This window comes from Streptomyces sp. M41, from assembly GCF_043673425.1.
Lineage (GTDB): Bacteria > Actinomycetota > Actinomycetes > Streptomycetales > Streptomycetaceae > Streptomyces.
The window spans coordinates 1-40,797 of record NZ_JBIMKE010000046.1 but is presented as its reverse complement, the minus strand read 5'-3'; the positions used below and the strand labels follow the sequence as shown (position 1 = coordinate 40,797).

General features: G+C 71.5%; 41 protein-coding genes and 1 tRNA gene. 22 read left to right on the top strand and 20 right to left on the bottom strand.

Annotated elements, in window-relative coordinates; all coding sequences use genetic code 11:
* Nucleotides 1-1,442 (top strand): CHAT domain-containing protein (locus ACHBTE_RS34335; RefSeq protein WP_394729415.1); only part of this gene is annotated, 1,442 nt, incomplete at its 5' end.
* A 7-nt stretch (nucleotides 1,443-1,449) separates the two neighbouring features.
* Here ACHBTE_RS34335 and ACHBTE_RS34330 read toward each other — a convergent pair.
* The gene (locus ACHBTE_RS34330; RefSeq protein ID WP_394729413.1) at nucleotides 1,450-3,279 is read right to left on the bottom strand and encodes a LuxR C-terminal-related transcriptional regulator; all 1,830 of its coding nucleotides are present in this window, start codon (nucleotides 3,277-3,279) and stop codon (nucleotides 1,450-1,452) included.
* A gap of 94 nt (nucleotides 3,280-3,373) precedes the next feature.
* On the opposite strand from ACHBTE_RS34330, the gene ACHBTE_RS34325 reads away from it, so the two are divergent.
* Together ACHBTE_RS34325 and ACHBTE_RS34320 are read left to right on the top strand one after the other, a co-directional pair.
* Nucleotides 3,374-4,459 (top strand): M12 family metallopeptidase, encoded by a 1,086-nt coding sequence (locus tag ACHBTE_RS34325; RefSeq protein ID WP_394729411.1) that lies wholly within the window; start codon nucleotides 3,374-3,376, stop codon nucleotides 4,457-4,459.
* Between the two features lie 185 nt (nucleotides 4,460-4,644).
* Nucleotides 4,645-5,385 carry a class I SAM-dependent DNA methyltransferase gene (locus ACHBTE_RS34320; RefSeq protein ID WP_394729409.1) on the top strand — a complete coding sequence of 247 codons (741 nt, stop codon included), beginning with the start codon at nucleotides 4,645-4,647 and terminating at the stop codon, nucleotides 5,383-5,385.
* Nucleotides 5,386-5,431: 46 nt separating this feature from the next.
* Here the strand turns inward: ACHBTE_RS34320 and ACHBTE_RS34315 are convergent, their stop codons facing one another.
* Both ACHBTE_RS34315 and ACHBTE_RS34310 read right to left on the bottom strand, forming a co-directional pair.
* Nucleotides 5,432-5,890, bottom strand: a complete 459-nt coding sequence (locus ACHBTE_RS34315; RefSeq protein ID WP_394729407.1) for an RrF2 family transcriptional regulator — start codon at nucleotides 5,888-5,890, stop codon at nucleotides 5,432-5,434.
* A 63-nt stretch (nucleotides 5,891-5,953) separates the two neighbouring features.
* Complete coding sequence (locus ACHBTE_RS34310; protein WP_394729405.1) at nucleotides 5,954-7,240, bottom strand: acyl-CoA dehydrogenase family protein; 1,287 nt, start codon at nucleotides 7,238-7,240, stop codon at nucleotides 5,954-5,956.
* A gap of 305 nt (nucleotides 7,241-7,545) precedes the next feature.
* On the opposite strand from ACHBTE_RS34310, the gene ACHBTE_RS34305 reads away from it, so the two are divergent.
* The 4 genes from ACHBTE_RS34305 (at nucleotide 7,546) to ACHBTE_RS34290 (ending at nucleotide 10,681) form a co-directional block, all read left to right on the top strand.
* Nucleotides 7,546-7,647, top strand: coding sequence for a putative leader peptide (locus ACHBTE_RS34305; protein WP_394729403.1), 102 nt, complete (start codon nucleotides 7,546-7,548; stop codon nucleotides 7,645-7,647).
* A 178-nt stretch (nucleotides 7,648-7,825) separates the two neighbouring features.
* On the top strand, nucleotides 7,826-8,932 hold the full coding sequence (locus tag ACHBTE_RS34300) for an ABC transporter substrate-binding protein (RefSeq protein WP_394729401.1): 1,107 nt from the start codon (nucleotides 7,826-7,828) through the stop codon (nucleotides 8,930-8,932).
* A gap of 38 nt (nucleotides 8,933-8,970) precedes the next feature.
* Entirely contained in the window at nucleotides 8,971-9,777 is an 807-nt protein-coding gene (locus tag ACHBTE_RS34295) for an ABC transporter ATP-binding protein (RefSeq protein ID WP_394729399.1), read from the top strand.
* The gene (locus ACHBTE_RS34290) at nucleotides 9,764-10,681 is read left to right on the top strand and encodes an ABC transporter permease (protein WP_394729397.1); all 918 of its coding nucleotides are present in this window, start codon (nucleotides 9,764-9,766) and stop codon (nucleotides 10,679-10,681) included. Before ACHBTE_RS34295 ends, ACHBTE_RS34290 begins: the two co-directional genes overlap by 14 nt.
* 74 nt (nucleotides 10,682-10,755) lie before the next feature.
* Here the strand turns inward: ACHBTE_RS34290 and glpK are convergent, their stop codons facing one another.
* Together glpK and ACHBTE_RS34280 are read right to left on the bottom strand one after the other, a co-directional pair.
* Nucleotides 10,756-12,270 (bottom strand): glycerol kinase GlpK, encoded by a 1,515-nt coding sequence (gene glpK / locus ACHBTE_RS34285; protein ID WP_394729395.1) that lies wholly within the window; start codon nucleotides 12,268-12,270, stop codon nucleotides 10,756-10,758.
* 41 nt (nucleotides 12,271-12,311) lie between these two features.
* The gene (locus tag ACHBTE_RS34280) at nucleotides 12,312-13,079 is read right to left on the bottom strand and encodes an IclR family transcriptional regulator (protein WP_394729393.1); all 768 of its coding nucleotides are present in this window, start codon (nucleotides 13,077-13,079) and stop codon (nucleotides 12,312-12,314) included.
* 145 nt (nucleotides 13,080-13,224) lie between these two features.
* On the opposite strand from ACHBTE_RS34280, the gene ACHBTE_RS34275 reads away from it, so the two are divergent.
* Nucleotides 13,225-13,659 (top strand): ATP-binding protein, encoded by a 435-nt coding sequence (locus ACHBTE_RS34275; RefSeq protein ID WP_394729391.1) that lies wholly within the window; start codon nucleotides 13,225-13,227, stop codon nucleotides 13,657-13,659.
* A 72-nt stretch (nucleotides 13,660-13,731) separates the two neighbouring features.
* Here ACHBTE_RS34275 and ACHBTE_RS34270 read toward each other — a convergent pair.
* Nucleotides 13,732-13,805 (bottom strand) — tRNA-Pro (locus ACHBTE_RS34270).
* Nucleotides 13,806-14,052: 247 nt separating this feature from the next.
* On the bottom strand, nucleotides 14,053-14,331 hold the full coding sequence (locus ACHBTE_RS34265) for a hypothetical protein (RefSeq protein ID WP_394729389.1): 279 nt from the start codon (nucleotides 14,329-14,331) through the stop codon (nucleotides 14,053-14,055).
* A 330-nt stretch (nucleotides 14,332-14,661) separates the two neighbouring features.
* On the opposite strand from ACHBTE_RS34265, the gene ACHBTE_RS34260 reads away from it, so the two are divergent.
* Nucleotides 14,662-15,006, top strand: coding sequence for a cupin domain-containing protein (locus tag ACHBTE_RS34260; protein ID WP_394729387.1), 345 nt, complete (start codon nucleotides 14,662-14,664; stop codon nucleotides 15,004-15,006).
* Nucleotides 15,007-15,021: 15 nt separating this feature from the next.
* On the opposite strand, the gene ACHBTE_RS34255 is transcribed toward ACHBTE_RS34260, so the two are convergent.
* Nucleotides 15,022-16,053 (bottom strand): LacI family DNA-binding transcriptional regulator, encoded by a 1,032-nt coding sequence (locus ACHBTE_RS34255; protein WP_394729385.1) that lies wholly within the window; start codon nucleotides 16,051-16,053, stop codon nucleotides 15,022-15,024.
* A gap of 111 nt (nucleotides 16,054-16,164) precedes the next feature.
* On the opposite strand from ACHBTE_RS34255, the gene ACHBTE_RS34250 reads away from it, so the two are divergent.
* Nucleotides 16,165-17,322: a Gfo/Idh/MocA family protein gene (locus ACHBTE_RS34250; protein WP_394729383.1), complete on the top strand. Its 1,158-nt coding sequence runs from the start codon at nucleotides 16,165-16,167 to the stop codon at nucleotides 17,320-17,322.
* A 58-nt stretch (nucleotides 17,323-17,380) separates the two neighbouring features.
* Here ACHBTE_RS34250 and ACHBTE_RS34245 read toward each other — a convergent pair whose 3' ends face one another.
* Entirely contained in the window at nucleotides 17,381-17,998 is a 618-nt protein-coding gene (locus ACHBTE_RS34245; RefSeq protein ID WP_394729381.1) for a TMEM175 family protein, read from the bottom strand.
* 66 nt (nucleotides 17,999-18,064) lie between these two features.
* Nucleotides 18,065-19,093: a LacI family DNA-binding transcriptional regulator gene (locus ACHBTE_RS34240; RefSeq protein WP_394729379.1), complete on the bottom strand. Its 1,029-nt coding sequence runs from the start codon at nucleotides 19,091-19,093 to the stop codon at nucleotides 18,065-18,067.
* Nucleotides 19,094-19,209: 116 nt separating this feature from the next.
* Between ACHBTE_RS34240 and ACHBTE_RS34235 the strand changes: the two genes are divergently transcribed.
* From ACHBTE_RS34235 to ACHBTE_RS34225, 3 genes are all read left to right on the top strand, one after another.
* Complete coding sequence (locus ACHBTE_RS34235; RefSeq protein ID WP_394729377.1) at nucleotides 19,210-20,376, top strand: phytanoyl-CoA dioxygenase family protein; 1,167 nt, start codon at nucleotides 19,210-19,212, stop codon at nucleotides 20,374-20,376.
* 16 nt (nucleotides 20,377-20,392) lie between these two features.
* The gene (locus tag ACHBTE_RS34230) at nucleotides 20,393-21,169 is read left to right on the top strand and encodes an SDR family oxidoreductase (RefSeq protein WP_394729375.1); all 777 of its coding nucleotides are present in this window, start codon (nucleotides 20,393-20,395) and stop codon (nucleotides 21,167-21,169) included.
* Between the two features lie 117 nt (nucleotides 21,170-21,286).
* Complete coding sequence (locus ACHBTE_RS34225; RefSeq protein WP_394729373.1) at nucleotides 21,287-22,291, top strand: Gfo/Idh/MocA family oxidoreductase; 1,005 nt, start codon at nucleotides 21,287-21,289, stop codon at nucleotides 22,289-22,291.
* Between the two features lie 221 nt (nucleotides 22,292-22,512).
* Here the strand turns inward: ACHBTE_RS34225 and ACHBTE_RS34220 are convergent, their stop codons facing one another.
* Genes ACHBTE_RS34220 through ACHBTE_RS34200 form a run of 5 tightly spaced genes read right to left on the bottom strand, consistent with a single transcriptional unit; the run spans nucleotide 22,513 to nucleotide 27,502 of the window.
* Nucleotides 22,513-23,535: a Gfo/Idh/MocA family protein gene (locus tag ACHBTE_RS34220; RefSeq protein ID WP_394729417.1), complete on the bottom strand. Its 1,023-nt coding sequence runs from the start codon at nucleotides 23,533-23,535 to the stop codon at nucleotides 22,513-22,515.
* Between the two features lie 47 nt (nucleotides 23,536-23,582).
* Complete coding sequence (locus tag ACHBTE_RS34215; RefSeq protein WP_394729371.1) at nucleotides 23,583-24,485, bottom strand: sugar phosphate isomerase/epimerase family protein; 903 nt, start codon at nucleotides 24,483-24,485, stop codon at nucleotides 23,583-23,585.
* A 1-nt stretch (nucleotide 24,486) separates the two neighbouring features.
* Nucleotides 24,487-25,401, bottom strand: a complete 915-nt coding sequence (locus tag ACHBTE_RS34210; protein WP_394729369.1) for an ATP-binding cassette domain-containing protein — start codon at nucleotides 25,399-25,401, stop codon at nucleotides 24,487-24,489.
* 5 nt (nucleotides 25,402-25,406) lie between these two features.
* Nucleotides 25,407-26,486: an ABC transporter permease gene (locus ACHBTE_RS34205; RefSeq protein ID WP_394729367.1), complete on the bottom strand. Its 1,080-nt coding sequence runs from the start codon at nucleotides 26,484-26,486 to the stop codon at nucleotides 25,407-25,409.
* Nucleotides 26,486-27,502: a sugar ABC transporter substrate-binding protein gene (locus ACHBTE_RS34200; RefSeq protein ID WP_394729365.1), complete on the bottom strand. Its 1,017-nt coding sequence runs from the start codon at nucleotides 27,500-27,502 to the stop codon at nucleotides 26,486-26,488. The genes ACHBTE_RS34205 and ACHBTE_RS34200 overlap by 1 nt, the downstream gene beginning before the upstream one ends.
* A 301-nt stretch (nucleotides 27,503-27,803) precedes the next feature.
* Here ACHBTE_RS34200 and iolC point away from each other — a divergent pair, with 301 nt between their 5' ends.
* Genes iolC through ACHBTE_RS34170 form a run of 6 tightly spaced genes read left to right on the top strand, consistent with a single transcriptional unit; the run spans nucleotide 27,804 to nucleotide 34,876 of the window.
* The gene (gene iolC / locus ACHBTE_RS34195; protein WP_394729363.1) at nucleotides 27,804-28,763 is read left to right on the top strand and encodes a 5-dehydro-2-deoxygluconokinase; all 960 of its coding nucleotides are present in this window, start codon (nucleotides 27,804-27,806) and stop codon (nucleotides 28,761-28,763) included.
* Between the two features lie 35 nt (nucleotides 28,764-28,798).
* Nucleotides 28,799-29,686 carry a deoxyribose-phosphate aldolase gene (locus ACHBTE_RS34190; RefSeq protein WP_394729361.1) on the top strand — a complete coding sequence of 296 codons (888 nt, stop codon included), beginning with the start codon at nucleotides 28,799-28,801 and terminating at the stop codon, nucleotides 29,684-29,686.
* A 35-nt stretch (nucleotides 29,687-29,721) separates the two neighbouring features.
* Nucleotides 29,722-30,633 carry a 5-deoxy-glucuronate isomerase gene (gene iolB / locus ACHBTE_RS34185; RefSeq protein ID WP_394729359.1) on the top strand — a complete coding sequence of 304 codons (912 nt, stop codon included), beginning with the start codon at nucleotides 29,722-29,724 and terminating at the stop codon, nucleotides 30,631-30,633.
* Between the two features lie 8 nt (nucleotides 30,634-30,641).
* Complete coding sequence (gene iolD, locus ACHBTE_RS34180; protein ID WP_394729357.1) at nucleotides 30,642-32,522, top strand: 3D-(3,5/4)-trihydroxycyclohexane-1,2-dione acylhydrolase (decyclizing); 1,881 nt, start codon at nucleotides 30,642-30,644, stop codon at nucleotides 32,520-32,522.
* A gap of 42 nt (nucleotides 32,523-32,564) precedes the next feature.
* Nucleotides 32,565-34,058: a CoA-acylating methylmalonate-semialdehyde dehydrogenase gene (locus tag ACHBTE_RS34175; protein WP_394729354.1), complete on the top strand. Its 1,494-nt coding sequence runs from the start codon at nucleotides 32,565-32,567 to the stop codon at nucleotides 34,056-34,058.
* A 32-nt stretch (nucleotides 34,059-34,090) separates the two neighbouring features.
* Nucleotides 34,091-34,876 (top strand): GntR family transcriptional regulator, encoded by a 786-nt coding sequence (locus tag ACHBTE_RS34170; RefSeq protein ID WP_394729352.1) that lies wholly within the window; start codon nucleotides 34,091-34,093, stop codon nucleotides 34,874-34,876.
* Here ACHBTE_RS34170 and ACHBTE_RS34165 read toward each other — a convergent pair.
* The 5 genes from ACHBTE_RS34165 to ACHBTE_RS34145 all read right to left on the bottom strand — a co-directional run bounded on the left by ACHBTE_RS34165 (nucleotide 34,866) and on the right by ACHBTE_RS34145 (nucleotide 38,373).
* Nucleotides 34,866-35,669 (bottom strand): DUF427 domain-containing protein, encoded by an 804-nt coding sequence (locus ACHBTE_RS34165; protein ID WP_394729350.1) that lies wholly within the window; start codon nucleotides 35,667-35,669, stop codon nucleotides 34,866-34,868. The genes ACHBTE_RS34170 and ACHBTE_RS34165 overlap by 11 nt on opposite strands.
* 149 nt (nucleotides 35,670-35,818) lie before the next feature.
* Entirely contained in the window at nucleotides 35,819-36,481 is a 663-nt protein-coding gene (locus tag ACHBTE_RS34160; protein ID WP_394729348.1) for an NUDIX domain-containing protein, read from the bottom strand.
* 88 nt (nucleotides 36,482-36,569) lie between these two features.
* Nucleotides 36,570-36,905 carry a hypothetical protein gene (locus tag ACHBTE_RS34155; protein ID WP_394729346.1) on the bottom strand — a complete coding sequence of 112 codons (336 nt, stop codon included), beginning with the start codon at nucleotides 36,903-36,905 and terminating at the stop codon, nucleotides 36,570-36,572.
* 97 nt (nucleotides 36,906-37,002) lie between these two features.
* Nucleotides 37,003-37,269, bottom strand: coding sequence for a hypothetical protein (locus tag ACHBTE_RS34150; RefSeq protein WP_394729343.1), 267 nt, complete (start codon nucleotides 37,267-37,269; stop codon nucleotides 37,003-37,005).
* 168 nt (nucleotides 37,270-37,437) lie between these two features.
* Nucleotides 37,438-38,373, bottom strand: a complete 936-nt coding sequence (locus ACHBTE_RS34145; RefSeq protein ID WP_394729341.1) for an MBL fold metallo-hydrolase — start codon at nucleotides 38,371-38,373, stop codon at nucleotides 37,438-37,440.
* Between the two features lie 106 nt (nucleotides 38,374-38,479).
* Between ACHBTE_RS34145 and ACHBTE_RS34140 the strand changes: the two genes are divergently transcribed.
* The 3 genes from ACHBTE_RS34140 to ACHBTE_RS34130 are packed head-to-tail and all read left to right on the top strand — an operon-like array spanning nucleotide 38,480 to nucleotide 40,724.
* A complete protein-coding gene (locus ACHBTE_RS34140; RefSeq protein WP_394729339.1) occupies nucleotides 38,480-38,689 on the top strand; it encodes a hypothetical protein in 210 nt (69 codons plus the stop codon).
* Nucleotides 38,676-40,121, top strand: coding sequence for an amidase (locus ACHBTE_RS34135; protein ID WP_394729337.1), 1,446 nt, complete (start codon nucleotides 38,676-38,678; stop codon nucleotides 40,119-40,121). The genes ACHBTE_RS34140 and ACHBTE_RS34135 overlap by 14 nt, the downstream gene beginning before the upstream one ends.
* Before the next feature lie 30 nt (nucleotides 40,122-40,151).
* The gene (locus tag ACHBTE_RS34130) at nucleotides 40,152-40,724 is read left to right on the top strand and encodes a TetR/AcrR family transcriptional regulator (protein ID WP_394729335.1); all 573 of its coding nucleotides are present in this window, start codon (nucleotides 40,152-40,154) and stop codon (nucleotides 40,722-40,724) included.
* Nucleotides 40,725-40,797: the final 73 nt, after the last annotated feature.

Here is a 40,797-nt window from a genome sequence, read left to right as displayed (position 1 = left end):
CGCCGCTGGCCCGGATGACGGGGTGGGCGGCGCAGGCGCTGCGGGCCCGGGCGGCGGGCTCGGGACGGGGCGTCCTGGAGGCGTGCCGGCGCGGTCTGGACGTGCTGGACGAGCACCGGATGACGCTGGGCGCCTCCGAGTTGCGGGCCCGGGCCACCGCGCAGGGCGCGGAGCTGGCCACGCTGGCCCAGCAGGCGAGCCTGGACTCGGGCAGCCCGCGACGGCTGCTGGTGTGGAGCGAGCGCTGGCGGGCCACCGCGCTGTCGGCGCCCCCCACCCGGCCGCCGGCCGATCCGGGGCTCCAGAGCGACCTGACGGCGTTCCGGGAGATCGCGGCCCGTGCGGAGGCCGCCCGGATGGAGGCCCGGCCGGTGCCGGCGCTGGAGCGGGAACAGCGGCGCCTGGAACGGGAGATACGGTCCCGGACACTGCATCTGCGCGGTGACTCGCCGGGCGAGGACCGACGCTTCGAGCCGGGCCTGCTCCTGGAACGGCTCGGCGACGGCATACGGCTGGTGGAGCTCGCCGTGCTGGACGGGCGGGTCCAGGTGCTGCTGTGCGGGCAGGGGCGGGTGCGCCGGTTCGAGGCGGGGCTCCTGGCCGAGGCAGAGACCGAGGCCGAGCATGTGCAGGCCGGGCTGCGGCGGCTGGCCCATCCGGGCGCCGAGGGGCGGCTGCCGGTCGTGGAGGCCGCGGGGCGGCGTCTGGAGGAGCTGCTGCTCGGCCCGGCCGCGGCCCAGCTGGGCGAGGGCCCCGTGGTGGTCGTGCCGCCGGCCCGGCTGCACCGGGTGCCGTGGGCGTTGCTGCCGTCGCTGCGGGAGCGGGTGCTCAGTGTGTCGCCGTCGGCGAGCAGCTGGCTGCGGGCCCGGGAGACCGAGCCGCCGCCGGGCGGCCGGCATGTGCTGGTGCGCGGGCCGGGGCTGGCTACGGGCGGCGCGGAGGTGCCCCATCTGGCCTGCCGGTACGGCGGATCCGTCGTCCTGGAGCAGGCAGACGCGCGCGTGCCGCGGGTACTGGAGGAACTCGACGGGGCCGCGCTCGCCCATATCGCGGCGCACGGCACCTTCCGCGCGGACAGCCCCCTCTTCTCCGACCTGCGGATGGCCGACGGCCCGCTCATCGTGCACGACTTCGAACGGCTGGACCGCAGCCCGTACCGGATCATCCTGTCCTGCTGCGACACCGCCCGGTTCGCCTCCGTCGGCGCCGACGAGCTCCTCGGCCTGGTCACCGCGCTGCTGCCGCTGGGCACGGCGGGGGTGGTGGCGTCCAGCGCGCCGGTCAACGACGCCGCGGTGGTGCCCCTGATGCTCGCCCTGCACAAGGGGCTGAGCGAGGGCCTCTCCCTGGCGGAGGCCCTGCGCGACGCGCGCGCCGCGCTGCCGGGCGACGCGCTGCACCAGGCGACCGGGTGGGCGTTCTCGGCGTTCGGAGCCGCCTGAGCCCTCCCTACGCGGGCTGGGTGTCCGGCAGTTCGACCAGCCACGGCAGGGCTCCGCGGTCACCGGCGCCGAGGCGGGCGTAGGCACCGTAGAGGTGGTTGCCGACCGTGCGCACGGACAGGGTGAGCTTCTCGGCGATCTGCCGGTTGCTCAGCCCGGTGGCCGCCAGCGTGACGATCTGCCGCTGCCGCGCGGTCAGTTCGCCCAGGACCAGCCCGGACAGGGCCGGGGTGCGGGCACCCTGGCAGCGGCGGGCCAGGGCAACGGCACGGGTGCGTGCGGTGCGGGCGGCGCGCGGGTCGCGGTGGGCCCGGACGGCCTGGGCGTGCGCCTCGGCCGCGTAGAGCAGGAAGCCGCGCTCCGCGAGTTCCTCGGCCACTCGGTCCAGCGCCGGACCGTCGCCGCGGCCCAGCGCGTCGGCGTGCGCGGCGAAGACGCCGGTCAGCCGGCCCGCGGCGCGCTCGGGGACGCCGTGCCGGACGGCGTCGTAGGCGTCGGCGGTGATCGCCCCGGCGGCCCCTTCGGCGGCGCCGCGGACCGCTGTGGGCCGGGTGGCCGCCCCACCCCCGTCGGGGCGGCCACCCAGGATCTGGTGCGCAGCCGTCGGATCGCCCGACTGCGCTGTCGCGAGGGCGAGTTCGAGACGGCAGGACGCGTCGTCCCCGCCGTCCCGCAGCCCTTCCCGCGCCCAAGCCGCCGCCTCGCGCAGCTCCCCGCGCAGCCGCGCGAACCGGGCGCGTACGGCGGCGTATCCGGCCGGCACCGGTGCGCCCTGAGCGACCAGCCACTCCCCCACGGGCGCCGCAAACGCTCGTACGTCGGCCCGCTCGATGCGCCGGGCGAGCGCCGCGCGCTCGGCGTCCAGAGCGGGCCCGCACTGGTCCGGTGTACGGGACAGCCGCCTCGCCCGCAGCCGGCCGGCCGCGGCCCGCAGCACCGGGCCGTGCAGGGGGTGGGCGATTCGGACGGCGCCCCGGTCGTCGACGCGGACCAGGGCGGCGGCCTCCAGGTGTTCCACGCACGTCAGGTCGAGTTCGTTGAGGTCAAGGGGCAGGGGCTCGGCGAAGGCGAGGCGTTCGAGGGTCTCGCGTTCGGCGGGGCGGGCGTCCTCGAGGAGGTGCGCGGTGCGTTCCCGTACCGTCGGGGTGAGCGGCAGCGGGCCACGCCATGCCCGCTCGTCCGGGTCCGCGTCCGGGCCGGGGACGGGGGTGAGCAGTCCGCGCTCGCGTACCGCGCCGACCAGGTCGCGCAGCAGCCGCAGATCGCCCTGGCACAGGCGGTGCAGCCGGTTCACGGTGAGGGGCTCGAGGTCACCGCCGCCGGTGCCGCGCCCCAGCAGCCGCGCGGTCTCCTCGCGGGGCAGCGGTTCCAGGGCGAGGCGGGGCAGGAGTTCGCCGGTCCACAGGCGGGTGACGGCGCCCGGGGCGGAGGCGCCGTCGGCGGTGACGACCAGCAGACGGCTCCGGCCGTGCACCGCCAGCTGGTGCACGAGGGCCGCCGAGGCGTCGTCGAGCAGATGCGCGTCGTCCACCAGCAGCAGTCGTACGCCCGACAGGTGCTGGAGCGCTTCGTGCAGGGAGGCGGTCTCGGGCACGAGGTGCGCGAACGCCGCGAAGCGGATCCGCCGGGTGCCGGGGGTGCCGGCGACCCGGGCGCAGTCGGTGCCGCGGGCGGCCTCGCTCATCAGCCGGGTCTTGCCGCAGCCCGCCGGGCCGGTGATCACGATGCCGTGCCGACCGGCCGCGAAGGACCCCCGGACCAGCTCCAGTTCGGCCTGCCTGCCGGTGAAGGGCCAGGGCATGTCCAGGGTCTTCGCGTCCTTGTCGAAAGTCGTCACGGCAATGAGAGCGCGTCGACTCACCCTTGATACAGGGGCATTTGAGTAGCCCCCGACTCAGGCGCCGAGGGCGGGACGTCGGCAGGCTGTTCGCATGACCGCACGCTACTGCTCCCTCGCGCAGGCGTCGGCACCCGCCTTCGCGCCGGGGCTGGCCGCCGAACGGCTCGGCGCGCTCATCAGCGGGCGGCGGATGTGGGTCAACAACACCGTTCTGCACTACTACTTCTTCGACCGGGACTCCGACGGCTCCGTGATCACCGACCCCGAGGCCGGGCGGGCCCAGCGGGTCTCGTGGGTCGGCGGCAAGAAGCAGCGGGACGTCGTGCGCGAGTGCTTCGAGGAGTGGCGGTCGCTCGGCATCGGGCTGTCGTTCGTGGAGGTCGGCGACCGCTCGGAGGCCGAGCTGCGCATCGGCTTCCAGCTCGGGGACGGCTCCTGGTCGACCGTGGGCAAGGACGCGCTGCGCGTCGGCCTGAACGAACGCACCATGAACTTCGGCTGGGACCTGACCGTGCCCGGGGAACGGGGCACGGCCCTGCACGAGATCGGGCACGCGCTCGGCATGCTGCACGAGCACCAGAGCCCGTTCGCCGGCATCCACTGGGACGACGAGGCCGTGTACACGGATCTCGCGGGGCCGCCGAACTTCTGGAGCCGGGACAAGACGTTCTTCAACATCCTGCGCAAGCTCGATCCGCGCGAGGTCAACGGTTCCGTCTGGGACCCGCAGTCGATCATGGAGTATCCGTTCTCGGCCGGGCTGATCCTGGAGCCCGAGCAGTTCCGCGCGGGTCTCAACCCGCCGGGCGTGCTGTCCGAGGCCGACAAGGAGTTCGTCCGCCGCTGGTACCCGCCCGCCGGGCCGCCGGGGCCGGCCGAGCTGGTGCCGTTCCGCTCGGTGCCGCTGCGGCTCGGGCCGGCCGGACAGGCCGACTTCGTCATCGAGCCGCCGGAGACCCGCGAGTACACCGTGGGCACCTTCGGCGACGGCGACACGGTCGTCGTGGTCTTCGAGGAACGGGACGGCGAGCCCCGTTACCTCACCGCGCAGGACGACGGCGGCACTCCGCGCAACGCCACCGTCAAGGCCCGCCTGGTCAAGGGCCGCCGCTATTTCGTCAGGGTGCGCCTCTACTCCGACTGGGGATCGGGGGAGACAGCGGTCATGTGCTGGTGACGGCACGCAGCCGCCACGCACGGGCACGGCCGACCGCCCACAGTCCGGCGCCGGGGGATGTGGCCGGGAAACGCCGCCTTCGGGGGAGGGCGACGTTTTCCGGCCACGCCGTGCCTGCCCCCGCGGCGTCGCGAGGGCCCGGAATTCGGGTGCTCCGGCGGGCCGGACGGCAGTACGGTCCCGGGGTGATCGATGACGACGGTTACTTCTCGAAGAGCATCGCGGCGGGCTACGACGCTTCGGCCGCGGACATGTTCCGCCCGGATGTGGTGGACCCGGCGGTCGACCTGCTGGCCGCGCTGGCCGACGGCGGACCGGCCCTCGAACTCGGCGTCGGCACCGGCCGGATCGCGCTGCCGCTGGCCGCCCGCGGGGTGCCGGTGCACGGCGTCGACATGTCCCGCGCCATGGTGGACCGGCTGCGTGCCAAGCCCGGCGGCGACGCCGTCGACGTGACCATCGGGGACTTCGCGACGACACGGGTCGAGGGTGAATTCGCCCTCGTCTACCTCGTCTTCAACACGATCGGCAATCTGACGACCCAGGACGCGCAGGTCGACTGCTTCCGCAACGCCGCCTCCCATCTGCGGCCCGGTGGCTGCTTCGTCGTCGAGGTGGGCGTGCCCGAACTGCGCAAGCTGCCCCCCGGGCAGAGCGCCGTCCCGTTCCACATCAGCGACACACGCTGGGCGTTCGACACCTACGACGTCGCCACCCAGGCGATGAGCTCGCACTACGTCACCCTCGTCGACGGCCGCCCCGAGCACTGGTCCGTCCCGTTCCGGTACGTCTGGCCCGCCGAGCTGGACCTGATGGCCCGGCTCGCCGGGATGCGCCTGCGCGACCGGTGGGAGGACTGGACGGGCGCGCCGTTCACCAGCGAGAGCGGCAAGCACGTGTCGGTATGGGAGAAGCAGGCCGGCTGAGGAGACCGGCCCCTCGAGACCGGCCCCTCCCCCATGGCAGGGTGGCTCAGGGATTCGTCCACGCCTCGGGGTCGTCGGCGAGGCTCACGACGTCGTCGGGCAGCTTGGCCGCGGCGACATGGGCCAGGGTGACCTCGCCGAGGATCTTGCGGACGTTCGCCCGTACGGCGATCCACAGCGGCAGCAGGGATTCCGCGGGGCCGATGTAGGAGAGGTCGGGCGGGCGGACGCCCCGCACCGAGACCAGCGGGCCGTCCGCCACGCGGATCACATCGGCGATGGGGATCGAGTCGGCCGGGCGGGCGAGCCGGTAGCCGCCCTTGCCGCCCCGCCGGCTGACCACGAGGCCGCCCCGGCGCAGATCGCCCAGGATGCCCTCGAGGAACTTGTGCGGGATGCCCTGGGCCTCGGCGATCTCTTCGGCCTTCAGCGAGGTGTCGTCACCGGCCGCGGCCAGCTCCAACGCCGCCCGCACCGCATAGTCCGCCCTCGCCGAGATCCGCATGCTGGGATTATCCCTCACCGCCCTGCCGAGGCAGCGCTCGCCCAGCCGCCCCGCCCCTTGCCGTCAGGCGGGAAGGCTGAACGGAGGATGCACGCCGTTGAGGAAGTAGTCGCCGACCTCGCGCAGTCGGTGGGCGACCGGCTCGCGCAGGGTGTGGGTCCGCGTGTCGCGCCAGAAGCGGTCCAGGCCGTGCCCGGCGAGGGCCGCCGACGCGCCGACGGCGTCCAGAGCCCGCGTCGTGATCTCCTGTGCGGCCCGGGCGGCGGCGGCCTCGGCCGCACCGGCGAGGACGGCGATCTCCGCGCATTCCTCGTCGTCGAGGTCCTCGCCCCGCGCGAGGCCGTCGGTCAGCGCGGCCACCGCCTGGTCGGCGAGGGCGGACGCGGCGCGTGCGGTGACGGCGAGTTCGCCGTACGCGGTCAGCACCAGCGGGTCCTGCGGCCGGCCGCCCTGCCAGGGGGCGGGTGAGCCGCCCGACCGGGGGTGGGGTGCCCCGGCGGGCCAGAGGTGGGCGGGGAGCGGCTGCCACGAGGACTGCACCGCCGCCCTGCCGTACTCACGGACCTCGCCGAGCAGTCCCTCGGCGAGCCCGAGACAGAACTGGGCGGAGACCAGTCGAGCGGTCGGCGCGGCGAGGCCGGTGAAGGGGGACAGGGCGCCGTCGTCGGCCGACAGGGAGCCGAGCACGCCGTCGCTCGCGACCGGGACGGAGTCGAAGCCCACGGCGCCGCCGGCCGCCAGCCGCTGCCCGAAGGTGTCGCCGCCGGTGCCGCTCACCAGACCCGGGTGGGCCGGATCGACCAGGACGGCGAGGGGCTCGCCGGTGCCGGGGACGGCGGCCCGGACCACGAGCCGGTCGGCGACGCCCACTGCGCAGCCGTACCTCTGATGGCCGTCCAGGAGATACCCGTCGGGCGTGGGGGTGAGCATGAGCGGGGGCTCGCAGGAGGCGATACCGCCTCCCCAGTACCACTGCCCGGCCGTGAACGTCCGCTCGACGCGGGCGGCGCGCTCGGGGCCGGCGAAGAACCGGGGGCTCTGGGACAGGAAGTAGTGGCTGCCCAGGAGTTGACCGACCGCGCCGTCGGCCGCGGCGAGGATCCGCACGACCGCATATGCGGTACGCCAGTCACCGCCCCCTCCGCCGAGCGCCGTTGGGACCAGCAGGGTCAGCAGGCCCGACTCGCGCAGCCGCGCCACCTCGTCCAGCGGTGGCTTGCCGGCCTGCTCGCGCTCGGCCGCGTCGGTGGCCAGGTCGTCCGCCAACTCGCCGGCGATGTGCCGCCAGTCGGCCGGCTCGGCTCCGGCCTCGGCTTCCGTCACCTCGTCGGCCGGTGCTGCGCTTGACATGGCGGACTTCCTTCTCGGCAGAGGAGAACGCTGACCCGGGCTGTCCGGCCGACCCGGTCGACGTCATCCTCACGCGCTCCGGTGAGGAGGGTCAACACTTCCCTAGTAATTCGATCGGAAATACAGGGAAAGTGAGTCGCCTTGGCCGATTCCCGCCCCGCACCGAGCCCCGGGAACGCCCGTCGTCCCAAATGGAGAGATGAGAGCGTCCAGCATATGAAATGCCTCTTGGGGCGGCGGCAACCTTCTGCCACGATCCCCATCAACCAGGTAGGAAAACTAGGGATCTGTGGGGTGGGGTGGCCATGAGCATGCGCGACCTCACCGACCCGTTCTCGTCCTTCCTGACCTCACGCCGCCACATCGACTTCGGCCGCACGTCCAGCGCCATCTGTCGGCTCGCCTGAGACTCTCCGCGAAACGCACGCGTCCCCCACACCGCTGAACCCCTGCCGCCCCCACCGGGCCGGCGGGCGCGTGGTGTGCCGGTGCGGACCCGACAGGCTCCGCACCCGCTTGTCGCTCTCGCCCGCCCCACGCGCATGCCGCACCTCCCTGATCACTTTTCCCTGAGAGGACACCTCCGTGTCTGCCGCAAGACCGCTCACGACTCTGCGCACCTTCGCCGTCATAGCGGCGCTCCCTCTGCTGCTGACCGCCTGCGGCTACGGCGCCGAATCCGCCGACGACGGCAAGCAGGCCGAGGTCGCGGCGGAGGGCAAGAAGCTCTCCGTCGACGAGGTGAAGATCGGCTACTTCCCCAACCTCACGCACGCCACCGCCCTGGTCGGCCTCCAGGAGGGCCTGTTCCAGAAGGAGCTCGGCGGCACCACGATCAAGCCGTCGACGTTCAACGCGGGCCCGTCGGAGATCGAGGCGCTGAACTCCGGCTCCATCGACATCGGCTGGATCGGCCCGTCCCCGGCGATCAACGGCTACCTCAAGTCCGGCGGCAAGAACCTGCGGATCGTCTCCGGTTCGGCGTCGGGCGGCGTGAAGCTCGTGGTGAACCCGGAGAAGGTCAAGTCCCTCAAGGACGTCAAGGGCAAGAAGATCGCCACCCCGCAGCTCGGCAACACCCAGGACGTGGCGCTGCTCAACTGGATCGCCGAGCAGGGCTGGAAGGTCGACGCGGAGAGCGGCCAGGGTGACGTCTCGGTCGTCCGCACCGACAACAAGATCACGCCAGATGCCTACAAGTCCGGTTCGATCGACGGCGCCTGGGTGCCGGAGCCGACCGCGTCCAAGCTGGTCGCCGAGGGCGGCAAGGTGCTCCTCGACGAGGCCGACCTGTGGCCGGACAAGAAGTTCGTGATCACCAACATCATCGTCCGACAGGAGTTCCTCGAGGAGCACCCGGATGTCGTCGAGGCCGTGCTGCGCGGTTCGGTGAAGACCAACGAGTGGATCGACACCCACCCGGACAAGGCCAAGGCATCCGCCAACCAGGCGCTGGAGAAGCTCTCCGGCAAGGCCCTGCCCCCCGAGGTCATCGACCCGGCCTGGAAGTCGATCACCTTCCTCGACGACCCGCTGGCCGCCACCCTCGACACCGAGGCGGAGCACGCGGTGCAGGCCGGCCTGCTGGAGCAGCCCGATCTCAAGGGCATCTACGACCTCACGCCGCTCAACAAGGTCCTCGGGGCCGAGGGCAAGGGCGAGGTCGACGACGCCGGTCTCGGCGTCGAGTAAGAGCACCGCATCCGACGAGTCCCCAGGAGATGACGAGCATGGCCACGACGACGGTCACCACCGCGAAGGTCGCCGAGGACGCCCGCGCGGTGGCGTACGCCGCCCGGATCGAGCACGTCTCGAAGTCCTTCCCGGCGCCGGGCGCACCCGGCGGGCGGCAGCTCGTGCTGGACGACATCACGCTCGATGTCGCGCCCGGCGAGTTCGTCACCCTCCTGGGGGCATCCGGGTGCGGCAAGTCCACTCTGCTCAACCTGGTCGCGGGCCTCGACCTGCCGTCCGCCGGCTCGATCGGCACGGACGGCAGGCCCGCCCTGATGTTCCAGGAGCACGCGCTGTTCCCGTGGCTGACCGCGGGCAAGAACATCGAACTCGCCCTGAAATTGCGGGGAGTCGCCAAGGCCGAACGACGCCAGGAGGCGGAACGGCTGCTGGACCTGGTCCGGCTGAAAGGCTCGTACGGCAAGCGGGTGCACGAACTGTCGGGCGGCATGCGTCAGCGTGTCGCGCTGGCCCGGGCGCTCGCCCAGGACAGCCGGCTGCTGCTGATGGACGAGCCGTTCGCCGCGCTGGACGCGATCACGCGGGACGTGCTGCACGACGAACTCACCCGTATCTGGCGGGAGACGGGTGTGTCGGTGCTGTTCGTCACGCACAACGTGCGCGAGGCGGTGAAGCTGGCCCAGCGGGTCGTCCTGCTGTCCTCCCGCCCGGGCCGGATCGCCCGGCAGTGGACGATCGGCCTGCCGCATCCGCGTCGTATCGAGGACGGCGCGGTCGCCGAGCTGTCCGTCGAGATCACCGAAGAACTGCGTGGGGAGATCCGCCGTCATGGCGAGCACTGACGACGGCGTCGCCGTCAAGGACACGACCGGCCTCGGCAAGAGGGGCGCCGACGATCTGGCCGGGCTGGAGGCCGGGCTCGACGCACTGGACTCGGTGCAGGTCGCCCGTACGCCGCTGCGCGAGACCCTGACCCGCAAGGTGCTGCCGCCCGTCACCGCGGTCGCGCTGGTGCTGGTGGTCTGGCAGTTGCTGGTGTGGGCCGAGGTCGCGCCCGCCTACAAGCTGGCCTCGCCGTCGGACGTGTGGGGCGAGGTGCGCGAGGCCTGGCTCCAGGGGACGCTCCTCGACTACATCTGGACGTCCGTCTCACGCGGTCTGCTCGGTTTCCTGCTGGCGCTCGCCATCGGCACACCGCTCGGACTGCTGGTGGCCCGGGTGAGGTTCGTCCGGGCGGCCATCGGCCCCATCCTGTCCGGCCTCCAGTCGCTGCCGTCGGTGGCCTGGGTGCCGCCCGCCGTGCTCTGGCTGGGCCTGAACAACTCGATGATGTACGCGGTGATCCTGCTCGGCGCGGTCCCGTCCATCGCCAACGGACTGGTCGCCGGCATCGACCAGATTCCGCCGCTGTTCCTGCGCGCCGGACGCACGCTCGGCGCGCGGGGGGTTCGGGGCGCCTGGCACATCGTGATGCCGGGGGCGCTGCCGGGCTATCTGGCGGGCCTGAAGCAGGGGTGGGCGTTCTCCTGGCGTTCGCTGATGGCCGCCGAGATCATCGCCTCCTCCCCCGATCTCGGCGTCGGTCTCGGCCAGTTGCTGGAGAACGGACGCAACAACAGCAGCATGCCGCAGGTGTTCCTGGCCATCTTCCTGATCCTGCTCGTCGGTATCGCCATCGACCTGCTGATCTTCAGCCCGCTGGAGCGTCGGGTGCTGCGGGGACGGGGGCTCCTGGTCGGCCGCTGAACAGCACGGCGTGAGCGTGGGGCCGGCGTGCGTCCGGTCGGCCCCTCGGTCCCGTCCGGTCGGTCCCGTCCGGTTCAGTCCCGTCCCGGCGACTGGATCCACCCCAGCGACCGCTCGACGGCCCGTTTCCAGGAGGCGTACTCCCACTCCCGTCGTTCGGGGTCCATGTCCGGCAGCCACTGGGCGGCGCGGTGCCAGTTGCGGCGCAGGACCTGGAGGTCCGGCCAGTAGCCGGCGGCGAGCCCGGCCGCGTAGGCCGCGCCCAGCGACACGGTCTCGTGGACCAGCGGCCGTACGACGGGCACGTCGAGCACATCGGCCAGGATCTGCATCAGGAGGTGGTCGGAGGTCATTCCGCCGTCGACCTTCAGCTGCTTCAGGGCGAGCGCGGAGTCGGCGTTCATCGCGTCGACGACCTCCCGGGTCTGCCACCCGGTGGCCTCCAGGACCGCCCGGGCCAGGTGGCCCTTGGTGATGTACGAGGTGAGGCCGACGATGACCCCGCGGGCGTCGCTGCGCCAGTGCGGTGCGAACAGTCCGGAGAAGGCCGGGACGATGTAGCAGCCGCCGTTGTCCTCGACGGTGCGTGCCAGCGTCTCGATCTCGGGGGCGCTGTGGATCAGGCCGAGCCGGTCCCGGAACCACTGGACCAGCGAGCCGGTGACGGCGATCGGGCCTTCCAGTGCGTAGACCGTGGGCTGGTCGGCGATCTTGTACGCGACGGTGGTGAGCAGCCCGTGCTCGGAGCGTACGAGGTCGGTTCCGGTGTTCATCACCAGAAAGCTGCCGGTTCCGTAGGTGCACTTCGCCTCGCCCGGGGAGAAGCAGGTCTGGCCGAACAGGGCCGCCTGCTGGTCGCCGAGGGCCGCCGTGATGGGCACGCCGGGCAGCGGGGCGCGGGCCTCGCCGTAGCGCTCCGCCGAAGAGCGGATCTCCGGCAGCATCGCCCGCGGGACCCCGAAGAAGTCCATCAGCGCGTCGTCCCAGGTCAGGGTGCGGATGTCCATGAGCATGGTGCGGCTGGCGTTGGTGGCGTCGGTGATGTGCAGGCCGCCGTCGGTGCCTCCGGTGAGGTTCCAGATCAGCCAGCTCTCGATGGTGCCGAAGAGCACCTCGCCGTCGCGGGCGCGGCGCTCCAGGCCGTCGACGTTGTCGAACAGCCAGCGGATGCGGGGGGCGGAGAAATAGGTCGAGGGGGGCAGGCAGCAGTGGTCGAGGAAGAAGTCGTCCCCCGGGTCCGTCCTCAGTTCGTCGACGAGCGGGGCGGTACGGGTGTCCTGCCAGACGATCGCGCGGCCGAGGGGGACGCCGGTGCGCGGGTCCCAGAGCACCGATGTCTCGCGCTGATTGGCGATCCCGACGGCGGAGATCTGACCGGCGTCGATGCCCGCGTAGTCGAGCGCCTCGGGTACCACGCGCTGGAGGTTGCGCCAGATCTCGAGGGCGTCGTGCTCGACCCAGCCGGGCCGTGGGAAGTACTGCTGGTGCTCCCGCTGGGCCACCGCCGCCAGCCGCCCGCCGTGGTCGAACAGGATGCATCGGGTGGAGGTGGTGCCCTGGTCGATGGACATCACATACCGGTCAACCATGATCGGCCCTGCCTTCCGATGTGTCGCGGAGGTGCTGGGGGCTACCAGCGGGCCGCGCCCAGGTCTCTGGAGATCGCGCGCGCCGCCTCGCGCAGCACGGTGATCAGGGCCGGCAGCGGCCGGCCTTTGGTGTCGCAGATCCGCTCGACGGCCCCGGACACTCCGATCGCGCCGACGACGAGGCCGCCCTGCCCCCGGATCGGCGCGGCGACGCCGGCTTCGCCCATGCTCATCTCCTGCACCTCCGCGCCCCAGCCGAGATCCCGTATCTCACCGAGCGCCCGGCCCAGCTGCTCCGGATGGACCAGGGTGTGCCGGGTGTACGCTTCCGGCGCCTCCTCCAGCAGGGCGTCGACGGGGGTGGCCCCGAAGGCGAGCAGGACCTTGCCGAGCGAGGAGGCGTGCAGCGGCAGCAGTGCGCCGACGTCGAGGGTCTGGAGGGTGTCGTCCGGCCGGAAGACATGGTGGATGACGAGCACCTTGCCCTCCAGTGGGGTGCCGAGGCGGACGGCCTCCCCGCTGCGTGCGGCCAGGGCGTCGGCCCAGTTGATGGAGCGGGAGCGCAGTTCGTTGACGTCGAGGTAGCTGGTGCCGAGGTGCAGCAGGGCCGCCCCGAGCTGGTACTTTCCGGTCGCCGGGTCCTGCTCGACGAAGTCCACGTGCTGAAGGGTGCGCAGGATGCCATGGGCGGTGCCCTTGGCCAGTCCCAGCGACGAGGCGACCTCCCCCAGCCCCAGCCGACGGGACCCGGAGGCGAGCAGGCGCAGGATCGCCGCCGCCCGCTCTATCGACTGGACTGGGCCGGCCATGAAGCGATGGTAGTCCTGGTTTTTCCGCTTCGGGACTGTCGTTCGGCAATGCCGACCTATGTTCGTTGACGGCCCTCATTTCCGTCTTTAGGTTTCCTTCACGGCCCGGTCGGTGGCCGACAGGGCTTCCCCAGGAGGAGGAGACATGACAACAGCGCAGCTCGCTGCCGCGCCTCGCGGGGAAGCCGAGCACGTCTTTTCGCTGCCGCACACGCCGGGAGCCGTCTCGGGCGTACGGCGGCGCATCCGCGCGGTCCTCGCCGACTGGAATCTCGCCGCGGACCGGGTCGAAGACGTGCTGCTGGTCGTCTCGGAACTGCTCACCAACGCGGTCGTGCACGCCCTGCCCCCGGCGACGCTGACCCTGTCGTGGAGCCGGCCGGACCTGCGCGGGGCGGTCCGGGTGGAGGTGACCGACATGGGGCCCGCGTGCCCGGCCGGCCTGGCGGCTCCCGCCCACGACCCCGACGAACACGGGCGGGGCCTCGACATCGTCACCGCGCTGGCGGCCCGCTGCGGCGTCGACGCGCACGCGGGCGGGACCAGCCGGTGGGCCGAACTGCACATCGGGCGGTGCTGAAACGAAAAGGGCCCCGCCTCACCGAAGTGAGCCAAGGCCCCTGCCCGGACCATCCGTCCGTTCGACCAACCGTCGGGACGACAGGATTTGAACCTGCGACCCCTTGACCCCCAGTCAAGTGCGCTACCAAGCTGCGCCACGTCCCGTTGCCCGTCCCGCGGCGAACCGCGTGATCATGCACGTCAACCCTACCTCATGCGCGGCATGCGCCCACCCGCCGGTCCGCGGCTAGGGCCCTTCTGATGGCTCTCCGCGGGAGAAGGAGCGGCGTTCGGTGCGTGCTCTCGGCGTGCCGGGCGGAAGCCCTCGTAGCGGAGCTACTAGGGCTTTTGTCCGGTGCGGCGAGAGGGCGTGCCGGGCGTCGCGACGCCGCGGAGAGCCATCAGAAGGGCCCTAACGGCCGCTGCGGACCTTCTCCGCGTGCTCCTCCGGGCACGGCACGGGTACGGCCGCCGGGACCGGCCGGACAGGCGAGCCGTTGCCGGCCGAGAACCAGACGGGCTGGGCCACCGGGCCGGGGGCCGAGGCGTTCCTGGCCCCCCGGCCCGGGCTCCAGCACCGCCCCGCGGCGAACCCCGCGATCAGCAGGGCCACGGCCGCGACCACCCACCAGGGCAGGCCCGCCGTGGCCGTGAACGCGACGACGGCCACCACCGAGAGAAATGCCGACACGCCCTGCTCCCCCTTCACCCATGAACTCCCCTGCCCCCGGCATACCGAGAGCCGCCCGCGTCACAGCAGGCATATGACGCAACAATACGCGAGACCGTCGTATAACCCAGTTCGGGTGATCGGTACATATGACGGACGATTAGATATGAATGACGGACGAGAAGACAGGGCGAGGTGGACGCCCTGGTCGGCGCAACTCGTCAGCGCGTGCCGATCAGTTGCCGCGCGGCTTCGTCCCGGGCCGCTGCCGACGGAGTGTCCGCCCGGGAGCACCCGGACCGCACACTGTGTCCAGGCCGCCGCCCGGCTGCGCCCGGCTAAGGTCGCCGCATGACGCACAGCTTCGTACTCCACATCCCCGACGCCGAGCTCGAACCCGAGCCCCTCACGTCCGAGCAGATCGTCTCCGGGACGCCCGAGGTGACCGGGAAGGTGGTCTGGGAGTCGGAGGACGGCCGTCAGGTGCGGGGCATCTGGCAGATCACGCCCGGCGTGGTCACCGACACGGAGGCCGATGAACTCTTCGTCGTGATCAGCGGGTCGGCCACCATCGAGGTCGAGGGCGGAGCGACGCTCAGGGTCGGGCCGGGCGACATGGCCGTACTGCGCGAGGGCGACCGTACGACGTGGACGGTGCACGAGACGCTGCGCAAGGCGTACGCGATCAACCTGTGAGCGACGGGAGTGCGCTCAGTTCGTGAGCGACGCGGACGCGGTCATTCCCCCTGGCGGCGGTGCGGTCGAGCCCCGGATCTCCATTGAAGGGGTGGCGAGTTGGACCCGCCCCTCTCCCCCGGCGCCTTCGAAGCGCTCCAGGAGGCAGCGGGCCGCTCGGCGGCCGACCTCGTGGCTGGTGCTGTCGACCGTGGTGAGCCAGACGTGCCGCAGGCGGGCGATGCTCGTGTTGTCGTAGCCGACGACGGACAGGTCGCGCGGGACCCGCAGCCCCAGCTCCTCGGCCGCCGAGAGCACGCCGACGGCGGCGATGTCGTTCACGGCGAAGACGGCCGTGGGCCGCTCGGGGCGGCTGAGCAGCCGGACGGTCGCCCGGTAGCCGCCCTCCTCGGTCATGTCGCTGGATTCCACCGGGGCCTCCTCCCCGAGGCTGTGCCGACGCACCGTCATCTCGAAAGCCCTGCGGCGCAGTTCACCCACCGCGCCATAGCCCGCGATGTGCGCGATCCGGCGGTGCCCGAGGCCGATCAGGTGCTCGGCGACCAGCCGGGCGCCCTGCTCGTCGTCGCCCGCCACGACGTCCACGCCGGGCGGCGCCGGTTCGCGGGAGCCGGCCAGCACGACCGGGATCCGCCCGGCCACCGCCGCGAGCGCGGCCGGGTCGGGCAGTGTGCCCACCACGACGAGCCCGTCGACCCCGAGGTCGAGGAAGGGACCGGCCGGGTCCTGTCCGGTACGGCGGTTGAGGCGGGCGTCGGCGAGCAGCATGTGCAGGCCGTTGTCGTGCAACAGCGAGTTGAGGCCGTCGAGCATGTCGACGAACCAGGGGTTGCGCAGGTCGTTGAGGAGGACGCCGACCGTGCGGCTGCGCTGTTCGCTCAGGCTGCGGGCGGCGGCGTTGGGCCGGTAGCCGAGTTCACGCACGGCCCGCAGGACTGCGTCGCGCTTCTCCGGGCGCACCTGGTCGGAGCCGCGCAGCACCAGCGAGACCAGCGACTTGGAGACACCGGCCCGGTCGGCCACGTCGCGGATCGTCGGCGGTCTCATGCTCTGGACCGTTCCATGAGCTGGTACGGCTTGTCAAAGGGTTGACAGCGAGCGGAAACGGAACCCAAGGTGGGTTGGACAGAAAATGGACCGGTCCAAAGAGGGGCTGTCATGGTGGATTCGCTCGGTGTCGCCGTCATCGGGTTCGGCTGGATGGGCCGGGTGCACACCCAGGCGTACGCCCGCGTCCCGCACCACTACCCGCGGCTGGGCCTGCGTCCGCAGCTGGTGACGGTCGCCGAGGAGGTCCCGGGCCGGGCCGAGGAGGCTGCCGCGCAGTTCGGGTTCGCCTCCACCACGCGTGACTGGCGGGAGGTGGCCGCCGACCCCCGGGTGCGGGCGGTGAGCATCACCGCGCCGAACTTCCTGCACCGGGAGATCGGCGTGACGATGGCCGAGGCCGGCAAGCACATCTGGATCGAGAAGCCGGTGGGCCTGACGGCGGCGGACGCCCGGGCGGTCGCCGACGCCGTCGCCGGGGCCGGAGTCCAGGCCGCGGTCGGCTTCAACTACCGCAACGCGCCCGCCGTGGAGGCCGCCCGCGACCTCATCGCCGCCGGCGAGATCGGCACGGTCACCCATGTCCGCATCCGGCTCTTCAGCGACTACGCCGCCCACCCCGACGCCGCCCTGACCTGGCGGTACGAGAAGGAGCGCGGCGGCAGCGGCGTCCTCGGCGACCTCGCCTCGCACGGCGCCGACCTCGCCCGCCACCTGCTCGGCGACATCGACTCGCTCACCGCCGACACCGCCGTTTTCATCCCGGAGCGCGCCCGCCCCGCCGGCGCGACGGCCGGCCACACCCTGGCCACCGGCGGCGATCTCGGCCCCGTCGAGAACGAGGACTACGTCAACTGCCTGCTGCGCTTCGCCTCCGGCGCCCGGGGCGTCCTGGAGGCCTGCCGGGTCTCGGTCGGCGAGCAGAACAACTACGGCTTCGAGGTGCACGGCACCAAGGGCGCGCTCTTCTGGGACTTCCGCCGGATGAACGAGCTGGGCGTCAGCCGCGGCACGACCTACCAGGACCAGCCGATCGGCACGGTGTACGTGGGCCCGGGCGCCGGTGAGTTCGGCGCCTTCCAGCCGGGCGCGGCGAACGCCATGGGCTACGACGACCTGAAGGTCATCGAGGCGTACCGCTTCCTGCGCTCGGTCGAAGAGGGCACCCCGCACGGGGCCACGCTGAAGGACGCGGTGCGCAGTGCCGCCGTGCTGGAGGCGATGGTGCGCTCGGCCGAGAGCCGCGCCTGGGTGACCGTGAACGCTTAGGGCGTGCCAGGCGTCGCGGGGCAGGCGGGTCTTCGCGGACACGGGCCGGCCGGGGCGGTCAATGGTCGGCGCTCAGGCGGGCTCGCCGGCCGAGGGTGACCTTGAGCGGAACCAGGACGAGCCACCACCACACGGCCGCGGCCCCGGCGACCAGCGTGAGCGGGATGGTGAGGAGGAACACCGTCACCGTCACGGCGAGATCGAGGGCGTACAGACCGAAGCCGCCCACGGGAGTGACCTCGCCGCGCAGCCACGGGCGCCGGGCCAGTACGGCGACCAGGGCGAGGTGGGCGGCGCCGAGTGCCGCGACCGACGCGGCGTAGATCGCGACCGAGACGGGGTCGCGGCCGTACTCGGAGAGCAGCCTGGTGGGGAACGGCAGCAGCGCCGCGATGCCCAGGCCGAAGACGGACAGGGTGATGAGCTGTCCGTCGATCTCGCGCACGGTGCGGAAGATGTTGCGGTGGTCGCGCCAGAAGCTGCCCAGCACGGCCACGCTGAGGGCATAGGCGGCGAAGTCCGGGAGCAGATCGCGCAGCGCGTCGTGGTACTCCCGCTCGGTCAGCTCCCGCGGCACGGTGATGTCGAGGACGAGCAGGGTGATGGCGATGGCGAACACGCCGTCGGCGAGCGCCACCAGCCGTTCGGGCCCGCCTTCCGGGTTCGATTTCCACATGCGCACGACGGTAGGGAGCCGGGGCGCGGCACGCGGGCGTACACGCCCGGGGCACAGCGGCGATCGTCACCCGATGGGCGTGGGCATGTTGTACGGCGTCACCACCTGGATCGCCGACGGCAGGGTGGGCCCGGCAGGCGGCAGCGCGCCGTGCGCCCGCATGACGATGTGGCAGGCCTCGCGCATGTCCTGGCGCAGGTCGTGGTGGAGCACGGCGGACAGGCGGTGCTCGCGCAGCAGCCGGGTGTTGTCGTGGTCGAGGTCGTGCGCGACGAACACCGCGCACGGGCGGCCCAGGTCCTCGAAGGCGCGCAGCGTCGCGATGTTGCCGCCGCCGATCGAGTAGACCGCGCGGATCTGGGGCTCGCGCTCCAGGGCTGCCCGCACGAGGTCGTACTGCGTGGCGTCCAGACCCTGTCCCTCGGCCAGTTCGACCAGGGTGCGCCCGGGGTGGCGGGCGCGCATGGCGCTGCGGAATCCCATCTCGCGTTCCTCCTCGTTGCGGAAGAAGCCGCTGCTGAGGCTGGTGAGCACATGGCCGGGACGGTCGCCGAGCCACTGGCCCATGAGGTACGCGGCCGTCGCGCCGGCGGCCCGGTTGTCGATGCCGACGTAGGCGAGGCGGGGCGTGGCCGGCAGGTCGGTCACCAGGGTCACCACCGGGATCCCGGCCTCCACGAGCCGCGTGACGGCGGCGGTGACCTCGGGGATGTCCGGGGCCTTGAGGATCACGCCCTGCGAACCGCGCCGGGCGATCCGGTCCAGCGTCCGGGTCAACTCCTCGGCGGGGCCCGTCTCGCGGAAGTGGAAGCGCGAGCGCACCACGGCCGGGTGCAGGGCCGGCAGTTCGGCCTCCAGGGCGGCCCGGACGGCGGTGGAGAACCGCTCGGGCGCCTGCATCACGATGTCGATCATGAAGGTACGGCCCACCAGCCGGACCTGGGTGCGCTGCCGGTCCAGGTCGGCGATGGCCTGGCGGACCTCCCGCGCGGTGCTCTCGCGGACCCCGCCCCTGCCGTTCAGCACCCGATCGACGGTGGCTTCGCTCAGACCTGCCTGACGTGCGATCTCCCGGATCGGGAAAGGGTGACCCATGCGGCTGCTCCTGCGCGGTCCTGAGGGGTTTTTGATGGCCTTCTGCCGGTTGTTCGACGGGTATGTACTGACAAGAATGACAGCACCGAGTCGTCCGTGTCACCGAGAGGACACCGATGTCCTTCACCCCCGTGCACCGCCGTGCGTGGCTGTCCGAACAGGACTGCGACCTCGCCGCCTTCCGTGAGCTCGTCGAGCGGGACACCGACCTCGCCGGCTACCCGTACGCCTCGGCCGTGGAGCGGGGCGTCCTCGTCTACGCCGCCGACCGGCTGCGCGCCGCCGACGACCCGCGTGCGGTGGGGGCCGAACTGGTCCGCGCCCTCACCGACGGTCCCGGCGTCGTGGTGTTCCGGGGAGCGTTCGACGACCTGGAGACCGTCGACCGGCTCACCGCCGTCTTCGACGCCCTGATCGCCGAGCAGCGCTCCTCGGGTGCGAACGCCGGTGACCACTTCGCCAAGCCCGGGGCCAACGACCGGGTCTGGAACGCGCTGGAGAAGGCGGCGCTGTACGACCCGCAGGCGTTCGCCGACTACTACGCCAACGACGTCCTGGCCCTGGTCTCGGCCGCCTGGCTCGGACCCGGCTACCAGATCACCTCGCAGGTGAACGTGGTCAACCCCGGCGGACCCGCGCAGACCGTGCACCGGGACTACCACCTGGGCTTCCTCCCCAACGAGGTCGCGGCGGCCTACCCGGCCCACGTCCACACCCTCTCCCCCGTGCTCACCCTTCAGGGCGCCGTCGCGCACTGCGACATGCCGGTGGAGTCCGGGCCGACGCTTTACCTGCCGTACTCGCAGCGCTACGAGCCCGGTTATCTGGCCTGGCGACTGCCCGAGTTCCAGGCGTACTTCGAGGCCCACCACATCCAGCTGCCGCTCGCCAAGGGCGACGCGTCCTTCTTCAACCCCGCGCTGTTCCACGCGGCCGGCACCAACCGCACGGCGGACATCCGGCGCATGGCGAACCTGCTCCAGGCGTCCTCCGCGTTCGGGCGGGCCATGGAGTCGGTGGACCGCGAGGCGGTCGCGAACGCCGTCTTCCCGGTGCTGCTCGAACGCCGGAGCGCGGGCGTGGACGAGGCGTGGCTGGAGAACGTGATCGCCGCGAGCGCCGAGGGCTACCCCTTCCCCACGAACCTCGACAGCGACCCGCCGGTCGCCGGACTCGCACCCGACTCGCAGGCGGACCTCGTGCGGCGCGCCGTGCGCGAGACATGGACGCCCGAGGCGCTGCGCGCGCAGCTTCGGGCCGGCGCCGAGCGGCGCCAGAGCTGAAAGGCCCCGGAACCACATGGGACTGCTTCACGACAAGGTCGTCCTCGTCAACGGCGGCAGCCAGGGCGTCGGTGCCGCGATCGCGCGGGCGGCCGTCCGCGAGGGAGCGGTCGTGGCCGTCACCGGCCGGCGCCCCGAACCCGGCCAGGCGCTGGTGGCCGAACTGGCCGCCGACGGGGGCAAGGCCCTCTTCGTACGGGCCGACCTCGCGGACGCCGAGCAGGCGAAGGCGTCCGTCGCCGAGGTCGTGGACGCGTTCGGGCGGGTCGACTGCCTGGTCAACTCGGCGGGGCTGACCTCCCGGGGCACGCTGCTGGACACCACGCCCGAGCTGTTCGACCAGCACATCGCGATCAACCTCAAGGCACCGTTCTTCGCCATGCAGGCCGCCGTTACGGACATGGTCGCCCGCAAGGCCCCCGGCACGATCGTCAACATCATCACGTCCTCGGCGCACGGCGGGCAGCCGTTCCTCGCGCCGTACGTCAGCGCCAAGGCCGGCCTCGTCGGGCTGACCCGCAACGCCGCGCACGCCCACCGCTGGGACCGGATCCGGATCAACGGCCTGAACATCGGCTGGACGGCGACGGAGGGCGAGGACGCCACGCAGAAGGCGTTCCACGGCGCCGGGGACGACTGGCGCGAGTCGGCTGCCGCCGGGCTGCCGATGGGGAAGCTGGGCCAACCTGACGAGATCGCCGACTTCGTGGTGTTCCTGCTGTCCGAGCGGTCCGGGGTGGTGACCGGGTCGGTGATCGACTGGGACCAGAACGTACTTGGAGGACTCGACTGAGGAATTGCCACGATGTGCCGTCGGTCGTCTGCGGCTCCGTCGTGGCTGGTCGCGCAGTTCCCCGCGCCCCTGGAGGGGCGCTGCAGTGCCCCGCATCAATCTCAAGGAGCAACACCCATGCGTATCGGAATCCTCGGCCTCGGCCGCATCGGCGCCTTTCACGCCGAGACCCTCTCCGGACTCGACGCGGTCGACTCCCTCGTCGTCACCGACCCGTTCGCGGACGCCGCCAAGGTCGCCGCGGAGCGGTTCGGCGCCGAGGTCGTGGACTCGCCCGAGGCCCTCCTGGCGGCCGGCGTGGACGGCATCGTCGTCGCCGCCGCGACGGACGCCCACCCCGCGCTGATCCTGGCCGGCGTCGAGGCCGGTATCCCGGTCTTCTGCGAGAAGCCCGTCGCGAGGACGATGAGCGAGGGCGTCGCCGTGCTGGAGGCCGTCCAGGGCAAGGGCGTGCCGATCCAGATCGGCTACAACCGCCGCTTCGACGCCGGTTTCGTCGCCGCGCGGGCTGCCGTGCACTCCGGCGAGCTGGGCAAGCTGCACACGGTCCGCTCGACCACCCTGGACCCGGCGCCGCCGCCCGCCGCGTACATCGCCGCGTCCGGCGGCATCTTCCGGGACTGCTCGGTGCACGACTTCGACATCATCCGCTGGGTGACCGGCCGCGAGGTGACCGAGGTGTACGCCGTCGGCGGCAACAGGGGCGCCGACTACATCGAGGAGGCCGGCGACGCCGACACCACCGGCGCGATCCTCACCCTGGACGACGGCACGATCGCGGTCGTCTCCAACTCCCGCCACAACGCCCGCGGTTACGACGTCCGCATGGAGATCCACGGCTTCCAGGACTCCATCGCCGTCGGCCTTGAGGACAAGCTGCCGCTGCGCTCGGTCGAGCCCGGCGTGACCTTCCCGGCGGGCGTCCCGCACGACTTCTTCATGGACCGGTTCACCGCCGCCTACCGCGCCGAACTCACCGCGTTCACCGAGGTGGTGGCCGGCACCCGGACCTCCCCGTGCACCATCGAGGACGCCCTGGAGGCCGGCTGGATCGCCGACGCGTGCACGCTGTCGCTGCGCGAGCACCGTCCGGTGAAGATCGAGGAGGTACGCCAGGGCTGAGCGCCCCGGTCCCGTACCGGGCGCGCCCGCCCAGCTGTAGATGGGCAGATGTGTATCGGTACGGGGCGGACCGGCCCCGCTGATCGGGGCCTGGCGTGGGACAGTTCTGCCGATCGGCGCGGCTTGTCGCAGCTACGGCCGACGGTGGGCGGCGCGCGACGGAGGGCCGGGGGATGATGGATCCCCCGGCCCTTTGGACGTTGCGGCTCGGTCGTCGGTCGTCAGGCGTACAGCGCCGGCCGGTCGACCAGGTCCACCGGGACCCGGCCGCCGTCCTCCAGTGCCCGTACGCTCGCCTCGCACACGGCCGCGACGGCGTACCCGTCCCACACGCCGGGGCCGGTGACCTCACCGCGCCGGGTGGCGTCCACCCAGGACTGCACCTGACGGTCGTAGGCGTCGGTGAACCGCTCGATGTAGTCCTGGGCGATGATGCCGCCCCAGCGGCCGGCCGCGTTGGTGACCATGGCGTGGCCGTCGCCGACCCGGGCGGTGCCGCGTTCGCAGACGACCTCGGCCTGGACCTGGTAGCCGAAGCCGCAGTTGACGAAGATCTCGACGTCGACGATCGCGCCGCCGTCGGTCTCGAAGACCACGAACTGCGGGTCCCGGATGCCGTCCGGCGCGTTGCCGGACGGCGTCGGGGCCAGCACGGTGACGGCCGTGATCTCGTGGCCGAGCAGCCAGCGGGTCACGTCCATCTCGTGCGTCACCGAGTCGTTGATGAGCATCTCGGAGGTCCAGCCGGGCGGGCTGGCCACGTTGCGGTGCCGGTTGTGCAGCATCAGGGGACGGCCCAACTGGCCTGTCTCCAGCAGCGCCTTGAGCTTCAGGTACTCGGCGTCGTAGCGCCGCATGAAGCCGACCTGGACCCGGCGCCGGCCGAGGCGTTGCTCGGCCGCCATGACGCGCAGCGCGGACGCGGGGTCCGGTGTGAGGGGTTTCTCGCACAGCACCGGCAGATCGTGCTCGAGGGCTGTGAGGAGGGCCGCCTCGTGGGCGGGCCCCGGTGAGGCGATGAGCACCGCGTCCACGTCGGCCGCCGCCATCGCGGCGGCCGGGTCGGTGTGGGCGGTGCAGCCGTCGACGCGGGCGGCGACCGCTTTGGCCCGCTCCGCGTCGACGTCGGCCACGGCGGCCACCCGTGCCCCGCTGATGACCTCGTCGATACGGCGCACATGGTCGGCGCCCATCTTTCCGGCACCGATGACTGCGACGGAGAGCGTCCGACTGCGCTGGGTCATGTGGGTCATGACGATCGGCCGTCCTTTCGGGTCGTCGGGCGCGGTTGTCAGGCGCCGCAGGACCTCAGGAACTGACGGGTGCGGACGGCGATCGGCAGGGGCCTGTCCGGCTCGCACGGGTACATGTCCTGCTCGACGATGGCGAACAGGTCCACGTCGAGCTTCTGCGCGGCCTGCAGGACCGGCCCCAACTCCGGTACGCCACCCGGGGGTTCACACATCACGCCGCGCTGGACGGCGGGACCGAACGGGATCTCGTCCCGCACCACGTCCGCGAGGATCTCCGGGTCCACCTGCTTGAGGTGCAGATAGCCGATGCGCTCGCCGTAGGTCTCGATCAGCTTGACGCTGTCGCCGCCGCAGTAGGCGTAGTGCCCGGTGTCCAGACACAGGTTGACCAGGCCGGAGTCGGTGGCGTCGAGGAAGCGCTCGACGTGGGCCTCGGTGTCGATATGGGTGTCGGCGTGCGGGTGCACGACGATGTCGAGGCCGAACCTCTCCCGCACCTCGTGACCGAGGCGCTCCATGCCCTTGGTCAGGTGGGCCCACTGCTCGCCGGTGAGCTCCGGCGGCTCCAGGATCTCGGCGGTCTTGTCGTCGCGCCAGAAGGACGGGATGACGACCAGGTGCTTCGCGCCCATGGCCTGGGTGAGCGAGGCGACCTCGCTGACGTGCTCCCAGGTCGACTCCCAGACGGCGGGGCCGCGGTGCAGGCCGGTGAAGATGGTGCCGGCCGACACCTTGAGGTTCCGCCGGGCCACCTCGTCGGTGAGGCGGGCCGGGTCGGTCGGAAGATAGCCGTACGGGCCCAGTTCGATCCAGGAGTAGCCGGCCTCGGCGACCTCGTCCAGGAAGCGTTCCCAGGGCACCTGCACGGGGTCGTCGGGGAACCAGACGCCCCAGGAGTCGGGGGCCGAGCCGACCCGGATGCGGTCCAGCACAGGGGGCATGTCAGGACTTCCCTTCGGGCGCGGCGGCCACGGGCGCGGTGAGGTCTCCCGCTTCGGGGAGCTCTTCGACGTCGACGCCGCGGACCTGCGCCAACTCGTGCTTGAGCGCGGCGAGTTCGGTGCCGCCGGCCATGTGGTTGGTGAGTTCCTCGAGGCTGACCTCGTCGCGGGAGGCGTTGAGCTCCATGGTGCCGAGGCGCAGGACGCTGAAGTGGTCGCCGACCATGTAGGCGTGGTGCGGGTTGTGGGTGATGAAGATGACGCCGAGGCCGCGGTCGCGGGCGGCGGCGATGTACTTCAGGACCACGCCGGACTGCTTGACGCCGAGGGCGGCCGTCGGCTCGTCCAGGATGAGGACGCGGGCGCCGAAGTAGACGGCGCGGGCGATCGCCACGCACTGGCGCTGACCGCCGGAGAGGGTGCCGATGGGCTGCTCCATGTCGTCGAGGACGATGCCCATGTTGCGCAGCTCTTGGTCGGCGGTCTTCTTCATGGACTCGATGTCGAGCCGGCGGATCGGCCAGGGACCCTTGGTCATCTCGGAGCCGAGGAAGAAGTTCCGCCACACCGGCATCAGCGGGACCACGGCGAGGTCCTGGTACACCGTGGCGATGCCCTTGTCGAGGGCCTCGCGCGGGGTGGAGAAGCGCACCGGAGCGCCGTCGACGAGGAACTCGCCCTCGGTGTGCTGGTGCAGACCCGAGATGATCTTGATGAGGGTGGACTTGCCGGCGCCGTTGTCACCGAGGACGCAGGTGACCTGGTTGGCGAAGACCTTCAGGTCGACGCCGTGCAGGGCGCGGATGTTGCCGTAGGACTTGCCGGCGCCGCGCAGTTCGACGACGGGGCCGTTCCGCCCGGCCGCCTTGTCGGTGCTGACGGCGCCGTGGGTGCCGGGTCCGTTGCTGGATGTCATGTCGGTCACCTCCGGGTGGCCGTGCGCTGCACGTACAGATTGATCAGGACGGCGCCGAGGAGCATCACGCCGAGGAACGCCTTGAACCAGTCGGGGTTCCAGCCGGCGTAGACGATGCCCTGCTGCACCATGCCGAACATGAACGCGCCGAAGACCGGGCCGATCGCCGAACCGGCACCACCGGTCAGCAGACAGCCGCCGATGACCGCCGCCGCGATGTAGATCAGCTCCTGGCCCACACCCTCGCCGGACTGCACGGTGTTGAACGAGAACAGCTGGTGCATGCCGACGAACCAGGCGCCGAAGCCGACCAGCATGAACAGCGAGATCTTGGTGAACGTCACCGGCACACCGACGGCCCGCGCGCTCGCCTTGTTGCCGCCGACGGCGAAGATCCAGTTGCCGTACTTGGTGCGCAGCAGCACCCAGGTGGCGAGCGCCGCGAAGACCAGCCACCACACCACGGTGATCTTCACATTGACGCCGCCGACGTCGAACGACGAGGCGAAGATGGCCTTGGCCTGGTCGAAGCCGTCCATGTCGCTGATGTCGTCGGTGGCGACGTTGCCGGTGATCAGCTTGGTCACCGCGAGGTTCACGCCCTGGAGGATCAGGAAGGTGCCGAGGGTGACCAGGAAGCTCGGCAGGCCGGTCTTGACCAGCATCCAGCCGTTGAACAGCCCGATGCCGAGCGAGACGGCGAGGGCGACGATCACGCCCACCCACACGTTCATCGTCAGCTGGTAGCTGAACATGCTGGCCGTCAGCGCGGAGGTGACCACCGCGACACCGGCCGACAGGTCGAACTCTCCGCCGATCATCAGGAGCGCGACCGGCAGTGCCATGATCCCGATCGTCGACGACTGGTAGAGGATGTTGGCCATCGAGCTGCCGTCGCGCACCGGCGGCGCCGTGATCAGGAAGAAGATCAGCACCGCCACCGCGCCGAGGAAGACCCCCACCTCGGGGCGGGCCAACAGCCGGAACACCAGGGGGCGTTCGGCGGTCCGCCCGTCCTTCTCCTTGCCAGGGCCGGGGGCCGGCGGTGTGGACACCGCCGGCTCAGCCTGTCGGGTCATGCTCATCACCGAGTGCCCTTCGCGGCGAACTTGTCGATCGTCTCGACGTTCGTCTTGTCGACGAAGGCAGGTCCGGTCAGCACCGGCTGCTCACCGCCGCCCATGTAGTTGCCGTTGTTCTTGTAGAGCCACAGGGAGTCGATCGCCAGGTAGCCCTGGAGGTAGGGCTGCTGGTCGACGGCGAACTCGATGTCGCCCTTGTCGATCGCTCCGGTCAGTTCCTTGTTCAGGTCGAAGGTGGCGACCTTCGCCTCGCTGCCGGCGTCGGCGATCGACTGCACGGACGTCAGCGCGAACGGCGCGCCGAGGGCGACGACGTAGTCGATGTCGCTGTCCTGCTTGAGCTTGGCGGTGATCGTCGACTTCACGGAGGGCATGTCGGTGCCGTTGACGTTCAGGTTCTGGACGTTGCCCTCGAAGGTCTTCTTCACGCCGGCGCAGCGCTGCTCGAGGCCGATGTTGCCCTGCTCCTGGATGACGCAGACGGCGTTCTTGGCGCCCTCCTCGTTCAGCCGCTTGCCGAGGGCCTCGCCCGCCACGGTCTCGTCCTGGCCGAAGAACTCCATCAGGCCGAGCTTCTGCCACTCGCTCACACCGGAGTTGAGGCCGACCACCGGTATGCCGGCGGCCTTCGCCTTGTTCACGACGTCCTTCATCGCGTCCGGCTTGGCGAGGGTGATCGCGATGCCGTCGACCTTCTGGTCGATCGCGTTCTGCACCAGGTTGGCCTGGTTGCCCGCGTTCGGGTCGTTGGAGTAGATCAGCTTGACGTTGTCCTTGGCGGCGGCTGCCTCGGCACCCTTGCGGACGATGTCCCAGAAGGTGTCTCCGGCCGACTGGTGCGTGACCAGGGCGACCGTCATGCGGGGCGTGGTGGCCTTGCCCGCCGAGGCGTCCGCGGCGCCTTCCTCGGACTCCTTGCCGCCGGAACTGCTGGAGCAGCCTGCGAGCGTCAACGCTGCCGCCGCGGCCACGGCCACCATGGGGGCCAACCTGCGGGAGCGAGAGTAAGAGCGGTCCATCTTTCCAGCACCTCACTGTGCGACGGGGTGTGCGACGGGGGGAAAGGGTGTGATCACTGGGATCCGTGGCCCGGGCCCCTGCTGAGGTCCGGGTCGTGTGCCGTGGAACACGGCGGGTTCGCTGGGACGGGATCCAATCGCTGGATGCGCCAGCTGTCAATACTTTGTTAAGACATCATTTCACAAGCAGGTCCGAATGTAAGTACAAAGTATTGACAGCGTCGGCCTCCACGTCCTACACCTGGGAGGCGGCAGGCCCCCTGGGACCCGCACCCCCAGCCCAGCTCTAGGAGCGTCGCGCATGGCCGAGTCAGCCAAGCCCTTCGACTTGATCACAATGGGAAGAATAGGAGTCGATCTCTACCCCCTGCAGTCCGGCCTGCCCCTTACGCAGGTGGAGACGTTCGGCAAGTTCCTCGGAGGTTCGGCGGCCAACGTCGCCGTCGCCGCCGCCCGGCTCGGCCGCACCAGTGCCGTGATCACCCGCACCGGCGACGATCCCTTCGGCACCTATCTGCACCAGGCCCTGAAGGGCTTCGGTGTCGACGACCGCTGGGTGACGCCCGTCGCGGCGTACCCGACGCCGGTGACGTTCTGCGAGATCTTCCCGCCGGACGACTTCCCGCTGTACTTCTACCGGCAGCCTAAGGCCCCTGACCTGGAGATACATTCCGACGAACTGGACTACTGGGCCATCCGCTCGGCCCGTGTCCTGTGGATCACCGGCACCGGCCTGAGCGAGGAGCCGAGCCGCTCCGCCACCCTCGCCGCCCTCAAAGCGCGCGACAAGGCGGGCACCACGGTCTTCGACCTCGACTGGCGTCCCATGTTCTGGCGCGATCCCGAGCAGGCCCGCCCGTACTACGCCGAGGCGCTGCGGCACGCCACCGTCGCCGTCGGCAACCTCGACGAGTGCGAGGTCGCCACCGGCGTCCGCGAGCCCCACGCCTGCGCCGAGGCACTGCTGGCGGCCGGGGTGGAGCTGGCGGTAGTCAAGCAGGGCCCCAAGGGGGTGCTGGCCGTGCATCGCGACGGAACTCGGGCCGAGGTGGCGCCGGTGCCGGTCGAGGTCGTCAACGGCCTCGGCGCGGGCGACGCCTTCGGCGGCTCACTGGTCCACGGGCTGCTGTCCGGCTGGGATCTGGCCACCACCATGCGGTACGCCAACGCCGCCGGCGCACTCGTCGCCTCCCGCCTCGCCTGTTCCACCGCGATGCCCACCGAGTCCGAGGTCGAGGACCTCCTCGCCCAGGCGTCGTGACGGCCGGCCGAGCCACCTTCGAACGGAGCTTTCCCTTGAGCATCACCATCCCGGACCTCACCGCGATCAGAGCCCGGCACCCCGAGGCGATCGCCGAGGCCGCCGCCCGCCGGACGCGCCGCACGCTGATCGGCGACAGCGGGCGACTGATGATCGTGGCCGCCGACCACCCGGCCCGCGGCGCCCTGGCCGTCGGCGACCGCGGGCTCGCCATGGCCGACCGGGCCGATCTGCTGGAACGCCTGTGCGTCGCGCTGTCGCGGCCCGGCGTCGACGGGGTGCTGGCCACCGCGGACATCCTGGAGGACCTGCTGCTCCTCGGGGTGCTCGACGACAAGGTCGTGATGGGCTCCATGAACCGCGGGGGGCTGGCCGGGGCCTCCTTCGAGATGGACGACCGCTTCACCGGCCACCGCGCCGAGGACATCGCCCGGATGCGTTTCGACGCGGGCAAGCTGCTGCTCCGCATCGACTACGACGACCCGGGCTCGCTGGCCACCCTGGAGTCCACGGCCCGGGCGGTCGACGCCATGGCCGCGCGGCGGCTGCCGCTGTTCGTCGAGCCCTTCATCTCCCGGCGGACCGACGGCCAGGTGCGCAATGACCTGTCCGCCGAGGCCGTCACCAGGTCCATCGCCATCGCCTCGGGGCTGGGCGGCACCTCCGCGTACACCTGGCTGAAACTGCCCGTCACCCATGACCCCGACGACATGGCGGAAGTTCTCGAGACGTCCACGCTGCCCGTCGTGCTGCTCGGCGGTGAGGTCGGAGGTACCGCCGAGGACCAGGCTGGCGCGTACGAGCGCTGGCGCAAGGCGCTCCAACTACCCACCGTGCAGGGCCTGGTCGTCGGCCGCTCGCTGCTCTACCCGGCCGAGGGCAGTGTGGAGACGGCGGTGGACACGGCCGTCGGCCTGTTGTGACACGGACTGACACGGACTGCGACCCGGAGGATTCGATGACGTATCACCTTCCCGCGGGAAAGGCGCTCGGCGGCCCCTACGTCGTGGACGTCACGCCCGAGAAGGCCGGCTGGGGATACTCCGGCCTGAAGGTCCTGGAGCTGCCGCGGGGCGGCTCCCACACCTTCGACACCGGCGACAGCGAGTGGATCGTGCTGCCGCTGACCGGCGGCTGCACGGTCGAGACGGACGACGACTTCGGCCAGGAGACCTTCCGGCTGGCCGGCAGGGACAGCGTGTTCAGCGGGGTCAGCGACTTCGCGTACGTCCCGCGCGACTCCCGGGCGACCATCTCCACCGCCGACGGTGGACGGTTCGCGCTGGCCGGTGCGCGCTGCTCGCGGCGGCTGCCGGCCCGCTACGGACCGGCCTCGGCGGTGCCGGTCGAGCTGCGCGGCACCGGCAACTGCAGCCGTCAGGTGAACAACTTCGGCGCGGCAGCCCCCGTCGGAGCCGGTGACGGACAGGGTTTCGAGTGCGACAAGCTCATCGCGGTCGAGGTCATCACCCCGGGCGGCAACTGGTCGTCGTTCCCACCGCACAAGCACGACGAGCACCGGCCCGGTGAGGAGTCGGTGCTGGAGGAGATCTACTACTTCGAGTTCGCCGAGCACGAGGGCACCCCCGGCCTCGGCTACCAGCGCGTCTCCCCCTCCGGCCACGGCCGGAACACCGATGTGCTGGCCGAGGTGCGCGGCGGCGACGTCGTCCTGATCCCCGACGGCTGGCACGGGCCCTCCATGGCGGTGCCCGGCCACCACATGTACTACCTCAACGTCATGGCGGGCCCCGAGGCCGAGCGCGCCTGGCTGATCTGCGACCACCCCGACCACGCCTGGGTCCGGGACACCTGGCCGGACCAACCCGTCGACCCCCGTCTGCCCCTCTACACCGCCCCGTCCCAGTGAGGTCCCCGATGAGCCGATCCACGCACGTCCGCCTGACCGTCGCCCAGGCGCTGGTGCGGTTCCTGTCCGCGCAGTACACCGAGCGCGACGGCGTGCGCCACCGGCTGATCGCCGGCACCTGGGGCATCTTCGGCCACGGCAATGTGGCCGGGGTCGGCCAGGCCCTGCTGGAGGTGGGCGAGGACGTCATGCCGTACCACCAGGGCCGCAACGAGCAGTCCATGGTGCATGCGGCGGTCGGCCACGCCCGGCAGCTCAACCGACTGTCCGCGCAGGCGGTGACGACGTCGATCGGCCCGGGCGCGACCAACCTCGTCACCGGCGCCGCGCTCGCCACCATCAACCGGCTGCCGGTCCTGCTCCTGCCCGGCGACTACTTCGCCTCGCACGCCCCCGACCCGCTGCTCCAGCAGCTGGAGCACCCGACCGAGGCGGACGTTTCGGTCAACGACACCCTGCGCCCGGTCTCCCGCTACTTCGACCGGATCACCCGCCCCGAGGCCCTGATCCCTTCCGCGCTGAACGCCATGCGGGTCCTCGCCGACCCGGCCGAGACCGGCGCGGTGACCCTGGCCCTCCCCCAGGACGTGCAGGCCGAGGCGTACGACTGGCCGCGGGAGTTCTTCGCCGACCGCGTCTGGTACGTCCGGCGCCCCGCGCCCGACCCGGTGGAGCTGGCGGCGGCCGTCGAGGCGATCCGGGCCGCCGAACGCCCGCTGATCGTCGCGGGCGGTGGCGTCCACCACAGCGAGGCCGAGGCGGCGTTGAAGGCGTTCGTCGAGGCGACCGGCATCCCGGTCTCGGCCACGCAGGCGGGCAAGGGCTCGCTCCGCTTCGACCACCGGGCCGACCTCGGCGGCATCGGCCACACCGGCACCTCGGTCAGCGACGACATCGCCCGCGCCGCCGATCTGGTGATCGGCGTGGGCACCAGGTACACCGACTTCACGACCGCCTCCGGCACCCTCTTCCAGCACCCGGACGTGCGATTCCTCAACCTCAACATCACCGGCTTCGACGCGCACAAGCTGGCGGCACGGACTCTGGTCTGCGACGCCCGGGCCGGGCTCACGGCGTTGACGGAGGCGTTGTCCGGCCACCGGGTGGACGCGGCGTACGAGGCCGAGTACTGCGCCGGCAAGGAGCGTTGGGACGCGGTCGTCGAGGCCGCCTACCGTGCCGACGACGAGAGCGCCGTACCGACGCAGACGCAGGTGCTGGGCGCGCTGGACGCGGTGGTCGGCGACGACGACGTGGTGATCAACGCGGCCGGTTCGCTCCCCGGCGACCTGCACAAGCTGTGGCGGTCGCGCTCCCCGCGCCAGTACCACCTGGAGTACGGCTACTCCTGCATGGGCTACGAGATCCCGGCCGGCATCGGCGTCCAGCAGGCCGCGCCGGACACGGCTGTGTGGTCGCTGGTCGGGGACGGCACGTATCTGATGATGCCGACGGAGATCGTGACCGCGGTCCAGGAGGGACTGCCGGTCAACGTCGTCCTGATCCAGAACCACGGCTACGCCTCCATCGGCGGGCTCTCGGCCGAGACCGGCGGCGAGCGCTTCGGCACCGACTACCGCTACCGCGCCGCCGACGGCACCTTCACGGGCGCCCCGCTCCCCGTCGACCTCGCCGCGAACGCGGCCAGCCTCGGCATGGACGTCCTGCGCGCCAAGACGGTCGGCGACCTGCGCGAGGCCCTGGCCGCGGCCCGCGCCTCGGACCGGCCGACCTGCGTGTACGTCGAGACGGACACCACCAACCCCACCTCGCCGGGCGCCGAGGCCTGGTGGGACGTGCCCGTCGCCGAGGTCGCCTCCCGCGAGGCCGCCGTCGAAGCACGCGCACGGTACGACCAGCACGTCCCCGACCGGCGCCACCACCTCTGAACTCCCCGCACCCGACCCGCGTTCGAAAGGCTCTCGCGCACCATGCAGACCATCACCCACTGGATCGACGGCAAGTCCGTCGAGGGCACCTCGGGCCGCTTCGCCCCCGTCTACAACCCGGCCACCGGCGCCCAGGAGAAGCAGGTCGCCTTCGCGACCGTGGACGAGGTGGACGCCGCCGTCGCCTCCGCCAAGGCCGCGTTCGCGACCTGGGGCGAGTCCTCCCTGGCCAAGCGCACGGCGATCCTGTTCAAGTACCGCGAGTTGCTGGACGCCCACCGCGACGAGATCGCCGAGCTGATCACCGCCGAGCACGGCAAGGTGCACTCCGACGCGCTCGGTGAGGTGGCGCGCGGTCTGGAGATCGTGGAGCTGGCCTGCGGGATCAGCGCGCAGCTCAAGGGCGAGCTGTCGACGCAGGTGTCGACCCGGGTGGACGTGGCCTCGATCCGGCAGCCGCTGGGTGTGGTGGCCGGCATCACACCGTTCAACTTCCCCGCCATGGTGCCGATGTGGATGTTCCCGCTGGCCATCGCGTGCGGCAACACCTTCGTGCTGAAGCCGAGCGAGAAGGACCCGTCGGCGTCCTTCCGGCTGGCCGAACTGGCCACCGAGGCCGGGCTGCCCGAGGGCGTGCTGAACGTCGTGCAGGGCGACAAGGTCGCCGTGGACCGGCTCCTCGAGCACCCGGACATCGAGGCGGTGTCCTTCGTCGGCTCGACGCCGATCGCGAAGTACATCCAGCTCAAGGCGGTGGAGCACGGCAAGCGCGTACAGGCCCTGGGCGGCGCCAAGAACCACATGCTCGTGCTCCCCGACGCCGACCTGGACTTCGCCGCCGACCAGGCGATCAACGCCGCCTACGGCTCGGCGGGCGAGCGCTGCATGGCCGTGTCGGTCGTCGTCGCGGTCGGCGACACGGGCGACGAGCTGGTCGGCAAGATCGCCGAGCGGGCGAAGGCCCTGCGCATCGGCCCCGGCGACGACCCGGCCTCCGAGATGGGGCCGCTGATCACCCGTGAGCACCGCGACAAGGTGGCGTCGTACGTGTCGTCGGCCGCGGAGCAGGGCGCCGAGGTCGTCGTCGACGGCACCGGGTACCGGGTGGACGGGCACGAGGACGGCTTCTTCCTGGGTGTCTCGCTGCTGGACCGGGTGCCGCTGACGGCGGACGCCTACCGGGACGAGATCTTCGGCCCCGTGCTGGCCGTGGTGCGCGCGCAGACGTACGAGGAGGCCATCAAGCTGATCAACGACTCCCGCTGGGGCAACGGCACCGCGATCTTCACCCGGGACGGCGGCGCCGCAAGGCGCTTCCAGCTGGAGGTGAAGGCGGGCATGGTCGGCGTGAACGTGCCGATCCCGGTGCCCGTCGGCTACCACTCCTTCGGCGGCTGGAAGGACTCGCTCTTCGGCGATCTGCACATCTACGGCAACGACGGCATCGCCTTCTACACCCAGGGCAAGGTGATCACCACGCGGTGGCCGGATCCGGCCGACGCCGGTATCAACCTCGGTTTCCCCAGCAACACCTGACACCCCTCGAGGACCGATCACAGGAGGGCCCCATGGCGAAGACCCGCGGTTCCGCACGTGCCGTGTCCGCCTCCGCGCTGGACTCGCTGACCTTCGCCCTGGACCGGGGCAGTCCCGTGCCGCTCTACTACCAGCTCGCCCAGCAGCTGGAGGAGGCGATCGAGCACGGGGTCCTCGCTCCGGGCCACCTCCTGGGCAACGAGGTGGACCTGTCGGTACGGCTGGGCCTGTCCCGGCCCACCGTCCGCCAAGCCATCCAGTCCCTCGTCGACAAGGGGCTGCTGGTCCGGCGCCGCGGGGTGGGCACCCAGGTGGTGCACAGCCAGGTCAAGCGTCCGCTGGAACTCAGCAGCCTCTACGACGATCTGGAGGCGGCCGGCCAAGGCCCGACCACCCGGGTCGTCCGCAACGAGGTCGTCCCCGCGACCGCCGATGTCGCGGCTGCGCTCGGCATCGCGGAGGGCACGGAGGTCACGGCCTTGGAGCGGCTGCGCTCCACGCACGGCCAGCCCGTGGCGATCCTGTGCAACTACCTGCCCGCCGGCCTGCTCGACCTCGGCACCGCCCGGCTGGAGTCGACCGGCCTGTACCGGATGATGCGGGCCGCCGGCATCACCCTGCACAGCGCCCGCCAGACCGTCGGCGCCCGCTCCGCCACGGCCGAGGAGGCCGAGCGCCTCGACGAGAAGGAGGGTGCCGCGCTGCTCACCATGCAGCGCACGGCTTACGACGACACGGGGCGGCCGGTGGAGTACGGAACACACCTGTACCGGGCGTCCCGGTACGCGTTCGACTTCCAGCTGCTCGTCAGGTCTTGAGGCTCGTGGTGAACGGCGTGACGGGCCGCTGGAGGCGTTCGCCGTCCAGGGTGATGTCGACGGCCTCGTTGTAGAAGGCCACGAGCCCCTTGATCGGGCTCACCGCCGGCAGTGGCTCGGCATAGCTCCACAGGATGTTGCGCGGGATCTCGCCCGCACCGCGCCAGGTCCAGTACTGGGCCCTGCCCTTGTAGGGGCAGCCGGTGCGATGGTCGGTCGGCTCGAACAGGTCGAGGCGGACGTCCTCGCGGGGCAGGTAGTACCGCGTCGGCAGCCCGGTCTCGAACAGCAGCACCGGGCGGTGCGTGTCCCCGACGACAGTGCCGCCGATCTCGACCTGGACATGGCGGCTGCTGGGCATCGCGTCGACCCGTTTGTGCGGGTCGCGCGGGTGGATGAAGATTTCTTCCTCCTCCTCGTACCAGTGGTCGAGTCCGCTGCCCCAGCGCAGGAACCATTCGAAGGCGATGTGCTCGGCCAGGTCCGCGGCGGGGAACGTCCATGCCGCGTTCTCGACCAGCTGACCTTCGGCCTCGAGGTCGTAGAAGATCTGCGATCCCGTGTGGGAGCCCGGCTCGGGGTGAGCGGCCGGGCGCAGCAGATCCGTGCGGACCTCCGCCCTGGGAAACGCGTAGCACGGCACCGGCAGATCGGGCTCCCAGACCAGGACGGGGTGCCGGCTGTCGACGACGGTCACCTCGCCCTTGCGCCCCCGCACCCAGCGTTCGGTGGGCTCCCACAGGAGTCCCTCGGGGGTCGTACGGACGGACCGCTCCGTGGGGAACAGAGGCATGGCCACTCTCCTTCGGCTCCTCTTCGGAGCCTACCTCCGGACGATCGCCCGGCGCTCGCGGAGGCGCGGGGGCGTCGGCGAGCACGGCGGGAGTGGGCGTCGCGCGCGACCGGCCAGGCCAAGTCGTGGGGGTGCCGGTCGCAGGGCCGTCAGCGAGCGAACGGCCCCTCCAGTGCCGCCCATTGCAGCAGCATGATCGTCTTGGCGTCGGCGATCTCCCCCGTGCGAATCATCTCCAGTGCTCTACGGAAGGGCAGTTCGAGGATCTCGATGTCCTCGCCCTCCTCGTCGAGTCCACCGCCCTCGTGGGTGTGGGTGGCCGGGCCGTAGGCGGCGGCGTAGAAGCTGACGCGTTCGGTGACGGAGCCCGGGCTCATATAGACATCGAAGACGTGCCGGACCTCGCCGATGGTGTGCCCGGTCTCCTCCACCACCTCACGGCGCACGGCGATCTCCGGGTGCTCGTCCTCGTCGTCGAGCAGCCCGCCCGGTGTCTCGACGAGCATGCCGTCGGGGTGGCCGTTGACATACACCGGGAACCGGAATTGGCGGGTGAGCAGGACGGTTTCGCGTTCCGCGTCGTACAGCAGCATGGTCGCCCCGTTGCCGCGGTCGTGCGTCTCGCGCTGCTGGGTGCTCCACGTGCCGTCGGCGTGCTGGAAGTCGAAGGTGGTGGCCCGCTCGACGTACCAGTGACTGGACAGCAGCCGCACGTCCCGCACCTTGACGCGTGGGTTGCCGGTGAGGTCCAGGCCGGTCCGGTCGAGTCCGGTTCGGCCGCGGCGGTCGGGCGTGTCGATACCGGCGGTCATCGGGCACCGGCCGGGTGGATGAGCGAGTTGGTCATGGCCCGCTTCTACCATCCCGGCCTGAGGGCGTCCTGTCGATGTGCCGGTTTCTTCAGATCGGTGCGGTGTCTCTCCTGTTGTCCGTGACGATGTGCGGGCACACCGCGCACGCCTGTGCACCGTTGTCGGCGAACCATCGGCACTGTTGCCGGATTCCGCACAGCGGCAATACCGGCCCCCTTTCGGCTGCCTTTTCCCGGGCCCCGACCTCAGGCGCCAACGCGCTGATCTCCTCCCCGAGGCGGCATTTGTGCCCGCTCCAGTGGCGGCAGGCATTTTCGACGCAGGGCCCCGCCAGCCGGAATTTCTCCTCGATCCGTTCGTCCTCCGCTGTGAGCGAGTCCAGAAATCGCCGGTCCAGGGGAAGTGGCGGGGTCATGAATGCCACGCGCCTCGACGGTGTGACCATCCCCAGGAACACGGTGGCCCGCTCCCGAGAGGAACTCGGGCACAGCCGGCCTCCCCGTGCCCCGTCAACCTCTCGGTCAGCCATCGAACCGACCGAGCTGTTCGATCTGTTCGCCCAGCTCCAGGCCCCGCGCCCCGTCGATGACCCAGATGCCGAGCCACTCGGGACGCAGCCTCGGATGCGTGTGCCCCACGATCAGCGGTCCCGGCGAGCGTGGATTCACCTTGGCCAGGGCCTCCAGCGCGGCCTTTTGCACCGCGAGTGATATCTGGTTCCTTTGCTGGTCGCTGAGTTCGATCCCGTCCAGCACCACGCGGAATTCGTGCTTGCCTTCTCGCGCCATGTCTCCCCCTCGGATGAAGGCTGCACACCCTACGCCCGCCGGTCACCGGCCGGACAGACAATGGGCTTTGATCGACCGACCTGCACAACTGGACCAGGGAAATCCTTGAACTACCGGTCGCTGGACTCGATTTCCGTCACACCGGACGACATCGGCCGAGTGCGCTCTTCATCGCGCCGACGGAACCGGTGTCAGCCGGTAGGCCGACCCGTGTCGGACCACACGGCCGGCCGTGGGCGGTGGGAAATGCGTACCGAGGACGAGAGTGTCCGTGCCTGCGAGCGAGTCGAGCAGTGCGTGACGTGTGGCCTCGGCCTGCTCGGGGTCGGTGTCCACGCAGGAGCCGATGGCGGGGTGGGCGAACTGCACGGGGTGGTGGATGCAGTCCCCGGTGATCAATGCCGTTTCGCCGCCGCCACTGCTCAGTTCCACGGCGACATGGCCGGGCGTGTGTCCCGGGGTCGGCAGCAGGCGCAGCCCCGGGGCGATCTCGGCGCCTTCGGCGGGGACGTCGACGAGGTCGAGCAGGCCCGCGTCCTCGACGGGGTGCACGGAGTCACGGAACATCTGGCGCCGTGGCTCGTCCATGTCGTACCCGGCCCAGAACTCGCGCTCGGCGCGGGAGGTGACGTAGCGGGCGGCCGGGAAGGTGGGCACCCAGGCGCCGTCGGTGCCCGCCGTGGTGTTCCAGCCGACGTGATCGGTGTGCAGATGGGTGAGGACGACCAGGTCGACGGTGTCCGGGGTAAAGCCGGCCGCGGCGAGACGTTCGAGGTAGTCGGTCCGCAGGTCGTGCCAGGCCGGGTTGGCCCGGGTCCTGCCGTTGCCGATGCCGGTGTCGACGAGGACGCGCAGTCCGCCCACCCGGAGGGCGAAGCTCTGGCTGTGCAGATACGGGACGCCCTCGGGGTCGGCGAAGTCGGGGCTCAGCCAGGTCTGCCGGCCCACGACGTCGGCAGTGGCGGCCGGGAGCAGCCACGGGCCGGTGGTGGGCGGCAGCGGGATCTCCTCGATCCGGTGGATGTCGATGTCACCCACGGTCCAGTCGGCGCGGGTGAAGGGGGCGGCGGACTCGCCGACCTGCGGTGTGGACCCGTTCATCATTCCCATCCCATTCCCATCCCCATAAAAGCAATCGGTTTGCTTTAAGCAACCTTAGGCCCTACGATGCACTAACGCAAACAGTTAGCTTTTACGAGGGAGGGCGTCCATGACCTCAGTCGAACTCACCCCACCGGAGGCCGCTCGGTGGGCCGCCCGGGCCGGCCTGCGGCTCGCACCGGACCGCCATGGCGCGGTGGCGGCCACCGCCGAACACATCACCGCCGTCGTGTCCGTACTGCGCGAACTGGACTTCGGGGACACCCCGCCCGCCGCCGCCTACCGGGCGGGAGAGGAGCAGCGCGATGCGGCCGTATGAACTGTCCGTGGCCGCCGCCGCGGAAGCGATCCGCGGGCGGCAGCTGTCACCGGTCGAACTGGTCGACTCGGTCCTCGACCGTCTCCACGAGACGGATCCGCGCCTGGGCGCCTACGTCACCGTCACGGCCGAGCGGGCCCGCCGATCGGCCCGAGCCGCCGAACACCAGGCCGCGGCGGGCCACTTCCGAGGCCCGCTGCACGGCATCCCCATGGGCCTGAAGGACCTCATCGATGTCGCCGGCATCGCGACCACCGCCAGTTCCCGGGTCCGCGCCGGGCACCGCACGGAGGCCGACAGCGCGGTCGCCACCCGCCTCGCCGGGGCCGGTGCGGTCCTGGTCGGCAAGACGCACACGCACGAGTTCGGGTACGGCCTGACCACCCCGCAGACACGCAACGCCCGGGACACGGGCCGGATCGCCGGCGGATCCAGCGGCGGATCGGCCGTCGCCGTGGCAGCGGGGTCGGCGCTCTTCGCCCTCGGCACCGACACCGGCGGTTCGATCCGGGTGCCCGCCGCGCTGAACGGCGTCGTCGGCCTCAAGCCCACGTACGGCCTCGTCCCCCGGCACGGCGTGACGTCGCTGTCCTGGTCCCTCGACCACGTCGGCCCCCTCACCCGTACCGTCGAGGACGCCGCCCTGGTCCTGTCCGTGCTGGCCGGTCACGACCCCCGCGACCCGGCCTCCATGCCCACGGCCACCGGCGTCCGACCGCTGGGAGGACCTGCTGCCACGGACCTGACCGGAGTGCGCGTCGGCGTGCCGCGCAACCACTATTTCGACCACGTCACCCCCGGGATCGAGAAGGCGGTCCGGGGCGCGATCGCCTGCCTGGAGTCCCTCGGCGCCCGGCTCGTCGACGTCGAGATCCCCATGGCGCGCTACATCCAGGCGACCCAGTGGGGCCTCATGGCCCCCGAGGCGACCGCTTACCACGAACGCTCCTTGCGCGCCGTACCCGAGCTCTACGGGGCGGACGTCCGCGTCCTCCTCGAAGCCGGCGAACTGATGACCGCCGGGGACCATCTGCGAGCCCAGCGGGCGCGGACGCTGATGCGGCAGGAGTGGGCACGCATGCTGGAGGCGGTCGACGTGATCGCGGCTCCGACGGTCCCCATGACGGCGGTGCCGTCCGGCCGGACCACGATCACCTGGCGGGACGGCACGCAGGAGAGCGTCTCCGACGCCTTCGTACGCCTCTCGGCGCCCGCCAACATCACCGGAGTGCCCGCCCTGTCCGTTCCGGCCGGCCACGACGAGGATGGCCTGCCGATCGGGATGCAACTGCTCGGACGCCCCTTCGGCGAGTCCACGCTCCTGCGGGTGGGCCACGCCTACGAACGGACCGTATCCCCGCCGTCCCGCTCAGCCCGTGCCCTTGCACGAGCCCACGAGCCGGGGCGCGGCATGACACCGGCCGAGCCCTAGAAGCGAGAGATTCGCTTTAAGGTGGGTGCCATGAGCCGTCAGATGGTGCGCCCCGGCGGGCGCAGCGCCCGGGTCCAGGAGTCGGTGCACACCGCCGTACGCGAACTCGTCGCGGAAGTCGGCCGGGACGCCGTGACGGTGCCGCTGGTCGCCGCGCGCGCCGGCGTCACCCCGTCGACCGTCTACCGCCGCTGGGGCGACCTTCAGGAACTGCTGTCGGACGTGGCCGTGGAACGCCTGCGCCCCGACACGGAACCCGAGGACCTGGGCGGCCTCGCCGCAGACCTGACGGCCTGGGCCGAACAGTTCCTGGACGAGATGGCCTCACCGTCGGGCCGCGCCTACATCCGCGACGCCCTGCTCGGTGACCCGGACGGCACCAACGCCGGGCGGTGCTCCGCCTACGCCGCCGAGCAGATCGACCTCGTCCTCGCCCGCGCCGCCGACCGCGCGGAGACGGCGCCGGACGTCGAGTCGGTCATCGACCATGTCGTCGCCCCCATGATGTACCGCATCCTCTTCCGCCCCGACGGCCTCGACGCCGCCTACGCCCGCCGACTGGTCGGCGAACTGCTCGCCGACCGGTCGGGCTGGCCGGACTAGGGCCTGTGTGAGGTTGTGATCATTCTCGGGTTCTGGTCCCGTGTGGGGGTGGGACCTGGTAGGACGCTGGGTG

Excerpts from the sequence above, each read along its gene's own strand:
- ACHBTE_RS34325 (WP_394729411.1), top strand. The coding sequence starts at position 3,374 with ATGACCGCACGCTACTGCTCCCTCGCGCAGGCGTCGGCACCCGCCTTC.
- ACHBTE_RS34315 (WP_394729407.1), bottom strand. The coding sequence starts at position 5,890 with ATGCGGATCTCGGCGAGGGCGGACTATGCGGTGCGGGCGGCGTTGGAG.
- ACHBTE_RS34310 (WP_394729405.1), bottom strand. The coding sequence starts at position 7,240 with ATGTCAAGCGCAGCACCGGCCGACGAGGTGACGGAAGCCGAGGCCGGA.
- ACHBTE_RS34305 (WP_394729403.1), top strand. The coding sequence starts at position 7,546 with ATGAGCATGCGCGACCTCACCGACCCGTTCTCGTCCTTCCTGACCTCA.
- ACHBTE_RS34295 (WP_394729399.1), top strand. The coding sequence starts at position 8,971 with ATGGCCACGACGACGGTCACCACCGCGAAGGTCGCCGAGGACGCCCGC.
- ACHBTE_RS34290 (WP_394729397.1), top strand. The coding sequence starts at position 9,764 with ATGGCGAGCACTGACGACGGCGTCGCCGTCAAGGACACGACCGGCCTC.
- glpK (WP_394729395.1), bottom strand. The coding sequence starts at position 12,270 with ATGGTTGACCGGTATGTGATGTCCATCGACCAGGGCACCACCTCCACC.
- ACHBTE_RS34280 (WP_394729393.1), bottom strand. The coding sequence starts at position 13,079 with ATGGCCGGCCCAGTCCAGTCGATAGAGCGGGCGGCGGCGATCCTGCGC.
- ACHBTE_RS34275 (WP_394729391.1), top strand. The coding sequence starts at position 13,225 with ATGACAACAGCGCAGCTCGCTGCCGCGCCTCGCGGGGAAGCCGAGCAC.
- ACHBTE_RS34260 (WP_394729387.1), top strand. The coding sequence starts at position 14,662 with ATGACGCACAGCTTCGTACTCCACATCCCCGACGCCGAGCTCGAACCC.
- ACHBTE_RS34255 (WP_394729385.1), bottom strand. The coding sequence starts at position 16,053 with ATGAGACCGCCGACGATCCGCGACGTGGCCGACCGGGCCGGTGTCTCC.
- ACHBTE_RS34250 (WP_394729383.1), top strand. The coding sequence starts at position 16,165 with ATGGTGGATTCGCTCGGTGTCGCCGTCATCGGGTTCGGCTGGATGGGC.
- ACHBTE_RS34245 (WP_394729381.1), bottom strand. The coding sequence starts at position 17,998 with ATGTGGAAATCGAACCCGGAAGGCGGGCCCGAACGGCTGGTGGCGCTC.
- ACHBTE_RS34240 (WP_394729379.1), bottom strand. The coding sequence starts at position 19,093 with ATGGGTCACCCTTTCCCGATCCGGGAGATCGCACGTCAGGCAGGTCTG.
- ACHBTE_RS34235 (WP_394729377.1), top strand. The coding sequence starts at position 19,210 with ATGTCCTTCACCCCCGTGCACCGCCGTGCGTGGCTGTCCGAACAGGAC.
- ACHBTE_RS34230 (WP_394729375.1), top strand. The coding sequence starts at position 20,393 with ATGGGACTGCTTCACGACAAGGTCGTCCTCGTCAACGGCGGCAGCCAG.
- ACHBTE_RS34225 (WP_394729373.1), top strand. The coding sequence starts at position 21,287 with ATGCGTATCGGAATCCTCGGCCTCGGCCGCATCGGCGCCTTTCACGCC.
- ACHBTE_RS34220 (WP_394729417.1), bottom strand. The coding sequence starts at position 23,535 with ATGACCCAGCGCAGTCGGACGCTCTCCGTCGCAGTCATCGGTGCCGGA.
- ACHBTE_RS34215 (WP_394729371.1), bottom strand. The coding sequence starts at position 24,485 with ATGCCCCCTGTGCTGGACCGCATCCGGGTCGGCTCGGCCCCCGACTCC.
- ACHBTE_RS34210 (WP_394729369.1), bottom strand. The coding sequence starts at position 25,401 with ATGACATCCAGCAACGGACCCGGCACCCACGGCGCCGTCAGCACCGAC.
- ACHBTE_RS34205 (WP_394729367.1), bottom strand. The coding sequence starts at position 26,486 with ATGAGCATGACCCGACAGGCTGAGCCGGCGGTGTCCACACCGCCGGCC.
- ACHBTE_RS34200 (WP_394729365.1), bottom strand. The coding sequence starts at position 27,502 with ATGGACCGCTCTTACTCTCGCTCCCGCAGGTTGGCCCCCATGGTGGCC.
- iolC (WP_394729363.1), top strand. The coding sequence starts at position 27,804 with ATGGCCGAGTCAGCCAAGCCCTTCGACTTGATCACAATGGGAAGAATA.
- iolB (WP_394729359.1), top strand. The coding sequence starts at position 29,722 with ATGACGTATCACCTTCCCGCGGGAAAGGCGCTCGGCGGCCCCTACGTC.
- iolD (WP_394729357.1), top strand. The coding sequence starts at position 30,642 with ATGAGCCGATCCACGCACGTCCGCCTGACCGTCGCCCAGGCGCTGGTG.
- ACHBTE_RS34175 (WP_394729354.1), top strand. The coding sequence starts at position 32,565 with ATGCAGACCATCACCCACTGGATCGACGGCAAGTCCGTCGAGGGCACC.
- ACHBTE_RS34170 (WP_394729352.1), top strand. The coding sequence starts at position 34,091 with ATGGCGAAGACCCGCGGTTCCGCACGTGCCGTGTCCGCCTCCGCGCTG.
- ACHBTE_RS34165 (WP_394729350.1), bottom strand. The coding sequence starts at position 35,669 with ATGCCTCTGTTCCCCACGGAGCGGTCCGTCCGTACGACCCCCGAGGGA.
- ACHBTE_RS34160 (WP_394729348.1), bottom strand. The coding sequence starts at position 36,481 with ATGACCGCCGGTATCGACACGCCCGACCGCCGCGGCCGAACCGGACTC.
- ACHBTE_RS34150 (WP_394729343.1), bottom strand. The coding sequence starts at position 37,269 with ATGGCGCGAGAAGGCAAGCACGAATTCCGCGTGGTGCTGGACGGGATC.
- ACHBTE_RS34145 (WP_394729341.1), bottom strand. The coding sequence starts at position 38,373 with ATGATGAACGGGTCCACACCGCAGGTCGGCGAGTCCGCCGCCCCCTTC.
- ACHBTE_RS34140 (WP_394729339.1), top strand. The coding sequence starts at position 38,480 with ATGACCTCAGTCGAACTCACCCCACCGGAGGCCGCTCGGTGGGCCGCC.
- ACHBTE_RS34135 (WP_394729337.1), top strand. The coding sequence starts at position 38,676 with ATGCGGCCGTATGAACTGTCCGTGGCCGCCGCCGCGGAAGCGATCCGC.
- ACHBTE_RS34130 (WP_394729335.1), top strand. The coding sequence starts at position 40,152 with ATGAGCCGTCAGATGGTGCGCCCCGGCGGGCGCAGCGCCCGGGTCCAG.